This is a genomic window from Gordonia sp. NPDC003950, from assembly GCF_053605205.1.
In genome coordinates this window covers 113,750-171,420 of record NZ_JBSGIT010000009.1, presented here as the reverse complement: position 1 = coordinate 171,420, position 57,671 = coordinate 113,750, and the positions used below count along the sequence as shown (strand labels likewise).

The 57,671-nt window shown below is 67.3% G+C and carries 46 protein-coding genes (2 of these 46 running past the window's edge); 26 read left to right on the top strand and 20 right to left on the bottom strand.

What is annotated here, in order from left to right; translation table 11 throughout:
• Positions 1-1,579, bottom strand: the 5' portion of a protein-coding gene (gene rocD / locus ACWETB_RS10350) for an ornithine--oxo-acid transaminase (RefSeq protein ID WP_449743595.1). Its footprint begins 497 nt before the window's first position; the window shows 1,579 of its 2,076 coding nt (coding positions 1-1,579); the start codon lies at positions 1,577-1,579; the stop codon falls past the left edge of the window.
• Positions 1,580-1,676: 97 nt separating this feature from the next.
• Here rocD and ACWETB_RS10345 point away from each other — a divergent pair, with 97 nt between their 5' ends.
• Both ACWETB_RS10345 and ACWETB_RS10340 read left to right on the top strand, forming a co-directional pair.
• Positions 1,677-2,123: an Lrp/AsnC family transcriptional regulator gene (locus tag ACWETB_RS10345; RefSeq protein ID WP_449743692.1), complete on the top strand. Its 447-nt coding sequence runs from the start codon at positions 1,677-1,679 to the stop codon at positions 2,121-2,123.
• Between the two features lie 399 nt (positions 2,124-2,522).
• Positions 2,523-3,617, top strand: coding sequence for a 3-deoxy-7-phosphoheptulonate synthase (locus ACWETB_RS10340; protein ID WP_452210949.1), 1,095 nt, complete (start codon positions 2,523-2,525; stop codon positions 3,615-3,617).
• Between the two features lie 36 nt (positions 3,618-3,653).
• Here the strand turns inward: ACWETB_RS10340 and ACWETB_RS10335 are convergent, their stop codons facing one another.
• From ACWETB_RS10335 to ACWETB_RS10325, 3 genes are all read right to left on the bottom strand, one after another.
• A complete protein-coding gene (locus ACWETB_RS10335) occupies positions 3,654-5,270 on the bottom strand; it encodes an alkaline phosphatase D family protein (RefSeq protein WP_452210947.1) in 1,617 nt (538 codons plus the stop codon).
• 110 nt (positions 5,271-5,380) lie between these two features.
• Positions 5,381-6,055: a PAQR family membrane homeostasis protein TrhA gene (gene trhA / locus ACWETB_RS10330; RefSeq protein ID WP_449743598.1), complete on the bottom strand. Its 675-nt coding sequence runs from the start codon at positions 6,053-6,055 to the stop codon at positions 5,381-5,383.
• A 76-nt stretch (positions 6,056-6,131) separates the two neighbouring features.
• The gene (locus tag ACWETB_RS10325) at positions 6,132-6,581 is read right to left on the bottom strand and encodes a MarR family winged helix-turn-helix transcriptional regulator (protein WP_449743599.1); all 450 of its coding nucleotides are present in this window, start codon (positions 6,579-6,581) and stop codon (positions 6,132-6,134) included.
• 67 nt (positions 6,582-6,648) lie between these two features.
• Between ACWETB_RS10325 and ACWETB_RS10320 the strand changes: the two genes are divergently transcribed.
• Together ACWETB_RS10320 and ACWETB_RS10315 are read left to right on the top strand one after the other, a co-directional pair.
• Positions 6,649-7,722: a hypothetical protein gene (locus ACWETB_RS10320; protein ID WP_449743600.1), complete on the top strand. Its 1,074-nt coding sequence runs from the start codon at positions 6,649-6,651 to the stop codon at positions 7,720-7,722.
• A gap of 41 nt (positions 7,723-7,763) precedes the next feature.
• Complete coding sequence (locus ACWETB_RS10315; RefSeq protein WP_449743601.1) at positions 7,764-8,576, top strand: isoprenyl transferase; 813 nt, start codon at positions 7,764-7,766, stop codon at positions 8,574-8,576.
• 24 nt (positions 8,577-8,600) lie between these two features.
• Here the strand turns inward: ACWETB_RS10315 and pdxR are convergent, their stop codons facing one another.
• Positions 8,601-10,118 carry a MocR-like pyridoxine biosynthesis transcription factor PdxR gene (gene pdxR, locus ACWETB_RS10310; RefSeq protein WP_449743602.1) on the bottom strand — a complete coding sequence of 506 codons (1,518 nt, stop codon included), beginning with the start codon at positions 10,116-10,118 and terminating at the stop codon, positions 8,601-8,603.
• Positions 10,119-10,507: 389 nt separating this feature from the next.
• On the opposite strand from pdxR, the gene ACWETB_RS10305 reads away from it, so the two are divergent.
• From ACWETB_RS10305 to ACWETB_RS10295, 3 genes are all read left to right on the top strand, one after another.
• Positions 10,508-12,589 (top strand): HNH endonuclease signature motif containing protein, encoded by a 2,082-nt coding sequence (locus tag ACWETB_RS10305; RefSeq protein ID WP_452210944.1) that lies wholly within the window; start codon positions 10,508-10,510, stop codon positions 12,587-12,589.
• Positions 12,590-12,767: 178 nt separating this feature from the next.
• On the top strand, positions 12,768-13,535 hold the full coding sequence (locus ACWETB_RS10300; RefSeq protein WP_449743604.1) for an SDR family oxidoreductase: 768 nt from the start codon (positions 12,768-12,770) through the stop codon (positions 13,533-13,535).
• Complete coding sequence (locus ACWETB_RS10295; RefSeq protein ID WP_449743605.1) at positions 13,532-14,014, top strand: carboxymuconolactone decarboxylase family protein; 483 nt, start codon at positions 13,532-13,534, stop codon at positions 14,012-14,014. Before ACWETB_RS10300 ends, ACWETB_RS10295 begins: the two co-directional genes overlap by 4 nt.
• A 49-nt stretch (positions 14,015-14,063) precedes the next feature.
• Here the strand turns inward: ACWETB_RS10295 and coaA are convergent, their stop codons facing one another.
• A complete protein-coding gene (gene coaA, locus ACWETB_RS10290; RefSeq protein ID WP_449743606.1) occupies positions 14,064-15,005 on the bottom strand; it encodes a type I pantothenate kinase in 942 nt (313 codons plus the stop codon).
• A gap of 143 nt (positions 15,006-15,148) precedes the next feature.
• Between coaA and ACWETB_RS10285 the strand changes: the two genes are divergently transcribed.
• From ACWETB_RS10285 to ACWETB_RS10270, 4 genes are all read left to right on the top strand, one after another.
• Positions 15,149-16,405: a DUF885 domain-containing protein gene (locus tag ACWETB_RS10285; protein WP_452210941.1), complete on the top strand. Its 1,257-nt coding sequence runs from the start codon at positions 15,149-15,151 to the stop codon at positions 16,403-16,405.
• Between the two features lie 117 nt (positions 16,406-16,522).
• Positions 16,523-17,800: a serine hydroxymethyltransferase gene (gene glyA / locus ACWETB_RS10280; RefSeq protein WP_452210992.1), complete on the top strand. Its 1,278-nt coding sequence runs from the start codon at positions 16,523-16,525 to the stop codon at positions 17,798-17,800.
• Between the two features lie 88 nt (positions 17,801-17,888).
• A complete protein-coding gene (locus ACWETB_RS10275; protein WP_452210939.1) occupies positions 17,889-18,761 on the top strand; it encodes an acyl-ACP desaturase in 873 nt (290 codons plus the stop codon).
• A 468-nt stretch (positions 18,762-19,229) separates the two neighbouring features.
• Positions 19,230-20,537 (top strand): PhoH family protein, encoded by a 1,308-nt coding sequence (locus tag ACWETB_RS10270; RefSeq protein WP_348802710.1) that lies wholly within the window; start codon positions 19,230-19,232, stop codon positions 20,535-20,537.
• Positions 20,538-20,603: 66 nt separating this feature from the next.
• On the opposite strand, the gene ACWETB_RS10265 is transcribed toward ACWETB_RS10270, so the two are convergent.
• Complete coding sequence (locus ACWETB_RS10265; RefSeq protein WP_449743610.1) at positions 20,604-21,992, bottom strand: NAD(P)/FAD-dependent oxidoreductase; 1,389 nt, start codon at positions 21,990-21,992, stop codon at positions 20,604-20,606.
• Between the two features lie 170 nt (positions 21,993-22,162).
• On the opposite strand from ACWETB_RS10265, the gene ACWETB_RS10260 reads away from it, so the two are divergent.
• The 8 genes from ACWETB_RS10260 (at position 22,163) to ACWETB_RS10225 (ending at position 32,150) form a co-directional block, all read left to right on the top strand.
• Positions 22,163-23,815, top strand: a complete 1,653-nt coding sequence (locus tag ACWETB_RS10260; RefSeq protein ID WP_452210936.1) for an amidohydrolase — start codon at positions 22,163-22,165, stop codon at positions 23,813-23,815.
• Positions 23,812-24,942: an ABC transporter ATP-binding protein gene (locus tag ACWETB_RS10255; protein ID WP_449743612.1), complete on the top strand. Its 1,131-nt coding sequence runs from the start codon at positions 23,812-23,814 to the stop codon at positions 24,940-24,942. Before ACWETB_RS10260 ends, ACWETB_RS10255 begins: the two co-directional genes overlap by 4 nt.
• Positions 24,943-25,004: 62 nt before the next feature.
• On the top strand, positions 25,005-26,123 hold the full coding sequence (locus tag ACWETB_RS10250; RefSeq protein WP_449743613.1) for a polyamine ABC transporter substrate-binding protein: 1,119 nt from the start codon (positions 25,005-25,007) through the stop codon (positions 26,121-26,123).
• Entirely contained in the window at positions 26,120-27,982 is a 1,863-nt protein-coding gene (locus tag ACWETB_RS10245) for an ABC transporter permease subunit (RefSeq protein ID WP_452210934.1), read from the top strand. Before ACWETB_RS10250 ends, ACWETB_RS10245 begins: the two co-directional genes overlap by 4 nt.
• 81 nt (positions 27,983-28,063) lie before the next feature.
• Positions 28,064-28,885 (top strand): SDR family oxidoreductase, encoded by an 822-nt coding sequence (locus ACWETB_RS10240; protein ID WP_449743615.1) that lies wholly within the window; start codon positions 28,064-28,066, stop codon positions 28,883-28,885.
• A 46-nt stretch (positions 28,886-28,931) separates the two neighbouring features.
• Positions 28,932-30,239 carry an acyl-CoA dehydrogenase family protein gene (locus ACWETB_RS10235; protein ID WP_348808588.1) on the top strand — a complete coding sequence of 436 codons (1,308 nt, stop codon included), beginning with the start codon at positions 28,932-28,934 and terminating at the stop codon, positions 30,237-30,239.
• 31 nt (positions 30,240-30,270) lie between these two features.
• On the top strand, positions 30,271-31,320 hold the full coding sequence (locus ACWETB_RS10230; RefSeq protein ID WP_425476171.1) for a phosphotransferase family protein: 1,050 nt from the start codon (positions 30,271-30,273) through the stop codon (positions 31,318-31,320).
• Between the two features lie 119 nt (positions 31,321-31,439).
• Positions 31,440-32,150: a TetR/AcrR family transcriptional regulator gene (locus ACWETB_RS10225; protein ID WP_348808586.1), complete on the top strand. Its 711-nt coding sequence runs from the start codon at positions 31,440-31,442 to the stop codon at positions 32,148-32,150.
• Here ACWETB_RS10225 and ACWETB_RS10220 read toward each other — a convergent pair whose 3' ends face one another.
• The 3 genes from ACWETB_RS10220 to ACWETB_RS10210 form a co-directional block, all read right to left on the bottom strand.
• Positions 32,151-33,401: an MCE family protein gene (locus ACWETB_RS10220; RefSeq protein ID WP_449743616.1), complete on the bottom strand. Its 1,251-nt coding sequence runs from the start codon at positions 33,399-33,401 to the stop codon at positions 32,151-32,153. It lies immediately after the preceding gene.
• 147 nt (positions 33,402-33,548) lie between these two features.
• The gene (locus tag ACWETB_RS10215; RefSeq protein WP_348808585.1) at positions 33,549-35,051 is read right to left on the bottom strand and encodes a class I adenylate-forming enzyme family protein; all 1,503 of its coding nucleotides are present in this window, start codon (positions 35,049-35,051) and stop codon (positions 33,549-33,551) included.
• A gap of 109 nt (positions 35,052-35,160) precedes the next feature.
• Positions 35,161-36,120, bottom strand: a complete 960-nt coding sequence (locus tag ACWETB_RS10210; protein WP_348802697.1) for a phosphotriesterase family protein — start codon at positions 36,118-36,120, stop codon at positions 35,161-35,163.
• Positions 36,121-36,318: 198 nt separating this feature from the next.
• On the opposite strand from ACWETB_RS10210, the gene ACWETB_RS10205 reads away from it, so the two are divergent.
• Positions 36,319-37,281, top strand: a complete 963-nt coding sequence (locus tag ACWETB_RS10205) for a L,D-transpeptidase family protein (protein WP_348802696.1) — start codon at positions 36,319-36,321, stop codon at positions 37,279-37,281.
• A gap of 78 nt (positions 37,282-37,359) precedes the next feature.
• On the opposite strand, the gene ACWETB_RS10200 is transcribed toward ACWETB_RS10205, so the two are convergent.
• From ACWETB_RS10200 to ACWETB_RS10190, 3 genes are all read right to left on the bottom strand, one after another.
• Positions 37,360-38,046, bottom strand: a complete 687-nt coding sequence (locus tag ACWETB_RS10200) for a PIG-L deacetylase family protein (RefSeq protein WP_348802695.1) — start codon at positions 38,044-38,046, stop codon at positions 37,360-37,362.
• A gap of 255 nt (positions 38,047-38,301) precedes the next feature.
• The gene (locus ACWETB_RS10195) at positions 38,302-39,717 is read right to left on the bottom strand and encodes a class II fumarate hydratase (protein ID WP_348802694.1); all 1,416 of its coding nucleotides are present in this window, start codon (positions 39,715-39,717) and stop codon (positions 38,302-38,304) included.
• A gap of 483 nt (positions 39,718-40,200) precedes the next feature.
• Positions 40,201-41,901 (bottom strand): fumarate hydratase, encoded by a 1,701-nt coding sequence (locus ACWETB_RS10190; protein ID WP_449743620.1) that lies wholly within the window; start codon positions 41,899-41,901, stop codon positions 40,201-40,203.
• Positions 41,902-42,055: 154 nt separating this feature from the next.
• Here ACWETB_RS10190 and ACWETB_RS10185 point away from each other — a divergent pair, with 154 nt between their 5' ends.
• The 3 genes from ACWETB_RS10185 to ACWETB_RS10175 are packed head-to-tail and all read left to right on the top strand — an operon-like array spanning position 42,056 to position 47,218.
• The gene (locus ACWETB_RS10185) at positions 42,056-44,296 is read left to right on the top strand and encodes a glycerol-3-phosphate 1-O-acyltransferase (RefSeq protein ID WP_452210929.1); all 2,241 of its coding nucleotides are present in this window, start codon (positions 42,056-42,058) and stop codon (positions 44,294-44,296) included.
• Positions 44,293-45,774 (top strand): HAD-IB family hydrolase, encoded by a 1,482-nt coding sequence (locus ACWETB_RS10180; RefSeq protein WP_449743622.1) that lies wholly within the window; start codon positions 44,293-44,295, stop codon positions 45,772-45,774. The genes ACWETB_RS10185 and ACWETB_RS10180 overlap by 4 nt, the downstream gene beginning before the upstream one ends.
• A 1-nt stretch (position 45,775) precedes the next feature.
• A complete protein-coding gene (locus tag ACWETB_RS10175) occupies positions 45,776-47,218 on the top strand; it encodes a wax ester/triacylglycerol synthase domain-containing protein (RefSeq protein WP_452210926.1) in 1,443 nt (480 codons plus the stop codon).
• A 51-nt stretch (positions 47,219-47,269) separates the two neighbouring features.
• Here the strand turns inward: ACWETB_RS10175 and ACWETB_RS10170 are convergent, their stop codons facing one another.
• Both ACWETB_RS10170 and glpX read right to left on the bottom strand, forming a co-directional pair.
• Positions 47,270-47,923 carry a YoaK family protein gene (locus tag ACWETB_RS10170; RefSeq protein ID WP_449743624.1) on the bottom strand — a complete coding sequence of 218 codons (654 nt, stop codon included), beginning with the start codon at positions 47,921-47,923 and terminating at the stop codon, positions 47,270-47,272.
• A gap of 116 nt (positions 47,924-48,039) precedes the next feature.
• Positions 48,040-49,035 carry a class II fructose-bisphosphatase gene (glpX, locus tag ACWETB_RS10165; protein ID WP_449743625.1) on the bottom strand — a complete coding sequence of 332 codons (996 nt, stop codon included), beginning with the start codon at positions 49,033-49,035 and terminating at the stop codon, positions 48,040-48,042.
• A 157-nt stretch (positions 49,036-49,192) separates the two neighbouring features.
• On the opposite strand from glpX, the gene ACWETB_RS10160 reads away from it, so the two are divergent.
• Both ACWETB_RS10160 and ACWETB_RS10155 read left to right on the top strand, forming a co-directional pair.
• Complete coding sequence (locus ACWETB_RS10160) at positions 49,193-49,774, top strand: DUF4245 domain-containing protein (RefSeq protein WP_348802683.1); 582 nt, start codon at positions 49,193-49,195, stop codon at positions 49,772-49,774.
• A gap of 150 nt (positions 49,775-49,924) precedes the next feature.
• Positions 49,925-51,493 (top strand): FMN-binding glutamate synthase family protein, encoded by a 1,569-nt coding sequence (locus ACWETB_RS10155; protein WP_452210990.1) that lies wholly within the window; start codon positions 49,925-49,927, stop codon positions 51,491-51,493.
• A 53-nt stretch (positions 51,494-51,546) separates the two neighbouring features.
• Here ACWETB_RS10155 and ACWETB_RS10150 read toward each other — a convergent pair whose 3' ends face one another.
• The 3 genes from ACWETB_RS10150 to ACWETB_RS10140 are packed head-to-tail and all read right to left on the bottom strand — an operon-like array spanning position 51,547 to position 53,925.
• Complete coding sequence (locus ACWETB_RS10150) at positions 51,547-51,825, bottom strand: exodeoxyribonuclease VII small subunit (protein ID WP_449743626.1); 279 nt, start codon at positions 51,823-51,825, stop codon at positions 51,547-51,549.
• Positions 51,822-53,075 (bottom strand): exodeoxyribonuclease VII large subunit, encoded by a 1,254-nt coding sequence (gene xseA / locus ACWETB_RS10145; RefSeq protein ID WP_449743627.1) that lies wholly within the window; start codon positions 53,073-53,075, stop codon positions 51,822-51,824. The genes ACWETB_RS10150 and xseA overlap by 4 nt, the downstream gene beginning before the upstream one ends.
• Positions 53,076-53,124: 49 nt before the next feature.
• Positions 53,125-53,925, bottom strand: a complete 801-nt coding sequence (locus tag ACWETB_RS10140) for a lipid droplet-associated protein (protein WP_449743628.1) — start codon at positions 53,923-53,925, stop codon at positions 53,125-53,127.
• 52 nt (positions 53,926-53,977) lie between these two features.
• On the opposite strand from ACWETB_RS10140, the gene ACWETB_RS10135 reads away from it, so the two are divergent.
• The gene (locus ACWETB_RS10135; RefSeq protein WP_348802678.1) at positions 53,978-54,931 is read left to right on the top strand and encodes a 4-hydroxy-3-methylbut-2-enyl diphosphate reductase; all 954 of its coding nucleotides are present in this window, start codon (positions 53,978-53,980) and stop codon (positions 54,929-54,931) included.
• Positions 54,932-55,032: 101 nt separating this feature from the next.
• Here ACWETB_RS10135 and mycP read toward each other — a convergent pair whose 3' ends face one another.
• Entirely contained in the window at positions 55,033-56,430 is a 1,398-nt protein-coding gene (gene mycP, locus ACWETB_RS10130) for a type VII secretion-associated serine protease mycosin (protein WP_452210922.1), read from the bottom strand.
• A gap of 1 nt (position 56,431) precedes the next feature.
• Positions 56,432-57,671, bottom strand: the 3' portion of a protein-coding gene (gene eccD / locus ACWETB_RS10125; RefSeq protein WP_452210920.1) for a type VII secretion integral membrane protein EccD. The gene runs 314 nt beyond the window's last position; the window shows 1,240 of its 1,554 coding nt (coding positions 315-1,554); its start codon lies off the right edge, out of view — the gene reads right to left on this strand; its stop codon occupies positions 56,432-56,434.

Genomic DNA, 57,671 nt, shown 5'->3' with positions numbered 1-57,671 from the left:
CGGTCCGGCCGAGGCCGGACTGGATCTCGTCGGCCATCATCAGCACGTCGTTGTCGGTGCAGAGTCGACGCACGGTGGGCAGGTAATCGTCCGGCGGCACGATGATGCCGGCCTCACCCTGGATGGGTTCGACGAGCACGGCGGCGGTGCGCTCGGTGATCGCGTCGGCCAGCGCGGTGGCGTCGCCGTAGGGCACGCGTACGAAACCCGGTGTGAAGGGCCCGAATCCGCCGCGGGCATCCTCGTCGTCACTGAAGCTGATGATGCTGATGGTGCGGCCGTGGAAGTTGCCGCCGGCGACGATGATCTCGGCCTGCCCGTCGGGCACCCCCTTCACGTCGTAGCCCCACTTGCGGGCCACCTTGAGCGCCGACTCGACGGCCTCGGCGCCGGTGTTCATCGGCAGCACCATGTCCTTGCCGCACAGGGTGGCCAGCGCGGCGCAGAACGGCTCGAGCTGATCGGACTGGAAGGCGCGGCTCGTCAACGTCACCCGACCGAGCTGTTCCATGGCGGCGGCGGTGATCTCGGGATTGCGGTGCCCGAAGTTCACCGCCGAGTACGCGCCCAGGCAGTCGAGGTAGCGGCGTCCGTCGACGTCGCTGATCCACGCGCCCTCGGCGGTCGCCGCGGTCACCGGAAGTGGTGAATAGTTGTGGGCCACATGGGGTTCTGCCGTCGCAGAGTGCATCGTTGCCTCCCTCGCATCCGTTCCGGCCGCCGGCGAACCGGTGTCGGCGAGCCGCACCTCCAGTGTGCAACACTTCACACCGCCGCCGCCCTTGAGCAGCTCGGACAGATCCAGGGGGATCGGGTGGTATCCGGCGTCGCGCAGCAATCCGGCCAGGTGTGGTGCGGCGTCGGTCATCACCACGTGATGTCCGTCCGACACGAGGTTCAGGCCGAGTACCTCGGCATCGGCGGCCGAGGCGATGATGGCGTCGGGGAACAGCTCCTCGAGCAGGTGCCGCGACGATTCGGAGAATGCGGCGGGGTAGTAGGCCACGGAGTTCTCGTCGAGCACGCCGAGCGCGGTGTCGAGGTGGTAGTAGCGCGGGTCGACGAGATCTAGGGTGATCACCGGCAGCCCGGTGAGGGCGGCGATCTCGGCGTGGGTGTCGGGATGCGTGCGGAAACCGGTGCCTGCGAGGATGCGTTCACCGACGACGAGGAAGTCACCCTCACCCTCCTGGACACCATTGGTGCGGTGCACCTCGGTCAGGCCGGCGGTCTGGAACCACGCGGCGTAATGATCGGCTTCGGCCGCGCGTTCGGGGAAGGTGAAGCGGGCCGCGATGGCACAGCCGTCGACGACGAGACCGCCGTTGGCGGCGTAGACCATGTCGGGCAGCCCCGGCTGCGGATCGACCAGATGCACGGTGTGACCCAGCGCCTCATAAGTGCTGCGAAGCGTGTTCCATTGGGCGAGTGCGAGTTCGGTGTTCACCGGGATGCTCGGATTCATCCATGGATTGATCGCATAGCTGACCGTGTAGTGGGCCGGCGGGGTCATGGCGTAGGTCCGGGTGCGCGCGGACCGGATCGAGGGCGCGGAGCAGTAAAGCGTCGTCAGCGTCATAAAACCAGGGTAGAAGTGCTCCTGGATGCAATCAATCACTGTACATTGCGCAATGACGAAATAATTCGTTGTTCAACCGTAAGTGAAAGGCGATCCGTTGCGTGGACTCGATGATCTTGATGAGAAGGTGCTGGCATGCCTCACCCGCGACGCCCGCGCGACGTACGCGCAGATCGGCGACGAGGTGGGACTTTCCGCGCCCGCGGTCAAACGACGGGTCGATCGGCTCCTCGACGATGGGGTGATCAAGGGCTTCACCACCGTCATCGACGCGGCGGCCATGCAATGGACCACCGAGGCCTACGTCCAGGTGTTCTGCCGGGGCAACATCTCGCCCGAGGTGCTCGCCGCGTCCTGGGAACCGATCCAAGAGGTGGTCAGTGCCGCCACCATCACCGGCCAGGCCGATGCGATCTTGCGTTTGATGGCCCGCGACGTCCACCACCTCGAGCAGGCGCTCGAACGGATTCGGCAGGCCGGTGGGGTGGACCGGACCGAGTCGATCATCGTGCTCAGCCACCTCATCGATCGGGGTCATCCCTGATCGGTACCCCGGCCCGGTCGCGCCGTCGCGCCGTGGTGACCGCCGGGCGGCACGCGGGGCGTCCCTCTACTGGTCGGGTGCCTCGTCCCATGGTCATCGGGGAGACCGAGGCGTTCGCGGTCGTCTGATGTGGTGGGGTCCGCCCGGGGTCTTTGGGCACCCGGGCGGGTCCGTGGTAGCCTCGCTGACGTGATCAGCACAGTGCGCGCCTATTGGCGTTTCTTTATCGAGGCTCCGGGTGAGCCTGCGATGAAGCGCTGACGCGTCGCACAACCTCAACCCGGAGCCCCGAGCAGTGACCATCAGGTCGCTGCTCTTGTCATGTCAAGGGCTTTCCGGCGAGAACGAGGCGGGCGGGCCCGAGATCCACGACAGGCCCCCACCGCGAAAGGCACCCACGTGACCACCCTCGGAGATCTGCCCCGAACATCGGCATCGACTATCGCTGCCGAATCCACCTCGGACCGCAGGATCAAAGCGTTCCGGGCGATTCCGTCGCCCGACAGCATCCGCACCGAACTGCCGCTGACCCCGCGGCGGGCGCTGGCCGTGCAGCGTGATCGCGACGAGATCGCCGCGATCCTCGTCGGCACCGACGACCGGCTGCTCGTCGTCGTGGGGCCGTGTTCGGTGCACGATCCGATCGCCGCCCTCGACTACGCCCGACGGCTCGCGCCGCTCGCGCAGCGTTACGCCGAGAAACTCAAGATCGTCATGCGGGTGTACTTCGAGAAGCCGCGCACCACGGTCGGCTGGAAGGGCCTGATCAACGATCCCGGGATGGACGAGACCTTCGACGTCGAGCGGGGCCTGCGCACCGCGCGGTCGTTGCTGCTCGACATCATCGACCTCGGCCTGCCGGTGGGATGCGAGTTCCTCGAACCGACCAGCCCGCAATACATCGCGGACGCGGTGGCGTGGGGAGCCATCGGTGCCCGCACCACCGAGTCGCAGGTGCACCGGCAGTTGGCGTCGGGTCTGTCGATGCCGATCGGTTTCAAGAACGGCACCGACGGCAATGTGCAGGTGGCCATCGACGGTGTGAAAGCGGCTGCCGCACAGCATGTCTTCTTCGGCGTCGACGACTTCGGGCACGGCGCGCTGGTGGAGTCGGCGGGCAACGCCGACTGCCACATCATCCTGCGGGGCGGCACCCACGGGCCGAACTTCGACGACGATTCGGTCACCACCGCGGTCGCCGCGCTGGCGAAGGCCGGTCTGCCGGCACGCGTGATGATCGATGCGAGCCATGCCAATTCGGGTAAGGACCACGTCCGTCAGGCCGAGGTCGCCCGCGAGATCGCGGCGTCGGTCCGGGCGCGGCGCGCGGCAGGCCAGGAGTTGCAGGTCAGCGGTGTGATGCTGGAGAGTTTCATCGAGGCGGGCGCGCAGTCACCCGACGCCACGCCGCTGGTGTACGGCAAGTCGGTCACCGACAAGTGCATGGACTGGGAGGTCAGCGCCGCGGTGCTGGCGGAGCTGGCGCAGGCCTGATCATGGTGGCGCCCACGCCGATCGGCTGACCCGACCTCAGATCACGTCGATGTCGGGTCGGCCGTCGGGGATGGTGACGAGCGCTCGACGATGGAGCGGCGCGCCCCGATCGCCGATCGAATCGGTGACGCGGAATTCGGCCTGCCACTGAGCGTGGGCGATCCGGTGCAGCACATACCCGCGTTGGGAGCTGCCGAAGCGGATGTGCGGTGACCCGGCCTTGAGTGCGCGGTCCTGATCGTCGCTGTCCTGCCCGTCACCGCCCGAGGCAATCGAGGTGCCGGCGAGTTCGACCCCGACGGTGGGGGACGGGCGAGTGTAGGTGGATCGCAACTCCGACACGATGTTTCGGTGGATGTCGCCGACGATGGACGTGAGGTTTGTCACCTGGCGTTGGCGGGCGCCGTCGAGGATTCGGGCGCGCGACGCCTCGTATCCGCTCCACCCGTCCATACTGACGGCGCGAATTCCGTTGTCGTCGTGGGCCAAATCTCCGATGGGTGTCTGGTGGGCGAGTACATTCCAGCGGGTCCGGCTCGCCGATAGCCCGTCGAGAATCCAGCGTTCTTGTGTGCCGCCGGTGATGGTGCGACGCGCGTCGGCGGTGGCGGCGTTCTGGCCGGTGTCGTTGTCGCCGTTGACCTGATCGCTGCGGTAGGTGCGGGTGTCGAGCACGCTGACGGTGGCGAGGTCACCGTAGACGAATCGGCGGTAGGCGCGAAAACCGTTGCCGAGTACCGCGAGACGAAGGGGCGTGTTCTCCCACCAGGCTCTGATCGCCTGGGCGTGACGGCTGACGAACTGCGGTATCGGTTGATCGTCCTCCGGGATGTCGCCGGCCCAGTTGTTGTCCACCTCGTGGTCGTCGAAGATCGTGATGAACGGGCTGGTGGCGTGTGCGCGTTGCAGATCGGCGTCGAGTTTGTAGAGCGCATACCGGTCGCGGTAGTCGTCGAGGGTCGCACATTCCCGATGTGCGGAGGCCGGCATGGCCGTCGTTGCTCGGGCACCGCCGTCCGGCGGGATGGGCTTTTCGTAGATGTAGTCGCCGAGATGGGCGATCACGTCGGGCGCCTTGGCTGCCATGTCGGCGAAGGCGTTGTAGAAGCCGTCGGCCCACGACTGGCACGAGGCCATCGCGACGGTCAGGTGCCCCGCCGGTGATCCCGCGGCGGGTGCGGTGCGGGTGCGTCCGACCCGTGACGTCTCACCAAGAGCCCGGAATCGGTAGAAGTAGTCGGTCGCGGGCGAGAGTCCGCGGACGTCCACGTGCACACTGTGACCGCCGCGCGCGGTGGCCGTCGCCGTGCCGCATCGCAGGACGATCCGCATGCCCTCGTCGGCGGCGAGCTCCCAGTCGACCCGATGTGATGCCGCGCCCATGCCGCCGGCGCGGGCCAGGGGATCGACGGCGAGGCGGGTCCACAGCACGATGCCGTCGGGCAGTGGATCGCCGGAGGCCACACCGAGAGTGAACGGATGTCCGCCGGCTCGTGGTGCGGGCGCCGACGCCGCGTCGGTGGCGAAAAGGGTCGGTGCGGTGGCGAGTCCGGCGGCGACACCGGTCCAGGTGAGGAATCGGCGACGGGTGAGGCCGCCGCAGACCACCTTGTCGGGTCCCACGCGCAGGGTCGAAAGCTGTGCACCGGGCATGCCGCTCAGCCGACCAGTGCCGGATGACGCGGAACCGGCCCGCCGTCAACCGTGGGGTGAGGACGAGGTGAAGACGCGTGTCGGCGTGAGAGCGGCTTTCGGATCTGCCGTCAGATCGCGTAGGCCAGCACCAGCCACACCGCGATGTAGTGCAGCAGCGCGGCGACGGCGGTGCAGGCGTGGAATACCTCGTGATGTCCGAAATGGGTCGGCCACGGGTTGGGCCAGCGCGCGGCGTAGAGGATGCCGCCGACGGTGTAGAAGACGCCACCCAGGGCAAGCAGGACGATGACGGTGATGCTCGTGTGGGCCACGAGGGTCGGGGCGACGGCGACGATCACCCAGCCGAGTAGGACGTAGAGCGATACCCCGAGCCATCGGGGAGCGGCCGGCCAGGCGAGTTTGAGGATGACGCCGCTCAGCGCCCCGGCCCAGACGATCCCGAGGACCCACCATCGGGCCGGGGACGGCAGGCCGACCGCGCAGAACGGAGTGTAGGTGCCGGCAATGAACAGGAAGATCATCGAGTGGTCGGCGCGCTTCATCCGGATCTGCGCGCGCGGGGTCTTCCACGGGATGCGGTGATAGCTCGCCGAGACCGCGAAGACACCGAACACGGTGAGCGCGTAGACGGCGCAGGCCAGCGTTGCGGCGGTACCGCGCAGAAAGGCCGCACCGAGGATCACGGCGACACCGCAGATGGCGGCGACGTAGGCGGAGTACTGGTGGATGACGCCGCGTAACCGTGGTCGGTCGGCGATGTGTGGTGGCAGCGTCGAGGTCACGAAACCTACGATACCGTAACTTAGTGTGCGGACGGGGTGATCTGTCGATCACCCGCACGCCGTCCGGTGCCCGTGGTCACTGTGGTGGGAGCGGGTCGGAACCGTTGTACCTGCGCAGCAGCAAGGCGAACTGCTCGATGTCATGCGTCGGCCAATCGGTCAATCGGGAGGCGATCTCGACGCCGCTGCGGTGCCGGATCTGATCGAGGACTCCGCGCGCGGAGTCGGTGATCTCCAGCGCCTGTATGCGCGGCGACTCGTGAGTGTCGCTGCGGGTGAGTAGTTCACGGCGTCGCAGTTCCCCGAGTTGTCTACTCGCCGTGGACTTGTCGATATGGGCGGCGCGCGCGAGGTCGGAGGCGCTGATGCCGGGGTTGTCGGCGACCAGGCTGAGCAGCGAGTACTCCACGAAGGTCAGCCCGGCATCGCCGTAGATCTCCCGGGCCCCGTTCCGGAGACGTCGGGACAGGGTCACCAGCTCGTGGGCGACCTGCTCGGCGGTCGTCGATTGCGACTCGGCATCCATGGTTGTATTCTACAACTCATACTGAGTTGCATAATGCAACTACGCTGACATCTGAGGAGAGAGTGACATGTCTGCTGCGCCCACGCCACCACTGCCGATCAAGACGATCGCGTCGCATGTGGCGGTGCCGTTCGTGATCGGCATCGTCATGGCCCTGTGTTATCTCGGTGGATTCCACAAGCCCGATCCGCAGGGCCTCCGCGTCGACGTGGTCGGCTCGGGTGTGCAGACCGCGGTGGCGGCGCAGCAGTTGCAGGAGAAACTCGGTGACAAGGTGTCGGTCCGCACCATCGACGATGTGGACGCCGCCCGCGGCGCGATCGAACGGCGCGAGATCGTAGCCGCGTTCGTTCCGGATCAGTCGACCGCGCAACTCATGGTGTCCACGGCGGCCGGCGACCCGACGGCCGTCACCGTCGAACGCATCTTCTCCGCGATCACCATCACCCGTGATCAGCCGCTACGGATCGTCGACGTGGTGCCCGTGGATGCCACCCGCGATCCGTCCGGGCAGAGCATTTTCTTCTTCCTGGTCGCGCTGACGGTCGGGTCGTATGGCACGGGTATCGCGATCGCGGTGGCCGCGGGCGGCCGCGACATCCGAGTCCGCGCGGGGATCGCCGTCGTGGCGTCGGTGCTGGTGGCTGCGGTGATCTCGGCGATCGCGGTGTGGGGATTCGACGCCCTGCCCGGTGCCGAGTGGCAGATGTTCGGGTTGGCGATTCCGTACGCCCTGGCCACCATGCTCTTCGCGGTCGGCCTGCACCCGCTGATCGGGCGTTTCACCACGCTGGCGATGGTGACGATCTTCGTCGGATTGAACTTCACCAGTTCCGGTGGTGTGTTCCCGCCGCAGTTGCAGCCCCGGTTCTTCGGAGTCCTGCATGACTTCTGGATCGGAGCCGGATTCCAGGAATCGGTGCGTGACCTCGCCTATTTCCCGCAGGTCGGCGTGGCCGGTGAGGTCGGCAAGATCATCGGCTGGCTGATCGCTGGGGTGGCGCTGGTCGGCGTGGCCGCGACCGTCGAACGTCGTCGGCATCCGGCGGTCGCCGCACCCGGGGGTCCGGCCGGTCGGCACGAGCGTGCGACCCTGTCGCCGGCCGCCGAGGAGGAACTCGCCGAGGACGTAGTTGCCTGAGCGCGACGGCGCTGTCAGCGTCGAGCGCTAATCTGGTCGCGATGAAACTGCTTCCCGATCGTCTGCGCGGACCGATGCTCAGCGTCTACGAGCGACGGCTGGTCCAACTCATGGACACCACCCGGCTGCCGCACCACGTCGCGATCATCTGTGACGGCAACCGACGCTGGGCGCGTGAGGCCGGCTTCGAGGATGTCAGTCACGGTCACCGCGTCGGGGCCCGACGCATCGCCGACATGCTGGGCTGGTGTTCGGAACTCGACATCGAGACCGTCACCATCTACCTGCTGTCGACCGAGAACCTGCAACGCGAGTCCGAGGAACTCGACGCCCTGATGGAGATCGTGCCCGACATCGTCGACGAGATCTCCGGGCCCGTCGGCGACGAGACCGACGATGACGTCCCGGCGGGCGATTGGCGGGTCCGTATCGTCGGAACACTTGATCAGTTGCCCGAGGCGGTGGCCGAGCGACTGCGGGCGGCGTCGGAGCGGACGCAGGGACGCACCGGGATGAATGTCAACGTCGCCGTCGGGTACGGCGGGCGTCAGGAGATCGTCGACGGGGTGCGGGCGTTGTTGACCGATGCCGCCGATGCCGGTGCCACCCCGGCGGAGATGATCGGTGCGGTCACCGTCGAGGGGATCGACCGCAATCTCTATACGAAGGGGCAGCCCGATCCGGATCTGGTGATCCGGACCTCGGGGGAGCAGCGGTTGAGTGGTTTCCTGTTGTGGCAGAGCGCGTATTCGGAGATCTGGTTCACCGACGCGTACTGGCCGGAGTTCCGGCGGGTGGATTTCCTGCGCGCACTTCGTGATTACGCGGCCAGGAGTCGTCGATTCGGGAAGTGAGTTGGGCTCCCGTCGGAATCGAGCTCACGCAGGGCCGTGACGCGAGGTGTCGTCGTTTGACCCGGTCGGGCCGGCATTCGCGATGAGTTCGGTCAGTGCGTTGACGTCGGTGTCGAATGTCGATGCGGCCGGTGTTCCGAATCCGACGAGGATGCCACCGCCGGAGTTGCCGTCCGCGTCGATGACCGCCGGTGCGTCGGGATGGCGGAGCATGTCGAGTCCCACCACAGAGAAACCCTCTCGCCAGGCGGCATTCAGCACGCGCGTCTCGGCGTCGTGACCCATTCCGACCACGGCGTGCAGGCCCGCCGGAATTCCGCCGACGGTGATGTCGTGTTCGGCCAAACGGGCGATCAGCGTGTCACGGCGGCGACGATAGAACTGTCTGCTGCGCCGGATGTGCTTGTCGTAAGCCCCCGTGGCGATCATGTCGGCCAACACCAGCTGATCGACAATGCTCGCATCGGGTTCGCGAATTCCCTTGGCCCACATGACCGTGTCCACCAGGCGAGGCGGCAAGACGATCCATCCGATCCGCACCGCGGGGGACAGGCTCTTACTGACCGAGCCGACGTAGATCACCTGTTCCGGCGCGAGCCCCTGCAGGGCTCCGACGGGTTCGCGGTCGTAACGGAGCTCGCCGTCGTAGTCGTCCTCGATGATCAGTGCATCGCTGTGGCGTGCCCACTCGATCACCTGGCGGCGGCGGTCGGGTTCCAAGGCAACGCCCAGTGGAAACTGGTGGCTCGGTGTGAGCAGAACAGCGGACACATCCCGGCCGACGAGATCCTCGACGACCGCGCCGTGATGATCCACAGGGATGGGATCGATCGAAACACCTTGACGCGCAATGATGTCGCGGTGGAACGGTAGTCCATAACCTTCGACAGCGATGCGTCGGTCGGCGACGGTGCGTCCGAGGAGTTCGAGCGCACTCATCACCGAGGTGGTCAGCACGATGCACTCCGGTGTCGTGCGCACACCGCGGGCCCGGGACAGATAGTGGGCGAGTTCGATTCGTAGGCGTTCGCTGCCGTTGGGAGCCGACGGTGCGAACGACGAATCAGGAGCCTCGGCGAGCGCACGACGCGTTGCGGCCACCCACTCGGCTCGCGGAAACAACGACGCGTTGGGCTGACCCAGTGAGAAGTCGTGCGTGACAACGGCAGTGACCGACTGGGCGTGACTGCCGGCGTCCTCCACGGCCCGCGTGGCCCCGGCAGCCACTTTGGTCCCCGATCCCTGCCGTGCGATCAGGCGCCCCTCGGCGACGAGTTCGTTGTATACGGCGGCCACCGTGCCGCGCGACAGGCCGACGTCGGCGGCCAGCGACCGATACGGAGGTAACGTCGTGCCGGCAGGGAGTCGGCCGTCGGCGATGGCATCGCGCAGCGCATCGGCGAGTCGGTGCCGCAACTGGGCGCCTCGGCCGCGCGTCGTCGTGGACGGATCCGGCTGCAGGTCCAGGAAAAGGTCGGTGCCCAGCCGTGCCGCCAGTTCATCCCACGGATCGGGCTCGCGAATGGCCTGTTGATCTGTCACCGAATTGACCCTCGATTCTGATGCACTCCGACGGTACCCGGATCGAAGATAGTCCGCCGGTGAGGGTTGCAGTCGAACGGCGAGAACCACGTAAGACGGGCGAAACCCGAGGGAAGAATGGTTCGTCCCCGGGGGTTCGTGATCGTCCGTGGGGAATTGCTGGGGGACGAATCTGTCAGTGGGGGAGGAGCTCTCGGCGCAACGATCTGACCGACCGGGGTTGTGTCCAGTCTGATCTGGTGCGGTTGGTGGGCGATCCGGTTTTGTCGGTGGTCGGGTATAGCGTGTGGGTCAGAGGGTTACAGATGGTTCTGGCGGTGCGATCACCGGATTCGGATCGGCTGTGAGCCAATGATTATCCGGTATTCCTCACTGCGTGGGAGGGGGTGGTGTCGGTGTTCACCTATGACGTCGATGCCGATCTCGCGCGGGTGCGGTCGATGTCGTTGACCGAGTGTGGGGAGCAGGCGCGGTCGGCGTTGATGCGGTCGCGTCGCGAGGAAGCACGTGCGGTGCTGTTGGCCGGGGAGATCGGTCGGCGCTCGTACGAGGAGGCGCTCGCGGGGTTGCCCGGGTTGCGGCAGATGATGGTGCGGGATCGGGCCGTGAAGGCGGCGGTGGGGGATGTGTCGTTGGCGTTGGGGGTCACGCGGTCCAGGGCGCGGCAGTGGATGAATCTCGAGGATCTGTTGCTGGATTTCCCGAAGATCCGGGCGGCGTTCTTGGAGGGGCGGTATTCGACGCATCGGGTGAAGATTCTGGTGCAGGCGGCTGAGCGTGCGGCGATGAACGCCAAGGCCGAGCCGAGCACCGGAGGCGGGGAGAGTGCTGGTGGTGAGGACAGCGCCGACGGTGACGGCAGCACGGGTGATGGTGATGGTGTGCCGCAACCGGATTCCGATGATACGCGGGGTCAGGCTGGTGACGGCGCCGCCGACGATGGTGATGCCGGCGAGGCTGATCGTGTCGACGGCGCTGATTCCGAGCGTGACGCGGAGGTGGATGCCGAGGATCGTGACGTCGACGTAGATGACGCCGATCCCGATGCCGATCACACTGACGCCGAGCGGCCGTCGTTTGAGGATATTGCGTTGGAGCTGGGTGCGCGGGATACCGCTGATTCGGTGTTGCGTGACGATCTGGATGATGCGTTGATCGCTGATAACGCGGATCGGGCGACGCGGGCGCGGGAGGAGTTCGAGCAGGACTGGGCGGATGTGATCGTCCGCAATGATGTCGATGGTCACGCCACGATTGCTGCGTGCGTGCTGGCGCAGGATGGGATCTATCTGCGGGAGCGGATGGCGAAGTTGATTGCGCGGCGGGTGTGTCATCAGGATCCGCGGTGGGTGGGATTGTTGCGGACGGTCGCGTTCGGTGAGTTGCTCGGCGCGCCGGGGGTGCGGTTGGGGTGTCAGTGCGGGTTGGACAATTGCCCTGCTCCGGCCGCCCGTCGGCAGCGACGGCACGAGGTCAAGGCGGCTGCGGGCCGCACTGCCGGCAGGTCCACGCCGTCCGAGTCCGCACCGTCGGAGTCCGGACCGTCCGAGTCCGGCTCCTCGACCGAGGTGGTGGTGTTCGGCGAGGCGTCGTTCACGGTGTCGGGTGCCGACGAGGTGCTCGCTCCGAGACATGACGATGTCGAGGAATACTTGCCCGACGACGACACCGCGCCCGAACCCGATGACCCGCACGCTCATCACGACCTGCAGTGGGACCCCGATGACAATCGTAATGTCAATGGCAACTACGACATCAACGACACCAATGGCGACAACGACGACCCCGAAGCCCAGACCGCCGGCATGGACGCCGCAGGCGCGTCGACGGCGGTGGTGCCGGTCGACACCTCTCCGGTGCCGGTGATGGTGGTGACCTCCCCGATCGTGCCGGCCCCGCCCGTATCGGGGGAGGTCGTGCCGGTCACCCCGGCGCAGCCGCCGGCGTTTCTGCTGGTGCGTGACGCGAGTGGGCAGATCCCGGACCGGTTGCACGGGTACGGCGCGATCGATCCGGTCCAGGCCGAACACGTCGCCGCCCATGCGCGGGTGATCTGGGTACCCGACCACGCTCGACCGGCCCTGCAACGCTTACAGAAGGTGGTGGATCGGGCGCAGGCGCCGCCGGTGGATCCGACCGGTCATGGTGGCTACACGTCGCCGCCGCCGGGGGCGTTGACCTATGCCCCGTCGCAGCGGATACGCGATGAGGTCTTGTCCACCGACCTATGGTGCCGGTACCCGTTCTGCGGGATGCCCGCACACCTCTGCGAACTCGATCACCTGGTCGCGTTCGTCGGTGCCAACCCCGTCGAGGGCGGCTGGACCGTGGTGGAAAACCTTGCGCCCCTGTGTAAACCGGACCACCACCGCAAGCACGTCGGACATTGGCGTGGCGTCATGCACATCGACCGGTCCATCACCTGGACCAACATCCACACCGGACAGATCCTCATCACCTACCCCAGGTGATCGCGGGGTAAGGGAGAGAGTGACACGGTCGGCGGACCGCAGTCGATACCGCTGCACATATCGACACCACTGCACAATTGGCACAGAAATCTACACCCTGATTGCACCGCATTTCCGATGCAATCAGTCGGTACCGTCGAACTACGCCACTGGCGGAGGATGACACAAGGAGGCAGTGATGAAGGTTGTGGTGTTGGGGTCCGGCGGGATGATCGGACGTCATCTCGTCGGGGAGCTTGCTGCGAAGGGGGTCGATACCGTTGCGGCGCAACGGTCGTCAGGTGTCGATGCCTACTCCGGTAGCGGGCTCGAGGCTGCCTTCACCGGCGCCGATGCCGTGGTGGACGCGACCAATGTCACCACCACTCGGGCCAAGGTCGCCGTCGACTTCTTCGGCACGGTCGCTGCCAACGTGTCGGCGGCCGCACGTTCTGCCGGAGTGTCGCGGGTGGTCTGCCTGTCCATCATCAACGCCGCCGACCCGGAGGTGAACGCCAAGTTCGGCTATTACCAGGGAAAAGGCGAGCAGGAGAAGGTGTATCGCGAGCGCCTCGACGCCGAGACGCTGACCGTTGTCCGATCGGCCCAGTGGTACGAACTGGCGGCGCAGATGATCGAACGCACCCGGTTCGGGCCCGTCGCCGTCGTTCCGCACATGCTCAGCCGCCCACTGGCGGCCGCGGATGCCGCACGGGTCCTCGCCGACGCCGCAATGGCGCCCACCGCCGGCGACGTCGAGGTTGCCGGGCCGGCCGAGATGGATATGGTCGATGTCGCCAAATCCTATGCGCGGCAAGAAGGTAGCCCGCGCTGGGTGATGGGGGTCAACATCGGCGGGTCCGCCATGCGCAGCGGTGGACTGCTGCCACACGGGGACTGCGAGACGGCGTCGACGACGTTCGGCGACTGGCTGGAACATCAGACCACGGACGGGGCCCGACGATGACTCCACCGACGATAACTGCACCCGGCGGTGTCCGGTACTGGTTGCCCGGAGAGAACCCGGACATCTACAAGGCGCTCGTCACGCTGCAACGGGCCGCCGGACGGGGTCTCGACCCAGAACTGGTGGAGCTCATCAAGATCCGGGCCTCGCAGTGCAACGGCTGCGCCTACTGCCTGCACATGCACGCCTCCGACGCGCTCGCCATGGGCATCGCAAATCTGAAGGTGTCGTTGATCTCGGTCTGGCGAGAAGCGGGCGACCACTTCACCGTTCGCGAACGTGCCGCCCTCGAACTCACCGAACACGTGACGAAGGTGGGTGAGCGGGGCGTCCCCGACGACGTATTCGCCCGTGTACGAGCCGAATTCGATGATGCCGATTTCGGGCGCGTGCTGGCGTCGATCGCGATGATCAACACCTGGAATCGCATCGCACTGACCGGTGGCTACCCCGCGGGTCTGGACGAGCGGCGCGCCTGAGCCCGCATCGTCCGCGCGGCCGCGGTCGTCGTCAGTCGGCCCACGCCCCTCACAGCTTGCGCAGCCGCACCCGATTGATCGAATGGTCGGTGTCCTTGCGCAGCACCAGCGTCGCGCGCGGCCGCGTCGGCAGGATGTTCTCCCGCAGATTCGGCAGATTGATCGACGTCCAGATGTCGCGGGCCGCGATGGTGGCCTGCTCGTCGGTCAACGAAGCATAGTGATGGAAATGCGAATTCGGGTCCGAGAACGACGTCGACCGCATCTGCAGGAACCGCGAAACGTACCACTTCTCGATGTCGTCGGTCTTGGCGTCAACGTAAATGGAGAAGTCGAAGAGGTCCGACACCATCAGCGTCTCACCCGTCTGTAAGACGTTGAGCCCCTCCAAAACCAGGATGTCCGGCTGCCGGATGTAATGACGGACGTCCGGCACGATGTCGTAGGTGAGGTGCGAGTACACCGGCGCGGTCACCTCACGCGCACCCGACTTCACCTCGGTGACGAACCGCAACAACGCCCGACGATCATACGACTCGGGAAAACCCTTGCGATGCATGATGGCTCGGCGTTCGAGCTCCGCGGTCGGCAGCAGGAATCCGTCGGTCGTCACCAGGTCGACCTTGGGGTGCGATTCCCACCGTGCCAACAGGGCGGCGAGAACACGCGCCGTCGTCGACTTGCCGACGGCGACGGAACCGGCGATGCCGATGATGAATGGCACCTGCTTGTCGGTACGTCGATCACCCAGGAAGGTCGACGTCGCCGCGAACAACCGTTGCCGTGCCGCCACCTGGAGGTGGATCAGACGCGAGAGCGGCAGATAGACCTCGGCGACCTCGGTCAGATCGATCTGCTCACCAAGCCCGACGAGTTGATCGAGTTCATCCGAGTTGAGCACCATCGGCATCGATTCACGCAGTTCACGCCACTGTTTGCGGTCCAGTTCCATGTACAGACTGGGATCCCGGTCGCTCGAGTGACGTGCCATCAGCCCTGCCTCGGACCCGAAGTGGCCGCTGCTGAGGTGCGAATCATGCGTACACCCTATAAGGCCCACCTGACCGAGTGGACAGGGCACACCCTGCGCGCCATCCGGGCGCAACCTGCCGGCCATCGGTAGCCTTCGGAGTCATGCCACGTTCCCACGGGGAGACGGTCGCCTTTGCCGAGTCGACGTTCGTCACCGACTACCTCCGGCTCGGGCTCGCCTTTGATCGACTCGAGGAAGGATTCGTCGACGCGTTCACCGGAGATCCCGCACTGCGCGCCGAGGTTCAGGCCGCCGCCGCACCCGAACCGTCCCGCCTCGCCGACACCGCCCGCGGCCTGCTCGCCGATCTCCCCGGCGATCTCGACGACGATCGCGCCGCGTTCATCGCCGCGCACCTGCGGGCGCTGGAATGTTCGGCGCGCAAGTTCGCCGGTGAGGACATCGGTTTCATCGACGAGGTACGTGCCTACTTCGACGTGGACATCGCCCTCGGCGACACCGACGACTATCGGGCGGCGCACCGTGACCTCGCCGCCGCGCTGGGCGTCGAGGGTGCGACCGGAGCGCAACTGACCGACGCCTACGCCGCCTATCGCCGCGCCGACGAGATCCCCGCCGATCGCGTCGACGAATGCGTTCGGGAATTCAGTGGCGCGCTGCGCGAGAAGGTGCGGGAGGCATACCCGTTGCCGGACTCCGAGATCGTCGAATTCGAGGTCGTCACCGACAAGCCGTGGTCGGGCTTCAACTACTACCTCGGCGGCTACCGGTCGCGCGTGGCAATCAACGTCGACCTGACCCAGCACATGTCGAACCTGCCCCACCTCATCGCCCACGAGGCGTACCCGGGCCACCACACCGAGCACTGCCGCAAGGAACAACGCCTCGTCGGCGGCGGCCAGACCGAGCAGACGATCTTCCTGGTGAACACCCCGCAGTGTCTGATGGCCGAGGGGCTCGCCGACCACGCGCTCGGCGCGATCATCGGTCCGGAGTGGGGGAGCTGGGCCGCCGAGATCTACGCCGACCTCGGACTCCGCTTCGACGGCGAACGCGCCCAACGGGTTTCGCGCGCCACCGCCGGCCTGCTCGGCGTGCGGCAGGACGCCGCCCTGCTCCTGCACGATCAGCATGCCGACGCCGACACGGTCGCGGCATTCCTGCAGCAGTGGCTCCTGGCCCCCGAACCCCGGGCCCGGCAGATGCTGCGTTTCCTCACCTCGCCGCTGTGGCGGGCCTACATCTCCACCTATGTGGAGGGCTACCGGTTGCTGCAGCGCTGGCTCGACTCGTCCGCACCGGGCATCGCCGGCGCCGACCGGGCCGCACGGTTCGGTCGCCTCCTCGACGAACCGCTGATCCCGGCGTCCCTGCGCGCCGAACTCGGTGAATCCTGACGCCTCAGCCATCGGACCGGCGACGGCAGGTGAGCACCCACTTCGTCGACGGGGACCTCGGGCCATAGACTTGCGGGCATGACCGACAACGTCACCTCCGAACAGTCTGTGAACGCGATGTCGCTGGCCGACCTCGACCCCGATGTCGCCGCGGCGATGAACGGTGAGCTGAGCCGGCAGCGCGACACCCTGGAGATGATCGCCTCGGAGAATTTCGTGCCGCGCGCGGTCCTGCAGGCGCAGGGCAGCGTCCTGACCAACAAGTACGCCGAGGGGTATCCCGGTCGCCGTTACTACGGCGGTTGCGAGTACGTCGACGTCGTCGAGGACATCGCGCGTGACCGTGCCAAGGCACTGTTCGGTGCCGACTTCGCCAACGTGCAGCCGCACTCGGGCGCGCAGGCCAACGCCGCGGTCCTGATGGCGCTGATGAGCCCCGGCGAAACTCTGCTCGGCCTCGATCTGGCCCACGGCGGTCACCTCACCCACGGCATGCGGCTGAACTTCTCCGGCAAGCTCTACGAGAACGCCTTTTACGGAGTCAGCAAGGAAGACTTCCGCGTCGACATGGACGAGGTGCGCAAGATCGCCCTCGACACCCGCCCCAAGGTGATCGTCGCCGGCTGGTCGGCCTACCCCCGCACCCTGGACTTCGACGCATTCCGCTCGATCGCCGACGAGGTGGGCGCCTACCTGTGGACCGACATGGCCCACTTCGCCGGTCTCGTCGCCGCCGGTCTGCATCCGAACCCGGTGCCCGCCTCCGACATCGTGTCCTCCACTGTGCACAAGACACTCGGCGGACCGCGTTCGGGCATCATCCTGGCCAAGCAGGAATGGGCCAAGAAGCTCAACTCGGCGGTATTCCCCGGGCAGCAGGGCGGACCGCTCATGCACGTCATCGCAGGCAAGGCCGTCGCACTGAAGATCGCCGGCACCGAGGAGTTCGCCGAGCGTCAGCGTCGGACACTGTCGGGCGCGAAGATCCTCGCCGAGCGCCTGACCGGCGAGGACGTCAGCAAGGCCGGCGTGTCGGTGCTGACCGGCGGCACCGATGTGCACCTGGTGCTCGTCGACCTGCGCAACAGCCCGCTCGACGGCCAGCAGGCCGAGGACCTGCTCCACGAGGTCGGCATCACCGTCAACCGCAACGCCGTCCCGTTCGACCCGCGCCCCCCGATGGTCACCTCGGGACTGCGGATCGGAACGCCCGCGCTGGCCACCCGCGGCTTCGGCGACGAGCAGTTCACCGAGGTCGCCGACATCATCGCCACCGCGCTGGCCGCGGGCACCTCCGCCGACGTCTCCGCACTCCGCGCGCGGGTGTCGCAGTTGGCGCTGGACTTCCCGCTCTACGACGGGCTCGAGTCCTGGGGACTGATGAGCCGCATCTGATCAGGAGCCGGGGCGGTCCTCGAGTATCACCGGATCGCCCCATGTCCGGATTGCCCACAGCCGTGACCAATCCGTATCCTGTATCGCGATGAACGCACTCACCGAAGACGACCTGATCATCGCGCTCGAGAAGGCGCTTCCCGAGATCGCCGAGGACCACGCGGCGGCCGCCACCGCGTGGAACCCGCACGATTGGGTGCCGTGGGACGACGGCCGCAACTTCGCCTTCCTCGGCGGCGACGACTGGGATCCGTCCCAGGGCACGCTGTCCGACGAGGCCCGCGCCGGAGCCCTGGCGCTGCTGCTGACCAAGGACAATCTGCCGTCCTTCCACCGGGTGCTGGCCAAGTACTTCCCGGCCTTCTCCGACTGGCGTCAGCTCGTCGGTGTCTGGACCGCCGAGGACAACCGGCACGCCATCGTGCTGCGCGACTACCTCGTCGTCACCCGCGCCATCGACCCGGTCGACTCCGAGGAACGTCGCCGCGAGCACGTCACCAAGGGGTACCGGCAGAACCCGCAGGCAGTCGCCGAACTCGGCCCGCTCGACGTCCTCGCTTTGATGGCGGTGCACGAGTACCAGTGCGTGCAGTTCATCAAGAAGCACGCGGCCGCGGTCACCGACGACAAGTACAGCCAGATCCTCGCCAAGATCTCCGGTGACGATGCGTTGCAGGCGACCACCTTCGCGAACTTCCTCAATGCAGCGCTGGTGGCCGATCAGGACGCCACCGTCATCGCCGTCGACAAGGCGCTCACGCGTCTGACGGTCGAGCCGCTCGGCTTCGACATCGACGACTTCGACGCCGAGCGCGCCCTGATCGCCGGGTACGAGAACGACCAGACGCATGCCGTGATCGCCGCATCCCTGGCCGATGCCCTCAAGCTCGACAGCGTGCACGGTCTGGGTGACGACGCCGAGGCCGCGCGAGGGCGCATCCTCGCGCTCGCCGGTCGCTGAGCGATCGGGTAGCCCGAGCAGGCGCGCCCACAACGTTCGACCGAACACCACTGCCGGTTCCGCACTGCGGGACCGGCAGTGGTGTTTTTCACTCGGTTCACCAGCGAATCAGATGCGGTCCGAAAGGTGTGAGAAGTGGTGCGTGGTGGGAGAAACCCGCTCTGAACACGGATTTCACCGGCGTGGCGGCCCCGAACGTCACTGGGACCCACGATAGCGCCGTTAACGCGAAATTCACGCCGACACACCCTTTCCGCCGCGCCGCGCCGCGCCATTCCGCGTACGTTGACCAGTGACGGGCCGCGGGGAAGCGGTTCGTCCGGGAGGTTCGATTCGTGGTTTGCAACAGCAGCGCGAGAGGGCCGGCCCCGGTCCTCGTCCTCACCGGCCCACGCCGCTGAAGACACGAGAACCGACCGGCCCACTTGAACTGGTTTGTGCGGGCGCCGCACAAACGTAGGAGCCCACGTGACCACACGCACCTACGTCCTCGACACCTCCGTCCTGCTTTCTGATCCCTGGGCGGTCACGCGTTTCGCCGAACACCATGTGGTTCTTCCGCTGGTGGTCATCGGCGAACTCGAGGGCAAACGTCACCACCACGAGCTCGGCTGGTTCGCACGTGAGGCCTTGCGGCTCCTCGACGACCTCCGCCTCGAACACGGCCGCCTCGACGTCCCGTTCCCGATCGGCGAGGCGGGCGGCACACTTCAGGTGGAGCTCAATCACACCGATCCCGCCGTCCTGCCGTCGGGATTCCGCACCGAGACAAACGATTCGCGGATTCTGGCGTGCGCACTGAATCTTCGGGCCGAGGGCAAGCACGTCACGCTGGTCTCCAAGGACACCCCGCTGCGCGTCAAGGCCGGCGCCGTCGGACTCGACGCCGACGAGTACCACGCCCAGGATGTGGTGGTCTCGGGATGGTCGGGGATGACCGAACTCGAGGTCGAGTCGCCGGCGATCGACACCCTGTTCGCCGAGGGTGTCGTGGATATCGACGAGGCCCGAGAACTGCCGTGCCACACCGGCGTTCGGCTGGTCGGCCACGGATCGTCGAGCGCTCTCGGCCGGGTGAACGAGGCCAAGCAGATCCAGCTCGTCCGCGGTGACCGGGAAGCCTTTGGGCTGCATGGTCGTTCGGCCGAACAGCGGGTCGCCCTCGACCTGCTGCTCGACGACAGCGTCGGCATCGTCTCGCTCGGCGGTAAGGCCGGCACCGGAAAGTCGGCACTGGCACTGTGCGCCGGGCTCGAGGCCGTCCTCGAACGCCGCACCCAGCGTAAGGTCGTCGTCTTCCGTCCGCTGTATGCCGTTGGCGGACAACAGCTCGGCTACCTGCCCGGTGGCGAGGCGGAGAAGATGGGTCCGTGGGCGCAGGCCGTCTTCGACACCCTCGAAGGCCTGGCGTCGACCGAGGTCATTGAAGAGGTGCTCTCCCGTGGCATGCTGGAAGTGTTGCCGCTCACCCACATTCGTGGACGGTCGTTGCACGATTCGTTCGTCATCGTCGACGAGGCGCAGTCGCTGGAACGCAACGTGCTGCTGACGGTGCTCTCCCGCCTCGGCTCCGGATCACGCGTCGTACTGACCCACGACGTCGCCCAGCGTGACAACCTGCGCGTCGGCCGGCATGACGGTGTCGCCGCCGTCATCGAGAAGCTCAAGGGCCATCCGCTCTTCGCCCACATCACCCTCACCCGCAGCGAGCGGTCGCCGATCGCCGCACTGGTGACCGAGGTGCTCGAGGAGTTCGCGCCGGGCGCCGCATACTGACGTCCCGCACCGACCGAGCCATCCTCGACTCCATGGGATGGCTCGGTCGGTGCGTTGATGGCGGTCTCACGCCCGCCCGGACACCCGATCCGCCAGGCGCGCAACGAGATCGTTCGTCGGTGAGGCGCTCGCGAGCTCTCTGCGATCGGCGCCGCGGTAGGCGGCATACATGGTTGCGACACCGAGCCAGCGCAACGGTTCGGGTTCCCACCGTCGCGTATGGTGACCCACCCACGGCAGCGTGGTCAGCTCCGTCCGATCACCGACGACGAGGTCACGCAGGGTGCGTCCGGCGACATTGGTGGTGGTCAGTCCCGAACCGACATATCCACTGGCCGAGCCGATCCCGGTGATCGGGTCGTAGCCGATCGTCGCCGACCAGTCCCGGTTCACCCCGAGCACCCCGCACCACGCGTGGGCGATCGCCACGTCGCGGGTGGCCGGGAACATCTCGTGCAGCGCGCGGATCAGCGAATCGACCGTGCGCTGCTGGGTGCGCCCGTGATCGTCGACGCCGGAGCCGAATCGATACGGGACGCCCCGGCCGCCCAACGCGATCCGGCCGTCGGCGGTGCGCTGGGAGTAGGTGTAGGCGTGCGCCGTCTCGCCCAGCAATTCTTCCCCGGCCCAACCGATCTCGTCCCAGACGTGTTCGGGCAGCGGCTCGGTGACGATCATCGACGAGTTCATCGGCAGCAGCCGACGCCGCCACCCGGGCATGGTGGGTGTGAAACCCTCGAGACACACCAGGATGGTCTCGGCGGTGACGGTGCCGTGATCGGTGGACACCCGGCGTGGCGCGATGTCGAGCACGCGCGTGTTCTCGAAGATCGCCACGCCGGAGCGTTCGACCGCCGCGGTCACTCCGACGGTGAGTTTGGCGGGATTCACCCGCGCACACTGCGTCGAGAACATGGCGGCGCGGGCACCGGGGATGGCCAGGCGGTCGCGCAGTGCCGCCGCGTCGAGGAGATCCCACTGCCCGCCGAAACGCTGCTCGTGCTCGAGGTCGTCGCCGAGCCTGCGCTCCTGGGCGGCGCACCGCGCGATGTGCAGCACACCGGACTTCACCGCGTCGCAGTCGATGCCCTCCTCCTCGATGCGGGCGAGGACCTCGTCGACGCCGGCGCGCATCGTCGCGGTGAGCCGACGGTTCGCGTCGAGGCCGTCGCGGCCCCTCGACTCGGCGATCGCGGCGTAGCGCGCGCGATTGCCCGCCACCTCGGCCGACAACCAGCCACCATTGCGTCCGGACGCACCGAAGCCGCAGAACTCGCGTTCGAGGAGGGCGATCCGGGCGTCGGGCAGCGTGCGGGCCAGGTAGTAGGCCGACCAGAGCCCGGTGAGCCCGCCGCCGACGATCGCGATGTCGACATCGAGATTCCCGGGCAGGGTCGATCGGCGGGGGAGTTCGTCGAGGGTGGTGTGCCAGAAGGACACGTCGCCGTTGCGCATATCCATCACCGTATTCGAGCGAATGTTGCGAGCACATTAATAATCAGTCGCCGATGTGGCATGCTGCCACGAAATCCGTGACGATCATCGAGTCAGACTGATGATTACGCCAGTTCGACCGCAAGGGCGGTATCGGATCGGATGCACGACAGGAAGGACCCGGTCCGCCCGTGTCACGAGCTCTCCCGGACACCGTATTCCACTCGGGACCGGTCTTCGACGGTCGCCGCGTGTACCCCGACCTGGCCGTCGGGGTGCGCGACGGACGGGTGATCGCCCTGGGTGACGTGCGGCGAGTGCGCGAGGTCATTCCCGACGCGGCAGACATCGACCTGGCCGGGCGACTCCTGCATCCCGGCTTCACCGACGCCCATATCCATGCACTCTCGGCGGGGATCGACCGCAACGCCTGCGACCTGACCGACGCCGTCGACGCCTCGAGTGCCGTCGCGACGGTCGCCGCCTACGCCGCCGGTCATGACGGCGAATGGATCGCCGGATCGGGGTGGTCGATGAGCCATTTCGACCGCGGGTGCCCGACGGCCGCGGCACTGGATGCGGTGGTGCCCGACCGCCCTGCCTTTCTGCTGAACCGCGACCACCACGGCGCATGGGTCAACTCCCGTGCCCTGCACCTGGCCGGAATCGATGCGGACACCCCGGACCCGCCCGACGGCCGGATCGAACGAGATACCGCCGGCACTCCCACCGGCACCCTGCACGAGGGTGCAATGGATCTGGTGTCGGCGCTGATCCCGCCACCCGGCGACGCCGAGCAGGCGGCGGGGCTGACGACCGCCCAGCGCTATCTGCATTCTCTGGGCGTCACCGGCTGGCAGGAGGCCATCGTCGGTGACTACCCGGGGATGACCGACCTCGCACGCACCTATGCGGCGGCCGAGGACGCGGGACGGCTCACCGGGCGCGTCGTCGGAGCATCCTGGCTGCCGCGAGGCACGACCGTCGGCGACGTCGACGATGTGGTCGCCGAGTTCGTCAACCGCCGCGACCGCACGGCCGGGCGCCGCTGGAGCATGCCGGCGGTGAAGATCATGGTCGACGGGGTCGTCGAGAACCAGACGGCCCTGTTGTCGGCACCGTACTGCACCTGCGGCGGCGGAGATCCGGTCGGAGCGGGACTCGCCTACTTCGATGAGAAGGTCCTCACCGCCACCGTAATCGCCTGCGACGCCGCGGGACTTGACATCCACTTCCACGCCATCGGGGACGCCGCGGTCACCGCTGCCCTCGACGCGATGACCGCCGCGCGGCGCGCCAACGGCATCACCACCGGTCGCCACCACATCGCACATGTCCAACTCGTCAGCCCCGACGACATCGAACGCTTCGTCCACCTCGACGTCGCGGTCAACATGCAGGCGCTGTGGGCATGCAACGACGACTCGATGACCGCGCTCGTGCGTCCCGCGATCGGCGCGGACCGCTACCAATGGCACTATCCGTTCGCCTCACTGGCCGCCACCGGCGCGACGATGGTCGCCGGCAGTGACTGGCCGGTGTCGACGCCGGACCCGTGGGCGGCGATCTCGGTGGCGGTCAACCGCGTCGAACCGGACTCCGACGACCCACCACTGCTTCCCGGCGAGGCCCTGGACCTGGCCACCGCACTCGGCGCCTACACCCGCGGTTCCGCCTGGATCAACCGCCGCGACCGCAGCGGCATGATCCGGATCGGCGCCGTCGCCGATCTCGTCGTCGCCGACCGCAATCCGTTCTCCGAGCCCAGTGATCCGCTCTGGCAGACCCGATCCGACCTCGTCGTCGCCGACGGTGTCATCGTCCATGAAAGGCCCGATACATGACCGCACTTCCCGACGCCCCCCACAGCCCGGACACCGTCCCGGCGGACGGCTCCGCACCACGCGGAGCGGTCAGCCTGCGCGGGATCACCAAGGTCTACGACAACGGGCACGTCGCCGTCACCGACATCGACCTCGACGTCGCCGCAGGCGAATTCGTGTCGCTCCTCGGGCCGTCGGGCTGCGGCAAGACGACGCTGCTGCGCATGCTCGCCGGCTTCGAACGACCCACCGCCGGTGACATCCTGCTCGACGGTGCCTCGATCATCGGCGTGCCACCGGAACGGCGGCCGGTGAACACCGTCTTCCAGTCCTACGCCCTATTTCCGCACATGTCGGTGGCCCAGAACGTCGGATTCGGGCTGCGCCAACGCAAGGTCCACAAGAAAGAGATCGGCCGGCGCGTCGCCGACGCACTCGAACTGGTGCAGATGACCCGCTTCGCCGACCGCAAACCGTCGATGCTGTCGGGTGGTCAGCAGCAGCGTGTGGCGCTGGCGCGGGCACTGGCCAACCGGCCCGACGTCCTGCTCCTCGACGAACCGATGAGCGCGCTGGATCGCAAACTCCGCGAAGAGATGCAGATCGAACTCAAACTCCTGCAGAAGGAACTCGGCACCACCTTCATCTTCGTCACCCACGATCAGGAGGAGGCGCTGTCGATGAGCGACCGCATCGTGGTGATGCGCGAAGGTCACATCGCCCAGGTCGGCCAGGGGCAGGAGATCTACGCGGCCCCGGCCAACCGGTTCGTCGCCGACTTCATCGGCAAACAAACCTTTTTTGACGTCACGGGCGGCTACGTGGACGGACGGGTACAGACCACCGACGGTGCGTTCGCCGCCTCCGGCGACGTCGACAACCTCACCGGCGATCTGGTGGTGGCGGTGCGCCCGGAGGCGATCTGGTTCGCCGAGGGCCAGGCCGACATCGACGCGGCCGACAATGTGGTGTCGGGCACGGCCTCCGGGGTGTCCTTCCTCGGTGACCTCACCCAGGTCGTGGTCACCACCGACGCCGGCACCGAGATCCTCGTCCGCGGCGCGACCCGCAACTTCCCGCCGCTGCACGAGGGTCAGCACGTGACCGCGACCTTCGCCGCCGCCGACACCCGGGTGTACGCCAAGTGAAGGGCCGCAATCGATCTCACAGAGAACCGGGCACCGTCAACGCACTCGTCCCGCAGGCGAGTGTGGCCCGGATCAGCCGTCGCAGTTTTCTGGCCGGTATCGGCGTGGCGGCCGCCGGAGTGGCCGTGTCGGCCTGCGGTGGCAGCCACAAGGTCGCCGGGTCGGCGCCGATGGGTGACACCACCGAGGGCCGACTCAACTACTACAGCTGGGGCGACTACGAGGACCCGGCCGATCTGGAGGCCTTCGAGGACGAGGTCGGGCTCACCCTGCAGGTCGACTCCTTCGGCTCCAACGAGGAGATGATCGCCAAACTCGCTGCGGCACGCGGCACCTCGGGATACGACGTGGTAGTGCCGACCGGTGTCTACATTCCGCAGATGGTGGAGCACGGACTACTCGACCCGCTCGACCACTCCCGTATCCCGAACCTGGCGAATCTGGAGGAGCGCTTCTTCAACCCGTCATGGAACCCGCAGTCGAAGTACGGGGCGTGTAAGGACTGGGGCACCACCGGTTTCATGTACCGCAAGGACCTCACCTCCACCACGCCGACCACCTGGCGCGACTTCATCGAACTCGCCCAGGGCCCGGCGCGCGGCAAGGTGAGTGTGCTCGAGGACCCGTGGGAGGTCGTCTCGATTGCCATGGGCGCATTGAACATCGACCCCAACACCACCGAGCGGAAGGACCTCGACGCCGCGCGCGCACTCCTGGTCAACGAGCTCGCGCCGACGGTGCAGGGATACAACTCGTCGATCACCTCGGTGGTCTCCGGCGGTGCCTACACCCTGCTGCAGGCGTGGAACGGCGATGCGCGCCTGACCTTGTCGGAGGAGGACGACCCCGACGCGTGGGGCTTCGTCTATCCGCTGCCCACCGCAAACCTGTTCGTGGACAACTTCTCCATCGTGCGCGGCACCCAACACCCGGTCGCCGCACACGAATTCATCAACTACATGCTCGATCCGGAGGTCTCCTTCCGCGAGATGGAATACATCGGTTACCAGACCGGTGTGAAAGGACTCGCGGAGAAGGGCCGGGCGGCCGACCTCGACTTCCCGGATCTGCTGTTCCCACCCGACGAGGTGGTCAACCGGCTGGTGTCGGCCAACGTCGACTCGGCCACCCAGGAACGGACCGAGATCCTGAACCAGATGCAGGCGAGGAGCGCCCGATGAGTACCACCCTCACGACCCCGGACGGTCCCCGGCGTGCCGTACCGGAGCCCGAGTCGATCCCCACCCCGAAACCCCCGCTGCGGCAGCGGATCTTCGGTGCGGGCGGCCTCACCTTCCCGGCCTGGGCGTATCTGGTCTTCTTCTTCGTGATCCCGCTGGCGTTGGTTATCTGGTACAGCTTCGGCTACAAACCCGATCAGTTCACCACCTACGCCACCGACCAATTGGGTTTCGGCCGCTACTCCGAGGCCTTCGGCGCGGATTACCGTTCGACCTTCGTCAACACCCTCGGCATCGCGGTCACCGGAGTGGTGATCTCGCTGCTGGTGGGCATCCCGTTCGCGTATTGGCTTGCGGTGAAATCGAATCCGCGTCGACGTCCGATCTACCTCGCCCTGATCATCATCCCGTTCTTCACCAACTTCCTGGTCCGCACCATCGGCTGGCAGATCACCCTGGCACCGTCGGGCTGGCTGTCGGGTCTGATGCAGAGCGTCGGCCTCGGCGAACTCGACATCCTCTACACGCGCGCCGCGGTGCAGATCGGTGTCGTCTACAACTACCTGCCGCTGATGGTGTTCCCGCTGTTCGTCGCGATGGACCGGGCCGGGGTGTCGTTGCGTGAGGCCGGGCGCGATCTCGGCGCCAACCGGGTGACCACGTTCTTCCGCATCACCCTGCCACTGGCGTCCCCGGGCATCGTCTCCGGTGCGTTGCTGGTGTTCATCCCGCTGATGGGTGACTACGTCACCCCGTCGGTCCTCGGTGGCGCCAAGGGCACGATGGCCGGTCAGATGATCGCCGCCCAGTTCGAGACCGCCCAGAACTGGGCGCTGGGGTCGGCGATGACGGTGTCGCTCATGCTGGTCGTGCTGGCGTGTGTGGTGATCGTCGGACTGGTCATCAAGGCGATCGCGGTGGCGCTGGATCGGGGACCGTTCGCGGTGACGCTGCCCGCGCCGGCCGGTGACGCCGGCTCGCTGCCGCCGCTGGCCCCGTTGCGGATGACACCGCTACGCACACAGACGGATTGGTACAGCATCTGTCTGAAGGTGTGGGCGGTGTTGGTGTACCTCTTCCTGTTCCTGCCCATCCTGGTGATCGTCGTCTACTCGTTCAACACCGGCCGGGTGCTCAGCTCGTTCGAGGGGTTCGGGCTGAGCGCCTACACCGACGCCATCGGGAATGACACGATCCTGCAGTCGGTGAAGGTGTCCCTCGAGGTCGGGTTGCTCTCGGCGCTGCTCGCCACCGTGCTGGGTTCCTTTGCGGGCATCGCGATCGGGACGTCCCGTCGGCCGCGGTGGTGGTCGGTCGGTCTGCTCGGTCTGCTGACCGTCACGCTGGTGACGCCCGACATCGCCGACGCGGTGGCCTTCCTGCCCTGGTATGTGACGCTCGGTGTGGACTGGAACATCGTGCCGTTCAACAACGGCCTGGTGCGCCTGGTGATCTCGCATGCCGTGGTGTCGATGGTGGTGGTCACCTTCATCGTCCGGGCGCGCATCGCGGCGCTCGATCCGTCGCTGGAGGAGGCCGCCGCCGACCTCTACGCGTCGCCGCTCGCCCGACTCCGGCACGTCATCGCACCGGCCGCCATGCCGGGGGTGTTCGCCGGCATGATGCTGGCCTTCACCTTCAGCCTCGACGACGTGGTGATCTCGTCGTTCGTGCAGCAGCCGGGCTACACCCCGTGGCCGGTGTACATCTTCTCGTCGGTCCGTGTCGCGCTGCGCCCGGAGATCGCGGCGATGTCGACCCTCATGCTGCTCCTCACCCTCGTGGTGCTCGCGTTGTCCGGACTCATCCTGCGGCGATCCGGGGAGGACTCGACGTCGATGGCCAAGATGATCGGGTGAGTACCGGGACTCTCCGAGGGAGCCGCGCCGACGTGAACCAATTCGCTTGAACTTGAAACCGGGTTCAAGTACGGTCGATTCATGGAGATCCAGAACACAGTCGCCATCGTCACCGGAGCGGGCGGCGGTATCGGGGGAGCGATCGCGAAGGCCTTGAGCCGGGCCGGTGCGCGCGTGGTGGTCACCGATCTCGATGCCGACGCGGTCGCGGCCACCGCCGCCGCGATCACGGCCGACGGCGGATCGGCGATCGCGGTTTCCGGGGACGCCGCCAGTGACGCCCACATCGACGAGGCCATCGCCGCCGCCGAGGCGTCGTTCGGCCCGGTCGACATGTACTTTGCCAACGCCGGCATCGGCGGCAAGTCCGGTCTCGACGCCACCGACGCCGACTGGGCCACCGTGATCGACGTCAACCTGATGGCGCACATCCGCGCCGCCCGGCGCCTCGTCCCCGAATGGACCGGGCGGGGCAGCGGCTACTTCGTCAGCACCGCATCGGCCGCGGGCCTGCTGACCCAGCTCGGATCGGCGACGTACTCGGTGACCAAGCACGCCGCGGTCGGTTTCGCCGAGTGGCTCAGCGCCACCTACGGTGACGCCGGTGTCCGGGTGAGCTGCCTGTGCCCGATGGGTGTCGACACCAAACTCCTACGGCCCGACGCCGGCGGCGACGACCCCGGGGAACGCCTCATGCAGCGCGCCGTGGAGACCGCCGGTGCGGTCCTCGACGCCGACGACGTCGCCGACGTCGTACTGGCCGCCATCGTTGCCGAGCACTTCCTGATCCTCCCGCATCCGGAGGTACTGGAGATGTACCGGCACAAGGGATCCGACTATGACCGGTGGCTGCGCGGAATGCGCCGCTTCCAGCAGTCGCTGCTCGCGACCGCCGATTCGTGAGATCGCCGGCCCCACACCTCAACCCTTTTTTCTATCAGGAGGAACAATGACCTTGTTCGAGCCCTCACCGCGCGCCGAGGAGTACCGGCAGAAGCTGCTCGCCTTCATGGACGCCTACGTCTATCCGAACGAGGCGGTCTATGAACAGCAGATGCGCGAGTCGTCGAATCCCCATGCGACACCGGATATTCTGATCGAGCTGAAGCAGAAGGCAAAGGCCGAAGGCCTGTGGAATCTCTGGTTCGCCGGGAGCGGTGCGAGCGGGAACGATCATGACGGCCATCCGCACGCGGAACAGGGGCCGGGGCTGAGCAATCTGGAGTACGCGCACCTCGCCGAGATCATGGGCCGGGTCGGCTGGGCGTCGGAGGTGTTCAACTGCAACGCCCCCGACACCGGGAACATGGAGGTGCTCACCCTCTTCGGCACCGACGAGCACAAGAAGAAGTACCTGCAGCCCCTCCTCGACGGCGAGATCGCATCGGCGTTCGCCATGACCGAGCCCGCGGTGGCGAGCTCGGATGCCACCAACATCGAACTGCAGATGGTCCGCGACGGCGACGAGTACGTACTCAACGGCCGGAAGTGGTTCGCCTCCAACGCCGTTCGCCCGGACTGCAAGGTGCTCATCGTGATGGGCAAGACCGACCCGAGTGCCCCGACGCACCGGCAGCAGTCGATGATGGTCGTGCCATCGGATGCCCCCGGACTCACCATCGTGCGCAACCTGCCGGTCTTCGGCTACGTCGACCGGGAAAGTCACGGCGAGTTGATCTTCGACAGTGTCCGGGTGCCGGCGACCGACGTGCTCAAGGGCGAAGGCGAGGGATTTGCCATCGCGCAGGCACGACTGGGTCCGGGCCGCATCCATCACTGCATGCGGACCATCGGCATGGCCGAACGGGCCCTGGAACTGATGTGCAAGCGCGCCACCGAACGCACCACCTTCGGTCGTCCGATCGCCGACCGTGCCAACATCCAGGATTGGATTGCCGAGGCGCGCATCGACATCGAGATGGTGCGTCTGCTCACGCTCAAGGCCGCCTACATGATGGACACCGTCGGCAACAAGGCCGCGGCCACCGAGATCGCCGCCATCAAGGTCGCCGCACCGAGCATGGCGCTCAAGATCATCGACCGGGCCATCCAGGTGCACGGCGGTGGGGGCGTCACCGACGACTTCCCGCTCGCCATGGCCTACGCGCACATCCGCACCCTGCGTCTGGCCGACGGACCGGACGAGGTGCACAAGCGGGCCATCGCCCGTCGCGAACTCCGCAGCTACCGGGACGCGGCCACGGTGCCCGAGACGGTGGCCGGGGTGTCCGACGACGCGCTCTCGGCGCGGTACTGAGCACCGTCGGGAAGGAATCACAGTGAGTGACGTGAGTGCGCCGGCCTCGGGGCTGGCGGTCATCCCGGAGGTCGACGCCGCCGCCCTGGTCGCCTGGCTCGGTGGCATCGGGGTCGAACCGCAGGGTGAATCGACATGCACGCGAGTCGGTTTCGGCCAGTCGAATCTGACCTACCTGCTCGCCGACGAGGCCGGCGCGAAGTGGGTGCTGCGTCGGCCGCCGGTGGGCAATCTGCTCGCGTCGGCCCATGACGTGGTCCGCGAGGCACGGATACTGTCGGCCTTGTCCACCACCGACGTTCCGGTGCCCGGCATCCTCGGAGTGTGCGACGACGCGGCCGTCGCCCCGGTACCGCTGGTGGTGATGGAGTTCGTCGACGGCGTCGTCCTGGACTCGATGGACAAGGCGACGGCGCTGTCGCCGGCAACGCGGTCCGCCGTCGGCGAGTCGATGGTGGTCACGCTGGCGAAGATCCATGCCGTCGACATCGACACGGTGGGCCTGTCGGATCTGGCCGGTCACAAACCCTATGCCGCACGGCAACTGAAGCGGTGGAGTGCACAGTGGGAGAAGTCGAAGACGCGGGAGGTCCCCGAACTCGACGCGCTGACCGCGCGGCTGTCGGCGAACGTTCCCGAACAACGCGAAACCCGATTGGTGCACGGCGACTTCCATATTCGCAACGTCATGGTCGACCCGGGCGATGGGCACGTCCGCGCGGCACTCGACTGGGAACTGTCCACCCTCGGTGATCCGCTCGCCGACATCGGCAGCACCCTTGCGTACTGGCCGGCACCCGGGGAGGCGCCGCTCAGCGCCGCGCCGGTAGAACTGCTCGACGGCTTCCCGGACCGAGACCGATTGGCGGCCTCCTACCTCGAGCGCACCGGCCGCGACGCCCAGGCCCTGCGATTCTGGCATGCGCTCGGATTGTGGAAGGTGGCCATCATCGCCGAAGGCGTACTCCGGCGCGCGCAGGACAATCCCGGTAACCGCGCCGCGGCAGGTGTACCGACCACGGCGGTGATCGACGGACTCGTCGCCAAGGCGACAACGGTCGCCGACGCCGCCGGGCTGTGACGACACCGGCTGTCACGACACCGGCTGCGACGACATCGGCTGTGACGACACGGGCAGACCTGGATGAGAAGGGACGGTCATGAATGTGAATTCGGCCTCGGGCCTGAGATGATGACGTCATGACCGCACGCGAGACCACTGATCGCGATCCGCTGCCGCCGCTGGCGGTGACGCAGGCCGACAAGGCACCGCCCGTCACCGCCCGCGGTGAGCGGACCCGGTCGGCGCTGATCGCGGCGGCCCGCCGGATCTTTGAACGCGACGGCTTCTCGGATGCGCGGCTGACCGACATCACCGCCGAGGCGAAGTGTTCGACCGGCACCTTCTACACCTACTTCGACAGCAAGGAAGAGATCCTCGACGCGGTGCTGGCCCTTGCACACGAGGACATGCTGCATCCAGGCTATCCGCACGTCGAGCCGGGACAGCAGGACGATCCGATCGCGGTTCTCGAGGCGGCCAACCGCGCCTACTTCGAGGCGTACAAGCGCAATGCGAAACTGCGGCTGGTGCTCGAGCAGGTGTCGGCCAACATTCCCGAGTTCCGCGAGAAGCGCCGTGCGCGTGGACAGGTCTTCGCCCTGCGCAATGCACGGCACGTCGCCGAACTCCAGGAGCGCGGCCTGGCCGACCCCGACCTCGATCCGCTCGCGGCGGCAAGTGCGCTCTCGGGCATGGTTTCTCGAATGGCCTATCAGGCGTTCGCCGTCGGAGTCGACCCGGACACGGGCGGTCCGGACACGGGCGGCGCCGACATGGATCAGCTCGTATTCACCGCAACCCGGCTGTGGGCCAATGCGATCGGGCTGAATCATCCCGACACGCGGTGATCATCGGACGGGGCGCACACCCATCAGTGTCGCCAGTTGTTGCGCCAGCGGAGTGAGGTTGAGCTTGTCCGGGTCCTTCTTGGGGGTGGCATCCCACGGCTGTGCGGTGTCGGGATCGGCGTAGACGGTGCGGGCGGCGCCTCGCACTCCCGTCGGATTGCCCAGCGGCACATCGCAATGGGCATCGGTGTTGAACGGGAAATCGTCGTAGCGGATGTCGAACTGCGGGTTCTTGCGTGTCAACTCGTCGATCATCCGCTGCGTGCTCTCGTATCCCCGGGTGCATGCCGGCGGATTGTTGGTCTCGAGCACGATGCCGAAGTGGATCTGACCATCCCCGGGGGCAGGGGAGTGGGCACCGCCGGACAACAGCGACAGCAGTGAAAAGGTGGTCGCCGTGGTGTAGGTGGCCGGTTCGATGGTGCCTGCGGTGTCGGCGAGCTGACGGACCACGGTCGCGAGGTCATCACCGTTGTTCTGCACGAGGGCAGAGATCTCGGTGGCCGAGGCCGAACCGGTCGTCAACAGTCGCCGCAGGTCGGGATCGGCGGTCGCCAGGGTCGCGGTGACGACGTCGAGTCCGCGTGACCACGTGAGAATCGCGTCGGCCTGATCCTCCTGGGTGGCCAGCGCGACGTCGGCGTCACGGATCAGCCCGATGGTCTGCGGCAGATTGTCGGCACCGGCGGCGGCCAGCGCCGACAGCGAATCGACCAGTCGCGGGAGGTTCTCGTGTTGCCCGGCGAAGGCCGTACCCAGCTCGGTGATCACGGTGTGCAGGTCATCGAGCGGGATCGACGAGGTGAGATCGATCGCCGACGACACCACATCCTCGAGGCGAGGCGGTACCGACGATCGCGTGACCGACGCCCCATCGGTGAGATATTCGCCGTCGATCGCGGCGGGTTGCAGATCGATGTACTGCTCGCCGATGGCCGAACGGTTGGCCACCAACGCCACCGACGATGCGGGGACCTGTGGGGCCGAGGAGTCGAGGATCATCTCCACGTCGACGCCGTCGGCGGTCAACCGCAGGTCACCCACCCGCCCGACCGGTACGCCGAGGTAGGTCACCTCGGCGTTGGTGAAGATGCCACCGGAGTCCGGGAGCGACGCGGTGACGGTGTAGACCCCGATGCCGGCCAGTCGATTGAGATGCACATACCGGATTCCGGCGAACACGCTCACGGCGAGCCCGATGATGAGAATCGCCGCAATCTGGAGGCGCGCAAGACGACTGAGAGGTGGCATGTGCCGCGGGGACCCGACCCTTCCTGTCCCCGACCGGGACTCGGTAACCCTACTCGTCGGTCAGTTCGGTGGGGAAGGGCTCGGTGATGTGGCCGCGCACCGACTCGCACAGTAGCGGCGGCCACACTCACCGATCGCTGTGGCGCGTCACCTCACCGTGGCGCTCAGGGGATCCCGGTCGATGGCCCGTTTCAGGATCTTGCCGGTCGCGCCCTTCGGCAGCGCGTCCACACAGTGGATGATCCGCGGCACCTTGTACGCCGACAGCCGTTCCTTGGCCCAGGAACGCAACGCCTCGATGTCGATCTCGGTGCCCGGACGCGGCGCGATCACCGCCGCGATCTCCTCGCCGTAATGATCGTCGGGAACGCCGATCACGGCCACCTCGACGATATCCGGGTGTTCGTAGAGCACCTCCTCGACCTCGCGGGGATAGACGTTGTACCCACCCCGGATGATCAGGTCCTTGGCGCGGTCGACGATTCGGACGTCGCCGTCGGCGTCCATCGATCCGAGATCGCCGGTCTTGAGCCAGCCGTCGACGAGGTCGGCCGCGGTGGCCTCGGGTCGGTTCCAGTAGCCGGTCATCACGGTCGGGCCGGAGATGACGATCTCACCGACCTGGCCGTCGGGCACCACCCGGCCCTCGGGGTCGCGCACCTCGATGCGGAATCCGGGTAGGGCGGTACCGACCGTGCCGACCTTGGCCGGTCCGTCCAGGTTGCGGAACGTTGCGGTACCCGCGGTCTCGGTGAGTCCGTAACCCTCGAGGATGGAACAACCGAAGCGCTCCTCGAAGGCGCGGATCACCTCGCCGGGCAACGACGCTCCACCCGAGCAGGCGAGCCGCAGATGCGTGAAGTCGTCCGGGCGGTAGCCGGTGGTGACGTGCAGCATGGCATTCCACATCGTCGGCACCCCGCACGCGATGGTGATCTGCTCGTCGCGCAGGCGATCCATGAACTCGCGCGGCGAGAACGGGCTCAGCAGCGACAGAGTGCCGCCCCAGGTGAGTGCGCCGTGCATGACGACCACCTGACCGAAGCAGTGGAACAGTGGGAGGGCGGTGGCCCAGCGTTCCTGTTCGCCCAGTCGCAGGGCGGGGCGGAAGGCCTGTGGTGCGGCATCGACGTTCGCGACACTGAGCTGCGCACCCTTGGGTCGGCCGGTGGTGCCGGAGGTGTAGAGGATGACCGCCGTGCTGTTGTCATCCCGGTCCACATAGGTGCTCACCCGGTCGGTGTCGGTGTCGGTGTTCTCACAGGGTTCGACCACGACGAGCGGCAGGCCAGCCGAGTCGGCGACCCGGCGGGCGGCGTCGGCGCAGTCCTGCCACGCCACGATCATCGAGGTCCCGGAATCGGTTGTCACATACTCGATCTCGGGTGCCGTGGACATCACATTCACGGTGATGACGGTGGCGCCGACGGTGTGCAGGGCATAGTAGGTGATGGCGAACTCCGGGATCGTCGGAGCGATGAGCAGGACGCGGTCGCCGGGGGTGACGCCTCTGCTTCGGAAATCGGCTGCTGCACACGCGATGTGATCGACCAGTTCGGCGTAGGTGAGGGTGCGTGCCCCGCTGCGCACCGCGATGCGGTCGGGGTGGTGCTCGGCGCCGCGCCACAGTGCGGCAACGGGGTTGGCCATCAGTGCTCTCCTTCTCGAGGGTGTGGCCGGTGAGACCGTGCGGCAACGGGGTTGGCCATCAGGGATGTTCCTTCATCGGGTGGGGTCGGGGAGTGGGTGATCGCGTGGCTCATTCGAAGTAGCGGCGTGGGACGTCGACGAGCATGGTGGTGATCTGTTCGTCGGTGACACCGCGTTCGCGCAATGCCGGTAGCACGTCCTCACTGATGTGCCGGAAGTTCCACTTGGGCACCACTTTCCGCTTGTCCTCCGGGTCGAACCAGTCGATGAAGCAGGATGCGTCGTGGGCGAGGCCGATGCGGTCGGCGTAGCCGCGCTTGACGAGCTCGACGATGGTGTTGATGCGGTCGTCGAAGGGCAGCAGGACGTCGAGGCCGAACCGGTCCATCCCGAGAATCGACCCGGCGTCGGCGATCTTCATCAGATAGTCGAGGTCGGTGCTGTCGCCGGAGTGGCCGATGACCACCTTGGTGAGGTCGGCGCCCTCCTCGGCGAGGACGCGTTGGGCGACCAGGCCCGACTCGGTGTGCGGGTTGGTGTGCACGGTGATCGGCGCACCGGTCTGCACACTGGCCTGCCCGACGGCCCGCATGACGCGTTCGACGCCGGGCGTCAGGCCGGGTTCCTCGATGGCGCATTTCAGGAAGGCGGCGCGGACGCCGGTGTCGGCGATTCCCTTGGTCAGGTCGGTGACGAAGTAGGTGACCAGCGGCTCGTCGACGTCGAAAAGCAGGCCCGGGCCGGTGTAGTGGAACTGGAACGGGACGTCGTTGTAGGTGTAGACGCCGGTGGCGACGACGATGTTGAGGTCGATCTGTTCGGCGATGCGCTGGATGCGGGGGATGTAGCGGCCGAGGCCGAGCACGGTCGGATCGAAGATCGTGTCGATGCCGAGGGACTTGAGTTCGGTGAGGTCACGCACGGCCTCGGCGATCTTCTGCTCCTCGTCCCAGTCGTACTGGTAGTTCTCGCGGAACTCCTCACCGAGCACGAAGACGTGTTCGTGGATCAGCGTGCGGCCGAGATCGGCCGAGTCGATGGTGCCGGTGACGGTGTTGACGGCGGACATGCGCTTCCCTTCGCTGCGAGCGGTATCCCCGCGACGTCCGAACGTGGTCTGCGTCACGGTCAGGCCAGCGTAATTGAGTGTGAGTTCAAGTTCAAGGGCATGGGTGATCGGATTCATGCCGCACCGTGACCATCGCGAGACTCAACGCCTCTTGCCTTTTGTCACACTGGTGTGGTGCAGAAGTTACTGATGAGGCGAATGAGGTTTTTGGGACTACTGGTGATTGCGCTGTTCGCCGCGCTCGCCGGTGGAGCCGGCCACGCGGTCGCCGCACCGGAAACCACGACACCCACGACGACGCCGGGTGCCGGTGCCACGCTGCCCGGGGGGATCAGCATTCCGCAGACCGGTATCCCCGAGGTCGACGGGATTCTGAACACGTTGTCGGGTAGTGGTTCCGGCGACGGCGCGACCTCCGGTGACACCAGCCAGATGATCGTGGTCACCGCTCCGAATGCGAGCGACGAGACCGGCACACTCACCGCGTTCGAGAAGGATGCGAGCGGAACGTGGAAGCCGGTCTTCGGGCCGACGAAGGCCTACCTCGGCGAACTCGGAATGGGTCAGGCGGCCGACAATGTCTACCGGACGCCGGAGGGCACCTTCGCCCTGGATCAGGCCTTCGGGCGACTGGCCAACCCGGGCACCAAAATGCCGTACTTCAAGACCGACACCCAGGACTGGTGGGACTCGGACATGAAGTCGCCGACCTACAACACCCACGTACGCCAGGTGCAGAGCCCCGGCGGTGACAGTGAGAACCTGTACAACTCCGGCGCGGCCTACGACTACGCGGTGAACATCGCGTCCAACCCGCAGCGTATCCCGGGCAAGGCGTCGGCGATCTTCCTGCACGCCAGCACCGGCGAACCGACGATGGGATGTGTGGCCATCGACAAGGAGGTGCTGCGCAACATCCTCGTCTGGCTCGACCCGGCCAAACGTCCCAAGATCACCATCGGCGTGAACCAGGGAGCACCGACCGGCACCGCGCCCGCGGTGACCACGCCGGGTACGACGACTCCGGGTACGACCACTCCGGGAACGACGACTCCGGGTACCACCACCCCCGGTACCAGTGACCTCGGCTCGAATGCGTTGACCCAGTTGCTCGGTCAGCTCGTCGGACTGCTGCCGGCGCTGCTGGGAGCGGGTGGATAACGCACACAGACTCATCGGTGACGAGGTGACGCCGTCGATCGTGATGATCGGCGGCGTCGCTGCGTGTATCGCACTGTGTCACAACAGCTTCGCTGCGAATCCCACCGCGCGGCGGCCGTCGTAGTCCGGTCGGGCGGCGGTCATCTGATCGACCTGTGCGCGGGCCTGCTCGGCGACCGGCGTGTCGGGATCGAGGACTTCCAGATAGACGCGGTGGGCCGCCAGAGCCCGGATCGCGGAGTCGATGTCGGTAGCGCTCACCGGGACGGCGTGCGTGGCATCAGGTCCGTTCTCGAACAACCACCGCGGTCGATCGGCCTGCTCCAACGCCGAGAATGCCTCGCGGACCGCGGCCGAGAACTCGATGTGGTCGGGCTGATTGGGTGCATCGGGGGCCCAGTGCGTGCCGCCGTAGAGCGACACGATGAGGTCGGGACGAATACGGCGGATGGCGTCGGCGATGGTCGCGCGCAGGGTCGCGCTGTTGCGGATGTCGCTGTCGGGGTACCCCCAGAATTCGACCTCGTCGACCCCGACGATCGCCGCCGAGATTCGTTGTTCATTCTCGCGGAGCGGGCCGGCCTCGGCGGGATCCATTCCGGCGATCCCCTTTTCGCCGCTCGAGGCGAGCGCGTAGACGACGTGCTTGCCCTCGTCGGTCCATCGGCGTACGGCGGCGGCGATCCCGTACTCGGGGTCGTCGGGATGGGCGACGAGCACCAGTGCGGTGTGCCAGTCCTCGGGAAAATCGGAGAGGGTGGACATGGACCGACCTTACAGCGGGCCACCCACCGTGATGCCCCCGATGAGCGATGCCCCCGATGAGGAGCACCGCCACGAAAACCGCTCGAAACCGCGCGCGGCCGGTCCGCTACTCTCGTTTCGGCCTCGCCCAAGGCGCCGTGGCCACCGGATGACGGCGCCCGCAGTTGGTGAGGGTGGTAGCCCGTTCGAGCCGGGCCGAGGACCGGGGGGCGCCCCATCCGGGCGCCCCCACGCCTCGTCGGGCTCGGGGTCGGGTCAGCGCTCCCGATCCAGATTGGCCATCTTGAGCACGTCGAGGCGCTTGTCGAGTTCGGCCTCGCTGAGATTCTCACCGATCAGTCCGCGATCGATGACCGTCTGCCGAATCGTCTTGTGCTCCTTGAGGGCCTGCTTGGCGACCGCGGCCGCTTCCTCATAGCCGATCGCGCTGTTCAGTGGTGTCACGATCGACGGCGAACTCTCGGCCAGGGTTTTGAGATGCTCGGTGTTTGCGGTGAGTCCGCTGATGCACCGATCGGCGAAGATCCGGGAGACGTTGGCGAGCAGCTTCAGTGACTCGAGCACGTTGCGGGCCATCATCGGGATGTAGACGTTGAGTTCGAAGGCGCCGTTGCCGCCGCCCCAGGTGACCGCGGCGTCGTTGCCGATGACCTGTGCCGCGACCTGCGTCACCGCCTCGGGCAGAACCGGATTCACCTTGCCGGGCATGATCGAGCTGCCGGGCTGCAGGTCCGGCAGATGGATCTCGCCGAGGCCGGTCAGCGGACCGGAGCCCATCCAGCGGACATCGTTGGCGATCTTGGTCAACGACACCGCCACCGTCTTGAGCTGACCGGACAACTCGACGAGGCCGTCACGCGCGGCCTGCGCCTCGAAGTTGTCCTTCGCCAGCGCGAGGGCGTCGACGTCGGTGAGATTGCGGAGTTCGGCGACGACCTTGGTGCCGAATCCGGCGGGCGCATTGAGGCCGGTACCCACGGCGGTCCCGCCGATCGGCAGTTCACCGACGCGCGGCAGGGTCGCGGTGAGACGCTCCATGCCGGCCTCGACCTGTCGTGCGTACCCGCCGAATTCCTGGCCGAGGGTCACCGGCACCGCATCCATCAGGTGGGTGCGGCCACTCTTGACCACCTCGCGCCACTCCTCCGACTTCGCCAACAGGGCGAGCCGCAGATGATCCAGCGCCGGAATCAGGTCGCTGACCACCGCCTCGGTGGCGGCCACATGGGTGGCGGTGGGGAAGGTGTCGTTGGACGACTGAGACATGTTGACGTGGTCGTTGGGATGGACTTCGACGCCGGCGGCCTTCGCGATCGAGGCGATCACCTCGTTGGTGTTCATGTTGGAGCTGGTACCCGAACCGGTCTGAAACACGTCGATCGGGAACTGGTCGTCATGTTTGCCGTCGGCGATCTCCTTGGCCGCGGCGATGATCGCGTCGGCCTTGGTGGCGTCGAGCAACCCCAGATCTTTGTTGACCTGCGCGCATGCCGCCTTCAGCAAGCCCATCGCCCGGATCTGGGTGCGTTCGAGCGGCCGGTGGCTGATGGGGAAGTTTTCCACCGCGCGTTGTGTCTGCGCCCGCCACAGCGCGTCGACGGGCACCTTGACCTCGCCCATCGTGTCGTGCTCGATGCGGTACTGCTGTTCGGCGGGGTGCTGCTCGGCCATGGTTGCAATGCCTCCGGCTTCGTCGGGGAGATAAGGGTGTCCTTGGTCCACGGTACTCAGCGTCTGCAGGACCAACTCCACCCGCTCGTCACAACGGGTTGTTGGTCACAACAGTAGATCGCCCAGCAGATAGGAGATGCCCAATGCCGAGACGCCTGACGTGGCGTCGTCCGCTCGCGGATGTCGTATTCGATCTCCAACCGGGTCGACAGCGAGTCGGCCGTGGAGAGTTCCTCCGTCACCGTCCGCGATGTCTCCGGGCTGACGCCTTTGTGTGCTGCCCCACCGGGAGGTGACGCGTGTGAGGAACGACGACGGGCTCGGTTCGGGCTTCTTTCCTCGGATGGGACGACGTCGCTTCACGCTATCCTGCGCCGCGGCGATCCGGTTGCCGAGCGCCGGTGCCGTACGCAGGTGTCACTTGTACTGGCACCGATCTACGGCACCGTCTTCAGCATTCCCGGGGTTCAGCGTTCCCGGGGTTCAGCGTTCCCGGGACCGGATCCGCACTCCGCCCAGCGGAACCGTCACGGCGCCACCGGGATCGGTGAAGAAGTCGTTGCCCTTGTCGTCGACGACGATGAAGGCGGGGAAGTCCTCGACCTCGATCTTCCAGACGGCCTCCATCCCCAACTCGGGGTATTCGATGACCTCCTGGCTCTTGATGCAGTCCAGGGCCAGGCGTGCGGCGGGTCCGCCGATCGAGCCGAGGTAGAACCCGCCGTGGGCGGCGCAGGCGTTGGTGACCTGCTTGGAGCGATTGCCCTTGGCCAGCATCACCATCGAGCCGCCGGCCGCCTGGAACTGTTCGACGTAGGAGTCCATCCGGCCCGCGGTGGTCGGCCCGAAGGAGCCCGACGCCATGCCCTCGGGGGTCTTGGCCGGGCCCGCGTAGTAGACCGGATGATCGCGCAGATAGTCCGGCATCGGTTCGCCGGCGTCGAGACGTTCCTTGATCTTGGCGTGCGCGATGTCGCGGGCGACGACGAGCGGACCGGTCAGCGACAGACGGGTCTTGACCGGATACTTCGACAATTCGGCGAGGATCTCCGGCATCGGCCGGTTCAGGTCGATCGCGACGACCTCACCGCCCTCGATGTCCTCGGTGACCCCGGCATCGGGCATGTAGTGGGCGGGATCGGTTTCGAGTTGCTCGAGGAAGACGCCGTCGGCGGTGATCTTGCCGAGCGCCTGACGGTCGGCCGAGCAGGAGACCGCGATGGCGACGGGGCACGACGCGCCGTGCCGCGGCAGGCGAACGACGCGGACGTCGTGGCAGAAGTACTTACCGCCGAATTGTGCTCCGATACCGAAGGACTGGGTCAGCTTGAACACCTCCTCCTCGAGTTCGAGGTCACGGAAGCCGTGTGCGGACATCGAACCCGAGGTGGGCAGGGTGTCGAGGTAGTGCGCGGAGGCGTACTTCGCGGTCTTGAGTGCGAATTCCGCCGAGGTGCCGCCGATGACGACGGCGAGGTGATACGGCGGGCAGGCCGCGGTCCCGAGTGAGCGGATCTTCTCGTCGAGAAACTCCAAGAGCCGCTTGGGATTCAGGATGGCCTTGGTCTCCTGGAAGAGAAAGGACTTGTTGGCCGAGCCGCCGCCCTTGGCCATGAACAGGAACTTGTACTCCGGGCCCTTCGGTCCCTGCTCGGTGGCGTAGATCTCCACCTGCGCCGGCAGGTTGGTTCCGGTGTTCTTCTCCTCGTAGGTGGTCAGCGGGGCCAGCTGGGAGTAGCGCAGGTTGAGTTTGGTGTAGGCGTCATATACCCCGCGCGAAATCCATTGCGCGTCATCGGCGCCGGTCAGTACGCCCTCGGACTTCTTGCCCATCACGATCGCGGTGCCGGTGTCCTGGCACATCGGCAGCACTCCACCGGCGGAGATGTTGACGTTCTTGAGCAGATCGAGCGCGACGAAGCGGTCGTTGCCCGACGCCTCCGGGTCGTCGATGATCTTGCGCAACTGGGCGAGGTGCGCGGGACGCAGATAGTGGCTGATGTCGTGCATCGCCTCGGCGGTCAGCCTCTGCAATGCCTCGGGGGCGACCTTGAGGAAGCGGTGGCCGTCGACGTCGACGGTGGACACCCCCTCGGTGGTGATCAGGCGGTAGGGGGTCTCGTCGGCGCCGGAGGGCAGCAAGTCGGCATAGCGGAACTCCGGAGCAAGGGCTGGTTTGCTCACCCCCGGATTCTATCGTGGCCGGTCAGCGTCGTGATGGGCGCCCGCTGGGCCCGTTCCGACCGGCGGAGGCAGGGATCTGTGTGCCACAGATAACATGTGATGGCTATTGTGGCCTCATCATCAGTGATGGCGGGGAGGAAGGCGGGTGGTGCAGGTGCCGGCAATTGTGTTGGCGGAGGTTCGAACGTCGTGTGAGCGCGAGGCGGTGGCCGAGTGGGCTGCGGCCACCCACCCCGAGGCGACGCTGCGCACCCTCGGTGAGGTCGACCCGGACGGCCTCGACCCCGACACCTCGTTGATACCCGCACGGGCCGTGTGGCTCCCGCCGGTTCGTCGCGGTGAGCGGCGGGTGTCGATGGCCGATGTCCTGGCGTTGTCGAACCCTCGGCGTCCGATGGCCTTTCGGCAGTCGGCCATCCGCAACCGGGCACCGGACCGGCTGCGGGTGGTGGCCGGTGAGGCGGCCACGGTCGACGATCTGCGCACCCGGCACGCATCGGCGTCGGCCGAAGGGGAGTCGTTCGCGAGTTACGTTGCGTTGCAGGCATCTCTGTCGGCCGAACGCGCCGAACGGCAGCTGGTGGGTGACCGCTACAAGGTGCCACGGCTGGTCGCCGAACAGATCGGGTCGTCGGCACGGTTCCGCACCAACGCGGCGAAGCTGGCGGCCGAACTCGGGCGTCCGGCGGCTGCGGTGGTGGCCGAGGCCACCGACAAGATGTCGACCTTCGTGGCGACCCAGTCGCGGTTGATGGACGACGTCTTCTCCTCGACGTTCCGCGCCCTCTACGAGCGCACCTGGACGGTGTCGGCCGACCTCGACACCCTGGGGCGACTACGGACCCTCAACAAGACCCACGGGTTGATCTTCCTGCCGTCGCATCGCTCTTACGTCGACACCCTGGTGCTGTCGGAAATCCTTCGCTCCCATGACTTCCCACCGAATCTGGTGTTGGGGGGCAGCAACCTGGCGCTGTGGCCGCTGGCCCCGATCGCGCGGCGCGCGGGGGTGATCTTCATCCGCCGCCGCTTCGGTGGCGACCCGGTGTACAAGTTCGCGATGCGCTCGTATCTCTCGTTCATCGTGGAGAAACGCTTCAACCTCGAGTGGTACATCGAGGGCGGCCGCAGTCGCACCGGCAAGCTGCGCCCACCGAAGCTGGGCCTGCTGTCCTATGTGGTCGACGCCGTCGCCAACCTCGAGAACGCCGACATGATGGTGGTCCCGACGTCGATCGTCTACGACCAGCTCCACGAGATCGGGGCGATCGCCCGCGAATCGGCCGGCGGGACCAAGAAGCCCGAGAGCGTCACCTGGCTGCTGAAGTACGCCAAGGCTCAACGCACCTACATGGGTGAGGCGCGGGTGCGCTTCGGCGAACCGTTCTCGTTGCGGGAGGCGATCGACAAGGTCGCCGACGACCCGGCCGGGCTGGAGAAGGTCGCGTTCACGGTGATGGACGAGATCAACGCGGTCACCCCGATCTCGGCGACGTCGCTCGCGGGATTCGCGCTGCTCGGTGCCGGCGATCGCGCCTATACCGTCGCCGAGGTCGAGACGATCCTCGCGCCCCTGCTCGACTACATCGAAGCCCGCGGACTGCCCGGCCCCGACCCGTCATTGTGCCGCGGACTCGGTCTGCAGACGACCCTGCGGGAACTGGAAACCGCCAAGGTCCTCCAATGCTTCACCGGCGGGCCCGACACGGTGTGGTCGATCGCCCCGAACAGCCACGCGATCGCGGCCTACTACCGCAACGGGGCGCTGCATCACTTCGTGGACCGGGCGATCGTCGAGGTGGCGTTGCTGGCCGCCCTCGACGGCGACCTCGGCCACGATCACGAGCACGAAACGATGCTGGCCGCCGCGCAGGAGGAGGCACTGCGGGTCCGTGACCTGCTGAAGTTCGAATTCTTCTTTCCCACCAAGACCGAGTTCCTGCATCGGCTCGGCGGCGAGGTGGACCTGATCGCGCCGGAATGGCGGACCGTCACCCCGTCGGCGGAGTGGTTCCACAACACGCTGTTGTCCACGTCGGGAGCGCTGTTCGCGCGGCGGACCCTGCAACCGTTCTTCGACGCCCAGTTGGTGGTGGCGCAGTTGCTGGTCGCCGGTGGGGCGGCCGCCGTCGCCAAGGAGCAGGTGATCGCCGACGGACTCGGGCTGGGACGTCAACTCGCGCTGCAAGGTGTTGTGCGCAGCCAGGACTCGGTGTCGACCGAACTGTACGACGCGGCCTACCGGCTGGCGGAGAACCGGCGGCTGATCTCAGGTGGCGACGGCGTCGACGTGGTGAGCGGGCGGACCGCGTGGTTGGCCGAGGTCGAGCAGATGCGTGATCGCCTCGCGCGCATCGCGGCCATCGAGGTCGCCCAGGAGGAGGCACTGTCGTGAGTGCGTTCACCCGGCGGCTCGAGGCGATCCGGTCGTCGCCACGCGGCAAACACATCGGTGCCTTCTTCGACTACGACGGCACCCTGATCGAGGGATTCTCGGCCACCGCGATCTTCGGGGAACGTATCCGCAGCCTCGAGTTCGGGCTCGGTGAGGTCGCCGACTTCGCTCTCATCGGACTGCGCGGAGTGGAATCCGAACAGGATTACGCCGAGGTGCTCGAGGCCACCAAACCGACCTTCGCCGGCAAACCGTACACCGAGCTGCTGGCCATGGGGGAGCGGCTCTTCCGGCAGGACACCGCCGCCAAACTCCGGCCGCAGATGTGGCAGATCCTGCGGGCGCATCGGGAACGCGGGCATCGCATCGTGATCGCGTCGTCGGCGACCCGGTTCCAGATCGAACCGATCGCGCGCGAGATCGGCGCCGATCACGCCCTGGCCACCGACGTCGAGGTGGTCGACGGCATCGTCACCGGAGCGGTGATCGGCCGACCGCTGTGGGGACCGGGCAAGGCCGCCGCGGTACGCGCCCTCGCGCGGGAACACGACATGGACCTCGACGCCTCGTTCGCCTACAGCGACGGCAACGAGGACATCCCCTACCTGGAGAGCGTGGGGCATCCGGCCGCGGTGTCGCCGCGCCGCACACTGCGTGCGGTGGCGAGCGCCCGCGGCTGGCCGATTCTCGACCTGCGCAACCCGTCACACAACCGATGGGCGATGGCAGCGCGGACCGGCGCCTGCTACGGCTCGTTCCTCGTTTCTGCCGCAGCGGGTTTCGCCGCCGGACTGGTGCCCGGCGTCGGATCGGAGACGGCCATGCAGACCGCGGTGGCGATGGGCACCGACGTCGGACTGGCCCTCGCCGGCATCGATGTCAGCGTCCTCGAAGGTGGTCGGTACCTCACCTCGTCGCGGCCGTGTGTGTTCGTCTTCAATCATCAGTCGAAGCTCGACCTGGCCGTCATCGTCCACCTGGTGCGGCGTGACGCGACCGGGGTGGCGAAGAAGGAAGTGGGGGACCTGCCGGTCTTCGGGCAGATCCTCGACTCGGCGGGGCTGGTGTTCATCGACCGTGCCGATGCCGGACGCGCCATCGACCAACTCGAACCCGCCGTGCGCAAACTACGCGACGGCGGTGCATCACTGGTGGTGGCGCCGGAGGGCACGCGCTCGGCGACCCCGCGGATCGGGCCGTTCAAGAAGGGTCCCTTCCACATCGCCATGCAGGCGGGTGTGCCGGTGGTGCCCATCGTGCTGCGCAACGTGGGCGAATTGATGTGGCGCGGTGCGCAACTCATCTCGCCGGGCACCGTCGAGGTGAAGGTGCTGCCGCCGGTGGACACCTCGACCTGGACCACCGAGGCCGTCGGAGAACATGCCGAGGAGGTGCGTCAGATGTTCGTGTCCACGCTGGCCCAGTGGCCCGTCGAATCGTTCGAGGACGGCCGGATGACCCGCACGATGGAGGCGTGAGATGAGCGAGGACGCACCCCTTTCGTGGGGGACCGAACCGCATATGAGCCCGGTCGACGCCCTGATGTGGCGCGGCGATGCCGACCGCAAACTGCGGGGCACCATCTCCATGCTGGAAATCTATGATCGCGTACCGGATTGGGACCGGTTGCTCGCGGCGCACGACTGGGGAAGCCGGATGGCGCCCCGATTCCGGCAACGCGTCATCGAGTCGCCATTGGCCACCGGAACACCGAGTTGGGCGGTCGACGCGGAATTCGACCTGCACTATCACGTGCGCCGGATCGCACTCGTCGGCGACGGTTCGATGCGCGAATTGCTGTCCACCTGTGAACAACTCGCGATGACGGCGCTCGATCCGGCACGGCCGCCGTGGGAGGGCTACCTGATCGAGGGACTCGCCGGCGGCAAGTGCGCCTACTTCCTCAAGGCGCACCACGCGCTCACCGACGGACTCGGAGCGATTCTCGTTCTAGCGCAACTGCATTCGACGTCACGTGACCCGATCCCGGGTAAACCGCAGCCGCCCGCCCCGATGCCGACATCCATCTCGGCGCTCGATGTGCTGCGGCGACAGATCGGCGAGGAAGTGGCCCGGATACCGCATCGTGCCTCGCTGGCGCTGCGCGGTGTGGCCGCCCTGCGGGACCCGGGTCATGCGCTCAGTTCGGTTCTGCGGTACGGGCGTTCGGTACCACGCGTGGCCGGGATGGTCTCGCCGCCGGGATCGCCGCTGCTATCGGCGCGCAGCGTGTCGTGGCGGTTCGCCGCGTTCGAGGTGCCGTTCGCGGACATGCAGGCCGCGGCCCGCGCGGTGCGGGCCTCGATCAACGACATCTACCTCGGCGGGCTCATCGGCGGATTCCGGATCTATCACGAGAAGAGCGGTGCCGCACTCGCCCCGATACCGGTGGCCATCCCGATCTCGGTGCGGCGACCCGAGGATCCCGAGGGCAGCAACCGTATCGCCGTCGGACGGCTGGCCGGCCCGATGGACATCGCCGATCCCTTCGAGCGGGTGCTGACCATTCGGGAGCAGGTGCGGGCCGCCAAGAGCGAACCCGCCGTCGACATCTTCAACACCCTGGGGTCGGTGCTCGCCTGGATGCCCGGCCGGCTGCTGGGACAGTTCAGTGGCGCGACGAGCCAGAACGACCTGCAGGCCAGCAACGTCCCCGGAATCCCGTGGGACACCTACGTCGCCGGTGCAAAGGTGGAGCGGCTCTTCCCGTTCGGGCCGCTGCCGGGGTGCGCGGTGATGGCCACGTTGATCACCCATAATCAGATCGCGTGCCTGGGACTGAATTTCGACGCCGCGGCGGTAACCGATCCGGAACTGTTCGCCGAATCCGTCGTCGCCGGTTTCGACGAGGTGCTGGGTCTGGTGACCGAGGGCCCCGACGGTGCCGATGCCACCCCGGGCGTGATGCGTCGGGTCGTCTAAGGCGACATCGCGGCGGGGTCGGTCGCCGTGTGATCAGCCCACCACGTCTGGTCAGTCGCCGCGGTGCGGCAGAAGCGTGGCGATCACCAGCACGGCCACCGCGATCCACATCGACGTCACTCCGAGCCAGCGATAGCCGAACCCGCCGGCCATCGCACCGCAGGCGAAGACGAACCAGGTCGCCACGGTGGCGGTCCACTGCCAGGCGTTGTCGGTCCTGATGCCGTACACCAACTGGTGCGCGGCCTTGACCAGGGTCCCGGTGACGTAGGTCAGCCCCACATGCACATCGGTGGATCGCGACAGGGCGGTGTTGATCAGCCCGCTGCCGATCGCGACCACCGGCAGGCCCACCTCCGGTGACGCCGCGATGGTGATCACGGTCCCGATCGCCACCCATGCGGCCGTCGCCGACATCTGGAGCAGATGCCTGCGCGGACCGGCCCACCGGGTGATCACATTGCCGAGAACGTTCCCGGCGAAGAAACCGGCGATCAGCGCCGCGCAGATGGCGAGGGTGTGCCAATGCCGGTAGGCGACCGATTGCCCGAGAATGGTGGTGTTGCCGGACATGAAGGCGACGAAGATTCCGCTGAGGGCGGTGAACGCGATGGCGTCGAGAAATCCGGCCACGGCCAGCAACGTCAGTGCCAGCGCGCGTTCGGACGGCGCTCGCCCCGGCGTGGCTGCGGCTGTGTCCGACACGGGTGTGAGGGTATCAGCCGAGATAGGTCGGAGAATCGGTGAATGCGCGTGTGTCCATACGACATTCGCCCGGCCCCCTCGTGGGGGACCGGGCGAGGTGTCAGGAGATCGGCGCCCTAGATGTCGAGGCGGGCGTACTCGCGCAGCTTGGAGGTCTTGTGCACGGCCTCGATCCGGCGGATGGTGCCGGACTTCGAGCGCATCACAAGCGAGCGGGTGGTGGCACCGCCAGGACGGTAGGTGACGCCGCGCAGCATGTCACCGTTGGTGACGCCGGTGGCGCAGAAGAAGGAGTTCTCGCCGCTGACCAGGATGTCGTTGGTGAGGACCCGGTCGAGGTCGTGGCCGGCGTCGAGGGCTTTTTTGCGCTCCTCCTCGTTACGCGGCCACAGCTTGCCCTGGATCTCGCCACCCATGCACTTCATCGCGACGGCGGTGATGATGCCCTCCGGGGTGCCGCCGACACCCATCAGCATGTCGACGGTGCTGTAGTCGCCGGCCGCGGCGATCGATCCGGCGACGTCGCCGTCGGAGATCAGGCGGATCTTGGCGCCGGCCTGACGGATCTCGCCGATCAGGTCGGCGTGGCGGGGACGGTCGAGGACGACCACGGTCAGGTCGGCGACGTCGATGCCCTTGGCCTTGGCGACCGAGTTGATGTTCCACTGCACCGACTCGTCGATGTTGATCGCGCCCTTGGCCTCCGGGCCCACCGCGATCTTGTCCATGTAGAAGACGGCCGACGGATCGTACATGGAGCCGCGCTCGCTGACCGCGATCACCGCGATCGAGTTGGGGCGGCCCTCGGCCATCAGCGTGGTGCCGTCGATCGGGTCGACCGCGACGTCGCAGTCGGGGCCGTCGCCGTCGCCGACCTCTTCGCCGTTGAACAGCATCGGGGCCTCGTCCTTCTCGCCCTCACCGATCACGACCACACCGCGCATCGACACCGTCGACAGCAGTTCGCGCATGGCATCCACGGCGGCACCGTCGCCGCCCTTCTTGTCGCCGCGACCCACCCAGCGACCGGCCGCGAGCGCGGCCGCCTCGGTGACTCGCACCAACTCCATCGCCAAGTTGCGGTCGGGTGCCTGGTGGGTGGATGCGCTCATGTCTTCGACTCCTCGGCGTGCGGCGTTGCGGCTCACCGTCCATCCTCGCATGTCACGCCGCCCGCGCGTCGGCGGGTCGCCCTTTGGGCGCGGGGGGTGTGCGTGCCTGCGATCACACGATTGGGGTCGGCGCGAGGCCGACTGCAATACTGGCCTCATGGCCTCCAAACCGCGCTATCTGACCAGCGGCAAGGACATGATCTGGTCGATCATTCCGCTGCTGGTGATCTGCGCGTTCGTCGCCATGGTCTCCGGCAACTGCTCGGTCGGACTGACCGGGACCGCCAAGGACGACCGGCGCGCACCGTTCGACGTGCAGGGCGCACTGCTTGCCGATTCGCAGACGATGCCGTTCCCGATCCGGCGGCCCGCCGACCCGGACGGCTGGAAACCCAGCTCCGGTAGCCGCGAGAACGCCTCGGGACATGTGCTGAGCAATGTGGGATGGCTGACCCCGTCGGGTAACTACGTGCAGCTGACCCAGACCGACGCCTCGGAGGACACCCTCGTCACCCATCTCGCCGGGGGTGGCGACGACGACGAGGTGGCCTCCGGTACCGGTACCCGCGAGATCGGTGGCCATCGCTGGGTGCTCTATTCCACTTACGACGGCAACAACATCTGGATCACCGATCTGGGGAATGTGCGCATCGCGGTGATGTCGACCGGGTCCGCCGACGACATGGAGAAGATGGCCGCGGCGGTTCTCGCGCAGCAACCCCTGCCCGGTCGGGGCTGAACCCGGGTTCCACGCGCGGTTGGGCAGACACTCCCCGGCCGTCGTGATCTCATGTCGGATGGCGTTGCCGACGTGGCGTCGTGACATGTGGTCGGAAAGAAGTCGTGCCATGTGGTCGGAAAGTAGGGTGTCGGGGTGTTACGACTGCGGATGGGCGCGCTGGTGGTGGCCGCGGTGGTCTGCATCGTCGGTGCCGTGATCGGCTCCTGGGTGTGGATCATCCCGGCGGCGATCCTGACGCCGCTCGCTGTCCTCGGCATCTACGATCTGCTCCAGCGCAAGCACTCGATCCTGCGGAACTATCCGGTGCTCGGACATGTGAGATTCCTGCTGGAGATGCTGCGTCCGGAGATCCAGCAGTACTTCATCGAGCGGAACTTCGACGGTCGCCCCTTCGATCGTGACGTCCGCTCCCTGATTTACGAGCGGGCCAAGGGCACCGCGTCGGAATTGTCCTTCGGCACCGAACGCGACATCGACGCCGAGGGTTACGAATACCTCGTCCACTCGGCCGCACCGCTGGTGGCGCCGCCCGAGCCGTTCCGGGTGCGGATCGGCGGACCCGACTGCACCCGCCCGTACGACATGTCGCTGCTCAATGTCTCGGCGATGAGTTTCGGTGCGCTGTCGTCGAATGCGTTGCGGGCGCTGAACGAGGGGGCCAGGAAGGGCGGTTTCGCCCACGACACCGGCGAGGGTGGGTTGACGCCGTATCACCTGACCGGTGCCGACGTCATCTGGGAGATCGGCTCGGGCTACTTCGGAACCCGCACCGCCGACGGTCATTTCGATCCGGACACCTTCGCCGAGAAGGCCGCCACCGAACAAGTCAAGGGGATCCTGGTCAAGCTGAGTCAGGGCGCGAAGCCGGGCATCGGTGGCGTGCTGCCCGGGTCGAAGGTCACCGAGGAGATCGCGCGGTATCGAGGTGTGCCGGTGGGGCAGAAGTGTGTGAGTCCGCCCGCGCATTCGGCGTTCTCCACCCCGCGTGAACTCGTCACCTTCATCGGACGGCTGCGGGAACTGGCCGACGGTAAACCGGTGGGGTTCAAGCTGTGTGTGGGTTCCCGGGTGGATGTGCTGGCGATGTGCAAGGCGATGGTGGAGGAGCAGATCACCCCGGACTTCATTGTGATCGACGGCGCCGAGGGCGGCACCGCGGCGGCGCCGCTGGAATTCGAGGATCACGTCGGTCTGCCGCTGACCGACGGACTGATGACGATGCACAACGCCCTGGTCGGATGTGGTCTGCGGGACCGAATCCGGATCGGGGCGAGCGCCAAGGTGGCCTCCGGCAACGACATCGTCAAACGCCTCATCCAGGGGGCCGATTTCACCAACGCCGCCCGCGCGATGATGATGGCGGTCGGCTGCATCCAGTCGCAGCGCTGCCACACCAATCACTGCCCGGTGGGAGTGGCCACCCAGGATCCGCGGCGGGCGCGGGCGCTGGACGTCGCCGACAAGAGTGAACGCGTCTACCGCTATCACAATGCGACGGTGGCGCAGGCGATGCGGCTGATGGCTTCGATGGGTATCGACGATCCGGCCCGCCTCGGCCCGCACCTGCTGCGCAAACGGCTCTCGGCCACCGAACAGCGGTCCTATGCCGAGATCTACGAGTGGCTCGACGACGGTGTGCTGCTGTGTGATCCGCCGGAATCGTGGGTCGAGGACTTCTCCCGCGCCGACCCGGATTCGTTCCGGCCGGTGGGCTGATCGGGGCCGGTACATCACGGTCAGATCCCGGTCAGATCCCGACGGCGCGCTGGTCAGTCATCGAGATCGTCCTCGTCGTCGTCACCATCGTCCTCGCCGTCGTTGAGCACTGCCTCGATGCGGTCGCGGGCACCGGCGAGGTGTGCCTCGCAGCGGTCGGCGAGGGCCTCACCGCGTTCCCACAGGGCCAGTGACGCATCGAGATCGAGGCCGCCGCGTTCGAGGGTGGTCACCACCTCAACGAGTTCGTCACGGGCCTGCTCGTAGCCGAGTTGCTCGACCGGGACGGCGGCGGGTTCGGATGAATCTTTCTGGCTCCGTTGCGGACTCACTGATCGGGCTCCTGATGATCGGGATGTGCGGGCTGATCGACGTGCGCGTGCAGGGAACCGTCGGCCACGCGGATGCGCAGCGCGGTCCCGGCGACGACGCCGTCGACGGAGTCGAGGACCTGCGGCGGATCGACGTCGGTGCGTTGCACGACGGCATATCCGCGGGCGAGGGTCTGGGCCGGCCCGAGGGTGGCCAGCCGGGCCGCGAGGGCCTCGGTGCGGCGCTCCTGGGTGTCGATGAGGCGCAGCACGTCACGCCGGATGTCGGAGCGGGCCCGCTCGACGCCCTCGACGTGCCGGTCGATCATCGAGAATGGATCGGCGAGAACAGGTCTCGCGCGCAGTCCGGAAATCACCCGATCCTCCCGATGCACCCAGTTGCGCAGGGCGTGCGCACTGCGCCGCCGCAGCGCGGTGATGCCGGCCAGTTCGGCCTCGACGTCGGGGACCACACGTTTGGCGGCGTCGGTTGGAGTGGCCGCGCGCAGGTCGGCGACGAGATCGAGCAGGGGCGTGTCGGGTTCGTGGCCGATGGCACTGACCACCGGGGTGGTACAGGCGGCCACCGCGCGCAGCAGGGTCTCGTCGGAGAACGGCAACAGGTCTTCGACGCTGCCGCCGCCGCGGGCGATGATGATGACGTCGATGTCGGGGTGTGCATCGAGGTCGTTGAGGTGGGCGATGATCCGCGGTACCGCGGTCGGCCCTTGGACCGGAGCGTCCCGCACGTCGAAACGCACTGCCGCCCAACGGGTTGACGCGACCGTGACGACGTCGTGCTGCGCGGCGCTCGCCCGCCCGGAGATCAGGCCGATGGTGCGGGGCAGGAAGGGTAGTCGGCGTTTCATCCGGGTGTCGAACAGGCCCTCGGCGGCCAGGAGCTGCCGCAGCCGTTCGATCCGCAGCAACAGTTGCCCGATGCCGATGGGGCGAATGTCGCTGACCCGCAACGAGATCGTGCCACGGCCGGTGTAGTAGCTGGGGCGTCCGAGCATCACCACGTGCGCGCCCTCGGTCAGCGGCACCTCGGAGCGGGCGAGCAGATCGGGGCTGCAGGTCACCGAGATGGAGATGTCGGCGGCCGGATCCCGCAGTGTCAGAAAGGATGTGCGGGTGCCCGGGCGTCGGCTGATCTGGGTGATCTGGCCTTCCACCCAGATCTGGCCGAGACGATGAACCCAGTCGGCGATCTTGGTGTTGACCGTGCGGACCGGCCAGGGATTGTCGGCGGTGTTGGCCCCGGCGGTCACGGTGTCCCCGGTGCGACGGTCACAGCCCCCGGAAAGGTGACGCGCCCCGTCACGAGGAGGTGGAGCGCTTGTTCTCGGCGGCGGTGATCCGGTTGTCGATCATCGTGATGAACGGTGCGCGGTTGCGGGTGCTCTTCTCATACGCCAGCAGCGCGGTGAGGTCGTCGACGCCGACGGTGCGGAGCTTAGCGCGCAGCTGGGCCAGGGTGAGGGTGTCGTAGTCGGTGTACTCGACGACTTCGGGGACGTCGCCGGATGCCGGCGACTCGGCGTCCGCCTCGGAGTCGTGGGCCGAGTCGATGACCTCCTTGGGCGCGGAGCTGTAGAGCGCGAACCGGCCGGCGTCGGCGCGGGGTGCCTCGGATTCGGGCGCAGGGGCCGGAGCGGATGCCTTCTTGGCCGGAGTCTTCGCGGCCGCCGGAGTTTTCTTGGCCGCCGGGGCCTTCTTCGCCGGCGTCTTTGGTTCAGGGGCCTTGGTGGCGGGTGCCTTCTTCGCGGCCGCCTTCTTCACCGGGGCCGGTGTGGCCGCCGCCGACGTCGACTTGTCGGTGGCGCCGCCCTTGCGGCCCGACTCGATCGGCACGACCGACTCGGTGACGTCGATCTCGTCGTCGTCGAAGCGGGCCCACGACGGTTGCTCGTCGGGATGGTCGAAGAGGAACTCGAGCGCGGTGTCACCCTTGATGGCGAGTTCGGCGATGCCCTGCTGTGCGCGCATCGCGAACTGCAGGGTTTCGCTGACCGCGGTCATCGGCAAGGTGACGAGCAGAGTGGGGAGCTTGCGCGTCTCCTCGATCGCGGTGACGACGAGACCTGCGGCGATACGGGCCGGATAAGGTGCGCGAACCATGGGTTCACTCTGCCATCTTCGCTCGTGGCGGCCAACACGTACCCTGGGAGGCATGTCTGAACCCAAGCGCGTCCTGCTCGCCGAACCGCGGGGGTACTGTGCCGGCGTCGACCGGGCCGTGGAGACCGTCGAGCGTGCCCTCGACAAACACGGGGCTCCCGTCTACGTCCGCAAAGAGATCGTGCACAACCGGCACGTCGTCGACACGCTGGCCGAACGCGGCGCGATCTTCGTCGGGGAGACCGACGAGGTGCCCGAGGGGGCGATCGTCGTGTTCTCCGCGCACGGTGTGTCCCCGGAGGTCCACCGCACCGCCGCGGTGCGCAACCTGAAGACCATCGACGCGACATGTCCGCTGGTCACGAAGGTGCACCAGGAGGCCAAGCGATTCGCCCGCGACGATTACGACATCCTGCTCATCGGTCACGAGGGCCACGAGGAGGTCGAGGGCACCGCCGGTGAGGCACCCGAGCACATCCAGCTCGTCGACGGCCCCGACGCGGTGGACAAGGTGACCGTGCGTGACGAGTCCAAGGTGATCTGGCTGTCGCAGACCACGCTGTCGGTGGACGAGACGATGGAAACCGTCCGGCGCCTGCGCGAACGTTTCCCGGAACTCAATGACCCGCCGAGCGACGACATCTGCTACGCCACCCAGAATCGCCAGGTCGCGGTGAAGGCGATGGCCCCGCAGTGCGACCTGGTGATCGTGGTCGGGTCGAAGAACTCGTCGAACTCGGTGCGTTTGGTGGAGGTGGCCCTGCAGAACGGGGCGGCCGCGTCGTATCTGGTCGACTACGCCCGCGAGATCGATCCGTCGTGGCTCGAGGGTGTCAGCACCGTCGGCATCACCTCCGGGGCGTCGGTGCCCGAGGTGCTGGTGCGCGGCGTCATCGACTTCCTGTCCGAGTACGGATTCGACTCCGTGGAGAAGGTCACCACCGCCGAGGAGACCCTCACCTTCGCGTTGCCGCGGGAGCTGCGGCCGGCGCGGACGGCGCGCTGACCTCCCTGACCAGCTCGGCCATCTGCATGCTCAACTCCCATCTGCACGCAATGCATTCCGTGCAGATGGGAGTTGCGCGCGCAGCTTCGGGAGCCGGCCGCTCAGTACTCGTCGGGTTCGAGTCGGCGGACGCGACGATGCGGTAACGACAGCGCGAGCACCACGATCACGAGCGCGACGGCCGCCGCCACGCCGATCAGGGCGACGTTGCGGGCGGTGTGGTCGGTGGCCGGCGGGGCAGCCGGGGCGGCGATCGGCGTCGAGGAGACCGCCTCGGTGGCGGGACCGAGCTCGGCGGTGAGGGCTGCCACCGGATCGATGACGCCGTAACCGATGGCCTGATCGTGTCCGGTCCCGGGGGCGTGGGCGGTGGCGATGATGCGGTCCATCACCTGTCCCGCCGACAGCTGCGGGTAGCGGGCGCGGATCAGCGCGGCGGTCCCGGCGACGTAGGGCGCGGCAAAGCTGGTGCCCAGCACCGGGACCGGGCCGGAGTCGCTGCGCAGGGCATTCACCAGCGCGGAACTGCGCGGGGTGCTGTCGAGGCTGACGATGTCGGTCCCCGGGGCGGCGACGTCGACCCACGGACCGTGGAGGCTGAAGGAACTCGGGGTACCCGAACCGGCGTCCACCGCGCCGACGGTGAGTACGTACGGGGAGAACCAGGCGGGGCTCGCCACGGTCACCACCGAACCCCAGCCCGCGGTGTCGGCGGGATCCGGCGGCGGATTCTGTTGTGCGCAGGCCGATCCCTGTGACAGATTGCCCGCGGCGACGACCACCACCACATTGCGTTCATAGGCGTGGCGGACGGCCGCGCCCAGTGCTCGATCGGCGGGACGATCGCCGGCGGACGAACAGGCCACCTCGGAGATGTTGATGACCGTGGCACCGAGATCGACCGCCCGCACAACCGCGTTCGCCAGTGTCGACACGGACCCGTAGCCACCGCCGACCGCGGGATCGGAGTCCTCCCGCCGGCGGTCGGCGGCGTCGAATGCCGCGCTCGACTGCCGGATTGAGATGATCGAGGCATCGGGCGCGACCCCGACGAAGGCGTCGTCGGATGACGGTGCGGCGCCGATGATTCCGGCGACCAGCGTCCCGTGCGCGTCGCAGTCGGACAGGCCGTCGCCGGACGACACGTAATCGCCGCCGCCCCGGAGTCGTGACAGGCGCGGGTGCGGCGACACACCCGTGTCGATCACCGCGACGCGCTGCCCGGCGCCCCGGGAGAACCGCCACGCGTCATCGAGATTCATCATCTGCTGCGCGGGCGAGACCCGGGTGGGGGACGGTGCGGTGAGAGGCCGCGCGCAGAGGGTCCGCTGTTCGGTGCGTTCCGGCGGTGCCACCGGCGCCGAACGCACGAGTGCACCCACGTCGATGACCGGTGGTGTCAGCGCCGTCGCCGGGGACGCGCCGCCCAGTGCGACAATCACCGCGGTGAGCGCTGCGGCCAGGACACGCCGGGTACCCAGCGCGGTGTCCGAGGTCATCTCACAGATTCCGGACGGTCTGATACAGGTCGAGAATCCATGCCAGCAACGGCACGATCACGGCGATCAGCGCATACTCGGCGAGCTCCGCCAGCCGACGCATCACCGGCGAAAACGCGTGTCGCGGAGCCACAACCCCGCCGATCATGGCGACGATCATGGCGAGGACACCCACGGCGAAACCAACGAGCGGCCACATCCCCGGGCCCAGCGCCCACGACGCGACGATTGTTGCCAGTGTCAGACACCCGCCGGCGATCAGGGTGGCGGCCTGCGCGAGATCGGAGTGCGACCGCCCGCGCAGGCACAGTACGACGGCGACGATCATCGCCAGCGACATCGACCGCCAGTCGATTCCGGTCCACGGGGTGGCCGTCACAACGGCGGCGACCGCCGTGATCACCGTCGATCCGGCGACGATCCCGGTGAGGTAGGCGTTCGCCAGGTACGAACGACGTTCCAGTGCATCGGTTTTGGGTAGGGCGATGGCGCCGATCGCGCCGATCCCCTCGATGGTCGGGGGTGGCTCCGCGTCGTCGATGTCGATGGGCGCCCCGGCCGTCGGCACGGGCGGAAGCGGCAGTTTGGCGAGCACGATGGTCAGCCGTGGCGCCAGGCCGATCACCACCAGGCCGACCACCGCGGTCACCGCCGCCACGTCACCACCGGGCGCGGTGAGGAGCAGATCGGCGACACAGGCACCACCACCCAGTATCGACGCCGTGATGGCCGCGCTGTGGATCACCGGCCCGGCGGCCGAACATCGATAGGAGATCACCGCACACACCAGTGCGCTGGCGAACCCCAAGCTCACTCCGGCGGAGCCGAAAGTGCCGGGCACGCCCAGCATCCCGGCCGCGAACGCGGGCGGGATCGCGGCCGCCGACAACGCCGCGGCGGTGGCTCCGTCACGACGATGACGCGCCACGATCGTCGATGCGGTGATCAGTGCGACGGCGCAGAGCGCGGCCGGGATCGCCGGCCACCAGTCACTGTGCTCGGCACGCATGCCGCACAGGCTCACCGCGGCGACCAGCGACGCGAGGATCGTCGCGGAGAAACCGAGGATCCGGGCGGCACGTGCAGACCAGTTGGCGAAATGCGACTCGTTGAGCCGCGCGACCGCGTCGACGACGTCGTCGTAGAGGACCGGTGCCTCGCCGGTACGCAGCCGGGAGATCACCAGCAGGTCGCCGTGGCGGACCCCGCACTCCGCCAGCGTCCGCTCGAGGGGCAGTGGG

Bases quoted from the DNA above. Each gene is read 5' to 3' on its own strand.
- ACWETB_RS10155 (WP_452210990.1), top strand. From the start codon at position 49,925: ATGGGCGCGCTGGTGGTGGCCGCGGTGGTCTGCATCGTCGGTGCCGTG.
- glpX (WP_449743625.1), bottom strand. From the start codon at position 49,035: ATGAGCGCATCCACCCACCAGGCACCCGACCGCAACTTGGCGATGGAG.
- mycP (WP_452210922.1), bottom strand. From the start codon at position 56,430: ATGACCTCGGACACCGCGCTGGGTACCCGGCGTGTCCTGGCCGCAGCG.
- ACWETB_RS10220 (WP_449743616.1), bottom strand. From the start codon at position 33,401: ATGCCACCTCTCAGTCGTCTTGCGCGCCTCCAGATTGCGGCGATTCTC.
- ACWETB_RS10195 (WP_348802694.1), bottom strand. From the start codon at position 39,717: ATGGCCGAGCAGCACCCCGCCGAACAGCAGTACCGCATCGAGCACGAC.
- ACWETB_RS10325 (WP_449743599.1), bottom strand. From the start codon at position 6,581: ATGGATGCCGAGTCGCAATCGACGACCGCCGAGCAGGTCGCCCACGAG.
- ACWETB_RS10320 (WP_449743600.1), top strand. From the start codon at position 6,649: ATGTCTGCTGCGCCCACGCCACCACTGCCGATCAAGACGATCGCGTCG.
- glyA (WP_452210992.1), top strand. From the start codon at position 16,523: ATGTCGCTGGCCGACCTCGACCCCGATGTCGCCGCGGCGATGAACGGT.
- ACWETB_RS10135 (WP_348802678.1), top strand. From the start codon at position 53,978: ATGTCTGAACCCAAGCGCGTCCTGCTCGCCGAACCGCGGGGGTACTGT.
- ACWETB_RS10205 (WP_348802696.1), top strand. From the start codon at position 36,319: ATGAGGTTTTTGGGACTACTGGTGATTGCGCTGTTCGCCGCGCTCGCC.
- ACWETB_RS10235 (WP_348808588.1), top strand. From the start codon at position 28,932: ATGACCTTGTTCGAGCCCTCACCGCGCGCCGAGGAGTACCGGCAGAAG.
- ACWETB_RS10215 (WP_348808585.1), bottom strand. From the start codon at position 35,051: ATGGCCAACCCCGTTGCCGCACTGTGGCGCGGCGCCGAGCACCACCCC.
- ACWETB_RS10240 (WP_449743615.1), top strand. From the start codon at position 28,064: ATGGAGATCCAGAACACAGTCGCCATCGTCACCGGAGCGGGCGGCGGT.
- ACWETB_RS10225 (WP_348808586.1), top strand. From the start codon at position 31,440: ATGACCGCACGCGAGACCACTGATCGCGATCCGCTGCCGCCGCTGGCG.
- coaA (WP_449743606.1), bottom strand. From the start codon at position 15,005: ATGGCACGTCACTCGAGCGACCGGGATCCCAGTCTGTACATGGAACTG.
- ACWETB_RS10255 (WP_449743612.1), top strand. From the start codon at position 23,812: ATGACCGCACTTCCCGACGCCCCCCACAGCCCGGACACCGTCCCGGCG.
- ACWETB_RS10265 (WP_449743610.1), bottom strand. From the start codon at position 21,992: ATGCGCAACGGCGACGTGTCCTTCTGGCACACCACCCTCGACGAACTC.
- ACWETB_RS10140 (WP_449743628.1), bottom strand. From the start codon at position 53,925: ATGGTTCGCGCACCTTATCCGGCCCGTATCGCCGCAGGTCTCGTCGTC.
- ACWETB_RS10210 (WP_348802697.1), bottom strand. From the start codon at position 36,120: ATGTCCGCCGTCAACACCGTCACCGGCACCATCGACTCGGCCGATCTC.
- ACWETB_RS10295 (WP_449743605.1), top strand. From the start codon at position 13,532: ATGACTCCACCGACGATAACTGCACCCGGCGGTGTCCGGTACTGGTTG.
- ACWETB_RS10245 (WP_452210934.1), top strand. From the start codon at position 26,120: ATGAGTACCACCCTCACGACCCCGGACGGTCCCCGGCGTGCCGTACCG.
- ACWETB_RS10315 (WP_449743601.1), top strand. From the start codon at position 7,764: ATGAAACTGCTTCCCGATCGTCTGCGCGGACCGATGCTCAGCGTCTAC.
- ACWETB_RS10300 (WP_449743604.1), top strand. From the start codon at position 12,768: ATGAAGGTTGTGGTGTTGGGGTCCGGCGGGATGATCGGACGTCATCTC.
- ACWETB_RS10335 (WP_452210947.1), bottom strand. From the start codon at position 5,270: ATGCCCGGTGCACAGCTTTCGACCCTGCGCGTGGGACCCGACAAGGTG.
- ACWETB_RS10175 (WP_452210926.1), top strand. From the start codon at position 45,776: ATGAGCGAGGACGCACCCCTTTCGTGGGGGACCGAACCGCATATGAGC.
- ACWETB_RS10285 (WP_452210941.1), top strand. From the start codon at position 15,149: ATGCCACGTTCCCACGGGGAGACGGTCGCCTTTGCCGAGTCGACGTTC.
- ACWETB_RS10160 (WP_348802683.1), top strand. From the start codon at position 49,193: ATGGCCTCCAAACCGCGCTATCTGACCAGCGGCAAGGACATGATCTGG.
- ACWETB_RS10200 (WP_348802695.1), bottom strand. From the start codon at position 38,046: ATGTCCACCCTCTCCGATTTTCCCGAGGACTGGCACACCGCACTGGTG.
- ACWETB_RS10275 (WP_452210939.1), top strand. From the start codon at position 17,889: ATGAACGCACTCACCGAAGACGACCTGATCATCGCGCTCGAGAAGGCG.